The 57155-nt window shown below is 44.9% G+C and carries 57 protein-coding genes (1 of these 57 running past the window's edge); 24 read left to right on the top strand and 33 right to left on the bottom strand.

Features of this window, described 5'->3' with window-relative positions; all coding sequences use genetic code 11:
- The 8 genes in view from VIC_RS21265 to VIC_RS21230 are tightly spaced (at most 41 nt apart) and all read right to left on the bottom strand, a layout consistent with a single transcriptional unit that may run on beyond the window.
- Positions 1-440 carry the 5' portion of a glycosyltransferase family 4 protein gene (locus VIC_RS21265; RefSeq protein WP_039952453.1) on the bottom strand. It extends 628 nt beyond the left edge of the window, so 440 of the gene's 1068 nt are visible here — the first part of the coding sequence; the start codon lies at positions 438-440; the stop codon falls past the left edge of the window.
- Entirely contained in the window at positions 418-1905 is a 1488-nt protein-coding gene (locus VIC_RS21260; protein ID WP_006962359.1) for a sigma-54-dependent transcriptional regulator, read from the bottom strand. The genes VIC_RS21265 and VIC_RS21260 overlap by 23 nt, the downstream gene beginning before the upstream one ends.
- A 21-nt stretch (positions 1906-1926) precedes the next feature.
- On the bottom strand, positions 1927-4227 hold the full coding sequence (locus VIC_RS21255; RefSeq protein WP_039952450.1) for a response regulator: 2301 nt from the start codon (positions 4225-4227) through the stop codon (positions 1927-1929).
- A gap of 22 nt (positions 4228-4249) precedes the next feature.
- The gene (locus tag VIC_RS21250) at positions 4250-5050 is read right to left on the bottom strand and encodes a phosphate/phosphite/phosphonate ABC transporter substrate-binding protein (RefSeq protein WP_006962357.1); all 801 of its coding nucleotides are present in this window, start codon (positions 5048-5050) and stop codon (positions 4250-4252) included.
- A gap of 9 nt (positions 5051-5059) precedes the next feature.
- Positions 5060-5755, bottom strand: a complete 696-nt coding sequence (locus tag VIC_RS21245) for a P-loop NTPase family protein (protein WP_006962356.1) — start codon at positions 5753-5755, stop codon at positions 5060-5062.
- Positions 5755-7845 carry an SLBB domain-containing protein gene (locus tag VIC_RS21240; RefSeq protein WP_006962355.1) on the bottom strand — a complete coding sequence of 697 codons (2091 nt, stop codon included), beginning with the start codon at positions 7843-7845 and terminating at the stop codon, positions 5755-5757. Before VIC_RS21240 ends, VIC_RS21245 begins: the two co-directional genes overlap by 1 nt.
- Positions 7835-8674 carry an OmpA family protein gene (locus VIC_RS21235; protein WP_006962354.1) on the bottom strand — a complete coding sequence of 280 codons (840 nt, stop codon included), beginning with the start codon at positions 8672-8674 and terminating at the stop codon, positions 7835-7837. The genes VIC_RS21240 and VIC_RS21235 overlap by 11 nt, the downstream gene beginning before the upstream one ends.
- A 41-nt stretch (positions 8675-8715) precedes the next feature.
- The gene (locus VIC_RS21230) at positions 8716-9033 is read right to left on the bottom strand and encodes an STAS domain-containing protein (protein WP_006962353.1); all 318 of its coding nucleotides are present in this window, start codon (positions 9031-9033) and stop codon (positions 8716-8718) included.
- Positions 9034-9323: 290 nt separating this feature from the next.
- Between VIC_RS21230 and VIC_RS21225 the strand changes: the two genes are divergently transcribed.
- Positions 9324-10181 carry a DNA ligase gene (locus VIC_RS21225; RefSeq protein WP_006962352.1) on the top strand — a complete coding sequence of 286 codons (858 nt, stop codon included), beginning with the start codon at positions 9324-9326 and terminating at the stop codon, positions 10179-10181.
- Here VIC_RS21225 and VIC_RS21220 read toward each other — a convergent pair.
- Both VIC_RS21220 and VIC_RS21215 read right to left on the bottom strand, forming a co-directional pair.
- Positions 10171-11100 carry a DUF3080 domain-containing protein gene (locus tag VIC_RS21220; protein WP_006962351.1) on the bottom strand — a complete coding sequence of 310 codons (930 nt, stop codon included), beginning with the start codon at positions 11098-11100 and terminating at the stop codon, positions 10171-10173. The genes VIC_RS21225 and VIC_RS21220 overlap by 11 nt on opposite strands.
- Positions 11101-11253: 153 nt before the next feature.
- Complete coding sequence (locus VIC_RS21215; RefSeq protein WP_006962349.1) at positions 11254-12624, bottom strand: MATE family efflux transporter; 1371 nt, start codon at positions 12622-12624, stop codon at positions 11254-11256.
- A 176-nt stretch (positions 12625-12800) separates the two neighbouring features.
- On the opposite strand from VIC_RS21215, the gene VIC_RS21210 reads away from it, so the two are divergent.
- Positions 12801-13415, top strand: coding sequence for a riboflavin synthase (locus tag VIC_RS21210; RefSeq protein ID WP_006962348.1), 615 nt, complete (start codon positions 12801-12803; stop codon positions 13413-13415).
- A gap of 35 nt (positions 13416-13450) precedes the next feature.
- Here the strand turns inward: VIC_RS21210 and VIC_RS21205 are convergent, their stop codons facing one another.
- Together VIC_RS21205 and VIC_RS21200 are read right to left on the bottom strand one after the other, a co-directional pair.
- Positions 13451-13654 (bottom strand): CPXCG motif-containing cysteine-rich protein, encoded by a 204-nt coding sequence (locus VIC_RS21205; protein WP_019276122.1) that lies wholly within the window; start codon positions 13652-13654, stop codon positions 13451-13453.
- 270 nt (positions 13655-13924) lie between these two features.
- A complete protein-coding gene (locus VIC_RS21200) occupies positions 13925-14791 on the bottom strand; it encodes a fructosamine kinase family protein (RefSeq protein WP_006962345.1) in 867 nt (288 codons plus the stop codon).
- 352 nt (positions 14792-15143) lie between these two features.
- Between VIC_RS21200 and VIC_RS21195 the strand changes: the two genes are divergently transcribed.
- Complete coding sequence (locus VIC_RS21195) at positions 15144-15488, top strand: DUF3802 family protein (protein WP_006962343.1); 345 nt, start codon at positions 15144-15146, stop codon at positions 15486-15488.
- Positions 15489-15490: 2 nt separating this feature from the next.
- Here the strand turns inward: VIC_RS21195 and VIC_RS21190 are convergent, their stop codons facing one another.
- Positions 15491-16003: a C40 family peptidase gene (locus VIC_RS21190; protein WP_039952445.1), complete on the bottom strand. Its 513-nt coding sequence runs from the start codon at positions 16001-16003 to the stop codon at positions 15491-15493.
- Positions 16004-16098: 95 nt separating this feature from the next.
- Between VIC_RS21190 and VIC_RS21185 the strand changes: the two genes are divergently transcribed.
- Positions 16099-18132 carry a methyl-accepting chemotaxis protein gene (locus VIC_RS21185; protein WP_039952441.1) on the top strand — a complete coding sequence of 678 codons (2034 nt, stop codon included), beginning with the start codon at positions 16099-16101 and terminating at the stop codon, positions 18130-18132.
- 16 nt (positions 18133-18148) lie between these two features.
- On the opposite strand, the gene VIC_RS21180 is transcribed toward VIC_RS21185, so the two are convergent.
- Positions 18149-18937, bottom strand: a complete 789-nt coding sequence (locus VIC_RS21180; protein WP_039952439.1) for a sterol desaturase family protein — start codon at positions 18935-18937, stop codon at positions 18149-18151.
- 84 nt (positions 18938-19021) lie between these two features.
- Here VIC_RS21180 and VIC_RS21175 point away from each other — a divergent pair, with 84 nt between their 5' ends.
- The 3 genes from VIC_RS21175 to VIC_RS21165 all read left to right on the top strand — a co-directional run bounded on the left by VIC_RS21175 (position 19022) and on the right by VIC_RS21165 (position 21350).
- Positions 19022-19762, top strand: a complete 741-nt coding sequence (locus VIC_RS21175) for a tRNA-uridine aminocarboxypropyltransferase (protein WP_039952618.1) — start codon at positions 19022-19024, stop codon at positions 19760-19762.
- 142 nt (positions 19763-19904) lie between these two features.
- A complete protein-coding gene (gene nagK, locus VIC_RS21170; protein ID WP_006962335.1) occupies positions 19905-20813 on the top strand; it encodes an N-acetylglucosamine kinase in 909 nt (302 codons plus the stop codon).
- Between the two features lie 63 nt (positions 20814-20876).
- Positions 20877-21350 carry a GNAT family N-acetyltransferase gene (locus tag VIC_RS21165; protein ID WP_006962334.1) on the top strand — a complete coding sequence of 158 codons (474 nt, stop codon included), beginning with the start codon at positions 20877-20879 and terminating at the stop codon, positions 21348-21350.
- A gap of 12 nt (positions 21351-21362) precedes the next feature.
- On the opposite strand, the gene VIC_RS21160 is transcribed toward VIC_RS21165, so the two are convergent.
- The 9 genes from VIC_RS21160 to VIC_RS21120 form a co-directional block, all read right to left on the bottom strand.
- On the bottom strand, positions 21363-22754 hold the full coding sequence (locus VIC_RS21160) for a vWA domain-containing protein (RefSeq protein ID WP_006962333.1): 1392 nt from the start codon (positions 22752-22754) through the stop codon (positions 21363-21365).
- Positions 22755-22765: 11 nt separating this feature from the next.
- Complete coding sequence (locus VIC_RS21155; RefSeq protein ID WP_039952436.1) at positions 22766-23314, bottom strand: TadE/TadG family type IV pilus assembly protein; 549 nt, start codon at positions 23312-23314, stop codon at positions 22766-22768.
- A gap of 3 nt (positions 23315-23317) precedes the next feature.
- Positions 23318-23860 carry a TadE family protein gene (locus VIC_RS21150; RefSeq protein ID WP_080555961.1) on the bottom strand — a complete coding sequence of 181 codons (543 nt, stop codon included), beginning with the start codon at positions 23858-23860 and terminating at the stop codon, positions 23318-23320.
- A gap of 403 nt (positions 23861-24263) precedes the next feature.
- Positions 24264-24530, bottom strand: a complete 267-nt coding sequence (locus tag VIC_RS21145; RefSeq protein ID WP_006962330.1) for a DUF2960 domain-containing protein — start codon at positions 24528-24530, stop codon at positions 24264-24266.
- Between the two features lie 51 nt (positions 24531-24581).
- Positions 24582-26357, bottom strand: coding sequence for a bifunctional molybdopterin-guanine dinucleotide biosynthesis adaptor protein MobB/molybdopterin molybdotransferase MoeA (locus VIC_RS21140; RefSeq protein ID WP_006962329.1), 1776 nt, complete (start codon positions 26355-26357; stop codon positions 24582-24584).
- Positions 26354-26941, bottom strand: a complete 588-nt coding sequence (gene mobA, locus VIC_RS21135) for a molybdenum cofactor guanylyltransferase MobA (RefSeq protein ID WP_006962328.1) — start codon at positions 26939-26941, stop codon at positions 26354-26356. Before mobA ends, VIC_RS21140 begins: the two co-directional genes overlap by 4 nt.
- Positions 26919-27635, bottom strand: a complete 717-nt coding sequence (locus tag VIC_RS21130) for an energy-coupling factor ABC transporter ATP-binding protein (RefSeq protein WP_006962327.1) — start codon at positions 27633-27635, stop codon at positions 26919-26921. The genes mobA and VIC_RS21130 overlap by 23 nt, the downstream gene beginning before the upstream one ends.
- Before the next feature lie 9 nt (positions 27636-27644).
- Complete coding sequence (locus VIC_RS21125; RefSeq protein WP_006962326.1) at positions 27645-28343, bottom strand: ABC transporter permease; 699 nt, start codon at positions 28341-28343, stop codon at positions 27645-27647.
- A gap of 6 nt (positions 28344-28349) precedes the next feature.
- The gene (locus VIC_RS21120) at positions 28350-29168 is read right to left on the bottom strand and encodes an ABC transporter substrate-binding protein (protein WP_006962325.1); all 819 of its coding nucleotides are present in this window, start codon (positions 29166-29168) and stop codon (positions 28350-28352) included.
- 247 nt (positions 29169-29415) lie between these two features.
- Here VIC_RS21120 and VIC_RS21115 point away from each other — a divergent pair, with 247 nt between their 5' ends.
- The 8 genes from VIC_RS21115 (at position 29416) to VIC_RS21080 (ending at position 38128) form a co-directional block, all read left to right on the top strand.
- Positions 29416-30864 carry a sigma-54-dependent transcriptional regulator gene (locus VIC_RS21115; protein ID WP_006962324.1) on the top strand — a complete coding sequence of 483 codons (1449 nt, stop codon included), beginning with the start codon at positions 29416-29418 and terminating at the stop codon, positions 30862-30864.
- Positions 30854-32881 carry a sensor histidine kinase gene (locus VIC_RS21110; RefSeq protein WP_006962323.1) on the top strand — a complete coding sequence of 676 codons (2028 nt, stop codon included), beginning with the start codon at positions 30854-30856 and terminating at the stop codon, positions 32879-32881. Before VIC_RS21115 ends, VIC_RS21110 begins: the two co-directional genes overlap by 11 nt.
- Before the next feature lie 132 nt (positions 32882-33013).
- The gene (locus VIC_RS21105; protein ID WP_006962322.1) at positions 33014-33811 is read left to right on the top strand and encodes a substrate-binding domain-containing protein; all 798 of its coding nucleotides are present in this window, start codon (positions 33014-33016) and stop codon (positions 33809-33811) included.
- A 14-nt stretch (positions 33812-33825) separates the two neighbouring features.
- On the top strand, positions 33826-34542 hold the full coding sequence (locus VIC_RS21100; protein ID WP_006962321.1) for a hypothetical protein: 717 nt from the start codon (positions 33826-33828) through the stop codon (positions 34540-34542).
- A 7-nt stretch (positions 34543-34549) separates the two neighbouring features.
- On the top strand, positions 34550-35071 hold the full coding sequence (locus tag VIC_RS21095) for an RNA polymerase sigma factor (protein WP_021457547.1): 522 nt from the start codon (positions 34550-34552) through the stop codon (positions 35069-35071).
- Positions 35056-35808, top strand: coding sequence for a hypothetical protein (locus VIC_RS21090; protein ID WP_006962319.1), 753 nt, complete (start codon positions 35056-35058; stop codon positions 35806-35808). The genes VIC_RS21095 and VIC_RS21090 overlap by 16 nt, the downstream gene beginning before the upstream one ends.
- Before the next feature lie 210 nt (positions 35809-36018).
- Positions 36019-37611 (top strand): ABC-F family ATPase, encoded by a 1593-nt coding sequence (locus tag VIC_RS21085; RefSeq protein ID WP_039952433.1) that lies wholly within the window; start codon positions 36019-36021, stop codon positions 37609-37611.
- 259 nt (positions 37612-37870) lie between these two features.
- On the top strand, positions 37871-38128 hold the full coding sequence (locus VIC_RS21080) for a hypothetical protein (protein ID WP_006962317.1): 258 nt from the start codon (positions 37871-37873) through the stop codon (positions 38126-38128).
- Between the two features lie 98 nt (positions 38129-38226).
- Here VIC_RS21080 and VIC_RS21075 read toward each other — a convergent pair whose 3' ends face one another.
- A complete protein-coding gene (locus VIC_RS21075; protein WP_006962316.1) occupies positions 38227-38805 on the bottom strand; it encodes a cysteine hydrolase family protein in 579 nt (192 codons plus the stop codon).
- Positions 38806-38985: 180 nt separating this feature from the next.
- Positions 38986-39753 carry an SDR family NAD(P)-dependent oxidoreductase gene (locus VIC_RS21070; RefSeq protein WP_006962315.1) on the bottom strand — a complete coding sequence of 256 codons (768 nt, stop codon included), beginning with the start codon at positions 39751-39753 and terminating at the stop codon, positions 38986-38988.
- Between the two features lie 472 nt (positions 39754-40225).
- Between VIC_RS21070 and VIC_RS21065 the strand changes: the two genes are divergently transcribed.
- The 3 genes from VIC_RS21065 (at position 40226) to VIC_RS21055 (ending at position 44135) form a co-directional block, all read left to right on the top strand.
- Positions 40226-41707 (top strand): FMN-binding glutamate synthase family protein, encoded by a 1482-nt coding sequence (locus tag VIC_RS21065; RefSeq protein WP_006962314.1) that lies wholly within the window; start codon positions 40226-40228, stop codon positions 41705-41707.
- Positions 41708-41979: 272 nt separating this feature from the next.
- Positions 41980-43557, top strand: coding sequence for an FAD-binding protein (locus VIC_RS21060; RefSeq protein ID WP_006962313.1), 1578 nt, complete (start codon positions 41980-41982; stop codon positions 43555-43557).
- Positions 43558-43559: 2 nt separating this feature from the next.
- Positions 43560-44135, top strand: coding sequence for a hypothetical protein (locus VIC_RS21055; RefSeq protein ID WP_006962312.1), 576 nt, complete (start codon positions 43560-43562; stop codon positions 44133-44135).
- A gap of 48 nt (positions 44136-44183) precedes the next feature.
- On the opposite strand, the gene VIC_RS21050 is transcribed toward VIC_RS21055, so the two are convergent.
- The gene (locus tag VIC_RS21050; protein ID WP_006962311.1) at positions 44184-44492 is read right to left on the bottom strand and encodes an AzlD family protein; all 309 of its coding nucleotides are present in this window, start codon (positions 44490-44492) and stop codon (positions 44184-44186) included.
- Entirely contained in the window at positions 44482-45195 is a 714-nt protein-coding gene (locus VIC_RS21045) for an AzlC family ABC transporter permease (RefSeq protein WP_006962310.1), read from the bottom strand. Before VIC_RS21045 ends, VIC_RS21050 begins: the two co-directional genes overlap by 11 nt.
- A gap of 106 nt (positions 45196-45301) precedes the next feature.
- On the opposite strand from VIC_RS21045, the gene VIC_RS21040 reads away from it, so the two are divergent.
- A complete protein-coding gene (locus tag VIC_RS21040; protein WP_006962309.1) occupies positions 45302-46171 on the top strand; it encodes a LysR family transcriptional regulator in 870 nt (289 codons plus the stop codon).
- 120 nt (positions 46172-46291) lie between these two features.
- Here the strand turns inward: VIC_RS21040 and VIC_RS21035 are convergent, their stop codons facing one another.
- Positions 46292-47161, bottom strand: coding sequence for an MBL fold metallo-hydrolase (locus tag VIC_RS21035; protein ID WP_006962308.1), 870 nt, complete (start codon positions 47159-47161; stop codon positions 46292-46294).
- Between the two features lie 112 nt (positions 47162-47273).
- Here VIC_RS21035 and VIC_RS21030 point away from each other — a divergent pair, with 112 nt between their 5' ends.
- Positions 47274-48149, top strand: coding sequence for a LysR family transcriptional regulator (locus VIC_RS21030; protein ID WP_006962307.1), 876 nt, complete (start codon positions 47274-47276; stop codon positions 48147-48149).
- 69 nt (positions 48150-48218) lie between these two features.
- Here the strand turns inward: VIC_RS21030 and VIC_RS21025 are convergent, their stop codons facing one another.
- From VIC_RS21025 to VIC_RS21015, 3 genes are all read right to left on the bottom strand, one after another.
- Positions 48219-49292 carry a M23 family metallopeptidase gene (locus tag VIC_RS21025; protein WP_006962306.1) on the bottom strand — a complete coding sequence of 358 codons (1074 nt, stop codon included), beginning with the start codon at positions 49290-49292 and terminating at the stop codon, positions 48219-48221.
- Positions 49293-49717: 425 nt separating this feature from the next.
- Entirely contained in the window at positions 49718-50293 is a 576-nt protein-coding gene (locus VIC_RS21020; RefSeq protein WP_006962305.1) for a YceI family protein, read from the bottom strand.
- A 252-nt stretch (positions 50294-50545) separates the two neighbouring features.
- The gene (locus VIC_RS21015) at positions 50546-51427 is read right to left on the bottom strand and encodes a LysR family transcriptional regulator (protein ID WP_006962304.1); all 882 of its coding nucleotides are present in this window, start codon (positions 51425-51427) and stop codon (positions 50546-50548) included.
- A 136-nt stretch (positions 51428-51563) separates the two neighbouring features.
- On the opposite strand from VIC_RS21015, the gene VIC_RS21010 reads away from it, so the two are divergent.
- Both VIC_RS21010 and VIC_RS21005 read left to right on the top strand, forming a co-directional pair.
- A complete protein-coding gene (locus VIC_RS21010) occupies positions 51564-52166 on the top strand; it encodes a short chain dehydrogenase (protein WP_006962303.1) in 603 nt (200 codons plus the stop codon).
- A gap of 202 nt (positions 52167-52368) precedes the next feature.
- On the top strand, positions 52369-52920 hold the full coding sequence (locus tag VIC_RS21005; protein ID WP_039952429.1) for a cytochrome b: 552 nt from the start codon (positions 52369-52371) through the stop codon (positions 52918-52920).
- 154 nt (positions 52921-53074) lie between these two features.
- Here VIC_RS21005 and VIC_RS21000 read toward each other — a convergent pair whose 3' ends face one another.
- Both VIC_RS21000 and VIC_RS20995 read right to left on the bottom strand, forming a co-directional pair.
- Positions 53075-54964 carry a methyl-accepting chemotaxis protein gene (locus VIC_RS21000; RefSeq protein WP_006962301.1) on the bottom strand — a complete coding sequence of 630 codons (1890 nt, stop codon included), beginning with the start codon at positions 54962-54964 and terminating at the stop codon, positions 53075-53077.
- A gap of 129 nt (positions 54965-55093) precedes the next feature.
- Positions 55094-55873: a formate dehydrogenase accessory sulfurtransferase FdhD gene (locus VIC_RS20995; RefSeq protein ID WP_050778653.1), complete on the bottom strand. Its 780-nt coding sequence runs from the start codon at positions 55871-55873 to the stop codon at positions 55094-55096.
- Positions 55874-56054: 181 nt separating this feature from the next.
- On the opposite strand from VIC_RS20995, the gene VIC_RS20990 reads away from it, so the two are divergent.
- Positions 56055-56519, top strand: coding sequence for a DUF3305 domain-containing protein (locus VIC_RS20990; RefSeq protein ID WP_006962299.1), 465 nt, complete (start codon positions 56055-56057; stop codon positions 56517-56519).
- Complete coding sequence (locus VIC_RS20985) at positions 56509-56988, top strand: DUF3306 domain-containing protein (protein WP_006962298.1); 480 nt, start codon at positions 56509-56511, stop codon at positions 56986-56988. Before VIC_RS20990 ends, VIC_RS20985 begins: the two co-directional genes overlap by 11 nt.
- Positions 56989-57155 lie beyond the last annotated feature (167 nt).

The raw sequence follows: 57155 nt of genomic DNA, 5'->3' as shown, positions 1-57155 counted from the left end.
CTGACGGCAAGTGAGAGCGTAGAAATAAACGCCGTGTAGCGATCAACAAAATCATAAGCCCAGACTTTACCTGTTGGTGTTTCGCCAGCGTGATAGGTTGTTATTTGTTTGGCTCCAGTCAAAACACGTGCACATTTAGACAGCAGACTAGCTTTGTACCCATGAGCATGGATAAGAGTCGTTGGTGAATGTTTAATTTTTTGGATAAGTGCGAACAAAGGTTGAGTGGCCAGGTCAGATAAGTACTGGTAAGGGAGCGCTTCTTTTTCCAGTTTTTCTACGAGGGGAGAACGCTGTTGATACCGTTTTATCAGCAACACCTCAACACTTGTGTTGTGATGCTTGAGCCCTTTAGCGAGCTCAAGCACGTAGGTTTCAATGCCGCCAAACGTCAGGCTATCGATGACTAGCCAAACATCAATCCGCGTATTGCTGCTCATCTTCTTCGGCTTCCCAAGCCTGTTTTTTACGATAAACGGTTGATGGACTCAACTCGAGTAATACCGCTGCGTTGAGGACATTACCATCGCAAAAATCAATGGCTTGCTGAATGGTTTCTCTCTCTACCTGCCACATTGGCCGTATTGTTACCGGCGTAGAACTTTGTGTGTTAACACTCTCAACCACTGGAGTTGATGCTTGTATTGCCGTATCCACCGCTTCTACTGGTGACGCTTGAGCAGGAGCTTCATAGCGGATTGCTGCTTGGACTGCTCTGGGCTTAGTCGATTTATTACTTTTTGAAATCTGATCAGGCAGGTGAGCGACAGAGAGCTTTGATTCGTCGTTGAGAACAACTATATTGCGAATGACATTTTGTAGCTGTCTCACATTACCGGGCCAGGAGTAGTGCTTGAGTAAAGATTCTGCATCTCGGTTGATACCATTGAACTTCTTACCGTCTTCTTTAGCGAACAGCTTAAGGAAATGAGTCGCTAGCGTTGTGATGTCATTCCCACGCTCTCTCAAAGGAGGCATCTCAATCGGCACAACATGAACGCGGTAGTACAAGTCTTCTCGGAATCGGCCTTCTTCAACTTCTAGCAATGGGTCACGGTTGGTCGCACAGATTATCCGCACATCGACCTTCATTTCTTTCGAACCCCCGAGTGGGGTGAAAGTACCTGTCTGCAGGAAACGTAGCAGTTTCTTCTGCATTTCCAGCTCCATCTCACATAACTCGTCAAGGAAGAGCGTTCCTCCATGAGCTAAAGATGCCGCGCCTTTTCTGTCCGTAGTCGCCCCTGTGAATGCACCTTTTACATGGCCAAAAATTTCGCTTTCCATAAGATCTTTAGGAATAGCACCACAGTTGATGGCGATAAAAGGTTTATCGTTTCGTTTACTTTCTTTGTGAATTGCTTCTGCGCACACTTCTTTACCGGTGCCGCTTTCTCCAATGATGAAAACACTCGCTGTTGTCGGTGCAACAGAGTCGATGATTTTGTATACGCCCTGCATAGGTAGACAAGAGCCGATGAATCCATGGAAGCGATTTCTGTCGAATTTCGCTTCGATATCTTCGACTAAGTGTTCGAGTTTAGCTTGTTGTAAGTGGAGATTTATCGACGTTTTGAGTCGGTCTGCCTGAATCGGCTTTTCGAGAAAGTCTTTAGCCCCTTTCTGGAGCAAGCTTACCGCGATATCCACGGAACCGTGTGCGGTTGCAACGACGACGGAGGTTGGTACTTGATTCTCGTTGATCCAGTCCAGGATATCTTCGCCGTTCATGTCCGGAAGCTTGAGATCTAAAATCACAAGTTGTGGTACGTTTCTTTCTATGAATGCTTTGGCATCACGACCTGTTTCAACATGAAACAGGTCAAACGCTTCATCTTTTACGTACTGTTTGTAAAGGACTGCCAGAGATGTGGAGTCTTCAATCAGTAGTACTTTTGCTCTCATGTGACGTCATCCTTGTTGTATCTAGCCAGCTGGTTCGATGAAGCCCAGCGTTTTTCTATATTCAAGAGCAGCGAGCGACTTTTCAGCTAGCTCTTTTAATTCTTCAGAGAGTTCAAATGCTTGTTGTTCATGATTCTCCAAACACATACACTCAATCTTTCGTGCAAGATTGGACAACACTCGATTTCCTAACGCTAGAGAAGAGCTGCCTAATGTGTGGCTTTCAAACTCTAGAGTTTCTTTGTCTCGGTCTTCCATTGCTTGATAAATCTTTCTTAAGCGCTCATTAGATTCTTCGATGTAATGATCAATTAGCATAGGAAGAACATCAGCACTTGTGTCTTCTATCATTTGCTCTAAGACTTCTTCGTCGACGAGTTCTAAATCCACTTGTATGTCCTGATTCATAGAATGATTGATTGCAGCCTGCGTAAGAATTTGCGATTCACTCTCTAAATTATCAGATTTTTCAGCAGAGTTGATCGCGCCATCACTTAAGAATAGATTAATTTTTTCAATTAGTTGTGACAAGCGAATCGGTTTTGACAAATAGTCGTTCATCCCTGCATCAAGGAACTGCTCTTTATCTCCAGATAAAGAGTGGGCTGTCAGTGCAATGATAGGTATCTGACATGTCTTCTCATCAGTCATTGAACGTATGGCTCTGCAGGTCTCCATTCCGTCCATCTCTGGCATAGATATGTCCATAAAGATAAGATCGTAATGGTATTGTTCGACCATCTCGATGGCACGACGACCATTTTCTGCGATGTCCATCGAGAGCCCCATGCGCTTAAACATCTCTCTTATCACCAATTGGTTCGCTTTGTTGTCTTCTGCCACTAATATGCTGGCATCTGATACCAGCAATTCGGTATTGTTTTGGCTCTGGTGAGTTGAGCTAATGAGTTGGTCTGCGAGTTCCAGTTTGATTGAAAAGGAGAAAGTGCTGCCAATTGATGGCGTACTCTCTGCCTCAATGTAGCCGTCCATCAACTCACATAGGCGTTTGCATATAGCAAGACCCAGCCCGGAGCCTTCCTGACTTCTAGAATAGGTTTGATCGACCATGGTGAACTCATCAAACAGATAATCCATTGCGCTGCGGTTGATGCCGACACCGGTGTCTATGACTTTGCAAACTATTTTGACTTGATTTCCTTCATGGGTGTCTGCGTGTACCTGAATTGTCACGCTGCCTTCTTTGGTGAACTTCATTGCATTACCAATCAAGTTGTGAAGGATCTGTTTAACGCGGTTTTCATCGCCTTGTACATTGGCGGGTACTGAACCATCAAGAATACAGTTCAGGTCAAGAGAGCGGACTTTCGCTGATGGTTGAAATGTTTCAACAACATTTTCGACACACTGACGAAAATTAAACGGCTTGTGTTCTAATCGTAGTGTGTTGGACTCCATTCGCGTGAAATCCAAAATGTCATTGATGATACTAAGGAGGAATTGGCCTGACTCAGTTGCTGTGTTGACTAGTTTTTTCTGTTCACGAGAGAGTTTTGATTCTTCAAGAATGTTCAAAATGCCCAACACACCGTTCATCGGTGTACGAATTTCGTGTGACATCGAGGCTAAGAAGCGGCTTTTAGATTCGTTTGCCTGTTCTGCTTCGAAGCGAGCGCTCTTAAGGTCATGATAGCTTTTTTCGAGTTTTACAGACATATCGTCAAATGCTCGTGCAACGTCCCCCAACTCGTCTTTAGACTGATCATTAAGCTGGAAACCAGGCCCTTGTTCACTGACGGTATTCGCTGCCTCGATAAGCTTGACCAAGCTTTTGGTTAAGTAGGTTCCAAGGAAGAACGAAAAGATTGCTACTAACATGACTTCGATGGAAGCTATACCTATTATTGCTTTCTGGGCACTGGTCAACATAGAGTTGATGGCGGAGACTTCGAAACCAATGTCTATAGTGCCATAGTTTGCTCCTCCGTTAGTGACCTGAACCTGAGTGTCAAAGACTCCATCAACGACAGAATCTAAGTTGTAGTCGATCAACATTGTTCGTTGCAGCAATGCTTCATTACCGTCACTCGAAAGTTCTTTGTCACCGCGCATCACCCTAATGTATGTGATGTCTTCGATGGTCATAAACTCTTGTACCAAGTCGTCTAAAGTCGCAATGTCGGTGGCGATCATCGCATCCTTGGCTGCGTGAGCAAACATTGAAGCGGCTGAATGAGCTCGCTGGATTAGCTGTTTTTCATTTGACTCAGAGAGAAAGCTCATCGCGCTGAATGTGAGCGCTATCAGCATAACGACCTCAATAAAAGCGATCCCAAGTATGGTTTTCATTCTAAATGACATAGCAAGGTACTCCCGTCGATGACTAATCCAATAGTGTTATGTTGAGCGCTCTAACGTCATTCCAATCGCTATCTTGTGCCGAAATAAAACCCTTGAGTTTAAGTTTCTCTAGATGAGCGAGGCCTTCTGGGGAGTCGTCAAACTCTATAAGCGCTTGCTGAATTATGCTTTTCACGTTGCTATTGAGATTGGGGTGAGCTGCGATAGCGTGGGGGGTATACCCTTTGGTGGTCCAAATCGGAGTCAGTTGATCACGAGTTTCCTCAGGTAACGCCATATAGGTTCTTATTATTCCACCACCTGCGGGGAAGAAGCCTTTCGCGACAGCTAAGTAGACGGAATCATGAGATGATACGTAAGACGGCTCAAACGTTATGTTGCTTTGTTTCAGATAGGCTTGAGTCAATACAGTTGCCGCGAAGGCCGCAGGTGAGGGGAAAGCAAGTTCTGTATTTTGCAGTTGTTCAGGCTTGGAAATATCACTGTCTTTTCGGACGACAATGATACCTTTAAGCCGTTTGTCTTTAGCTTTTGCAATCGCTTTGTAGCCAGGCAATTCGCTGAAGACGGTGTAATGGTAGGGGTTCATATAAGCGAGATCATACTCCCCGTTTTTCAGCCGCTGTTCGAACGTTGGAATGTCAGATGCTGTGCTAAATATGATCTTTTGCCCTGTTCTTTCGGAAAGGTACTCGATGATAGGGGCCCATTGTTTGGCAAGCTTGCTCGCAGAGTGCTGGGGAACAACACCAAAAGTGATGGATTCAGCATGTAAGGACGCCGAGAGGAGTGTAAGCAGAGCAAGATAAGTAAATTTTTTCATAATCAATCCTTAGGCTGAATGAGCCAGAAACTCGTTAGTAAGGAGTTTTTGTGCCCATTTTTCTCTCCATGATTGAGGAAGAAACCTCAGTCTTCTTATCTCTCTCGCCATTTCCTGCCCCAGTGTTGCTTGGTTCTTCAAGTTCAAAATGGAGCCTAGTAGTGAGATTTTCGGGCTTTGGAGGAGCTCTTGCGATTTCTGGATTTGACCGGTTGATGTTTTCCCTCCCATGACCACTAATACAGTTTGGTCACATGCGCTGGCGACGACCTGGGCGGGAATATTCCCTCGGTTTACATGAAGCAGAGGCGAGGTGTCGCAAATGACTCTATCGTAGTGCTGTAACCATTTATCTACTGAGTTGCTCAAAACACTTGGATCTTTATAAGCTAGAAGCGTGGAAGTCTGTTCCGGCACCGGTAAGCCAGTGAAAAGCTGGTGGGATGATTTGTGTTCCAGTAACACACCTATGTCATCACCCTGGTCAGCGTTGACTAGTGCAGGTTCAAACGCAGGATGGAATAGGTTTAGATCCACCAGAAGGGTTTTATGCCCACCGAGTAAGTATCTTTCCGCCAAAGCAGAAGCAATTGACGTGACGCCGTCACCTGAATTGCAGCCTGTGAGACAAACTGAACGCGCCTCGGCCAATTCGGCCGCGAGGTAGATTTGCTCTACCTCGGTTAATGTAGCAGGAATAATCATTACAGCGCTCCTATCAATACGATGGTGGTTGTCAATCGTAGGATGTCTTCAAGGCCTACTCGTGCTCGTTCAAGAATGCTTTCGCTGCGGTCTGGGATGTAAATCGTGTCACCTGCACGAAGCACTGGAAGCTTATAAATATTGGCAGTTTTGCTGAAGTCTATTAGGTCAAAGGTACGAGCCTGTCCTTGGCAGCAGGACATATTGACGATTGAAATCTTTTCCAAATATGCACGCTCAGAGGGGCCACCAGCTTCAGCTAGAATGTCCAGAATCGTCATGTTGTCATCAAAGACATAGCGACCAGGGCTGTTAACTGCACCCAGCACTCGAACTGTTGATTCTTTGCTAGTATCCAACCAAATCTTATCTTTCTCAGGGATGTAAATGGTGTCACCCATGGTTATCTTTGGTAGAAGGCTCTCATCCCCAGTTTCGAAATACAGGGACAAGTTAAGTTTGCTAACTTTTGAATAGGTTTTGTCTCTATGAGTGATTTTGATGTTATGGATATCGGCATCTTTAGTTGGACCATCAGCTGCAGACAGGATGTCCAGAAAATGCATTTCTTTTGTAAAGCGGTAGCGACCAGGAGCATTAACCTGACCGAAGACGTATATAGAAGCATCAGAGCTTTGACGTACCCATTGTGATTTGTTGTCAGATGGATCTTGAGGTAAATCGTGAACACGAATAATAGTACCAGCGCTGATGACAGGTAGCTCCGCCATAGGTGCTCCGTTTAAAATGAACTCGTCAAGATTGAACGTCTTCATTTTTCCGTTAGGTGTCACCACTTCTATTTTTGACGTGTCGGCGCGAAGAGTAGGTCCTCCGACATGTGCCAGCAGGTGCATCATGTCCATTTCATCAGACCATTCGATGCGTCCTGGGCGAACCACTTCACCAATGACATTAACAGCACGGTCTGGCGAGATCTTTAGCCACGACTTCTCATTCATGTCGGTTTTCTCTGGAACAAATATCGCATCACCGGGATTGATTTGAGGTGGAGCTTTGGTAGTCAAACCTTCTGTGTAAGCCGTTAAATCAAATTTGATAACTTGCCCATTCGCTTTGATAAGGCGAATTTGACGAGATTCTGCGTAACGGGTTGGACCGCCGGCGTTGGCCAGAATGTCCATAAAAGAAGCACCTTTTTTACCTTCGTAGGCGCCAGGGCTCTTCACCTCACCCATGATGTAGATAACGTTCGAACCTGCGCGGATTTCCTCTTCCTGTTTAGGTACGAAAATCGTAGTGCCTGGTTGAAGGTTAGGGAGCAGAGAAGTATCCCCACTATCTAAATACTCTTTCAGATTGAAAATCTGAGGCTTGTTATTGCTGATAACACGAATCTGCTCCACAGAAGCGTAACGTGTCACGCCGCCGGCGCGCATGAGGATATCAACCAAATCTGCAGTATTTTTGAAAGTGAAAGAGCCCGGTGCATTTACTTCACCAAATACCTTGATCGCAGTTCTGTTGTCAGCACTATCACCAGAATTAGCTAACTTACTGGCATCAAACTGTTGCTCGATGTTACCCACCAAGGGTGAAGCTGGTACAAATATAGTGTCTAGAGATTTGAGCTTAGGTAGCAGGGACTCATCACCTGTATCTAAAAAGCTTTTGTAATTAAAAGGAAATTTGTCTTTTCCGCGCTTAAGAAGCAGATTATTTAACTGCGCACCCGAACGTAATCCACCAGCAGCGTGAATTGCCATTTGTACATCTGCACTCTTTGATAAGGTGTATTCGCCGGGGGAGTTTACGTACCCCTGAATAGAGATAAGAACTTGCTGCTCTGAGATGTAAACCGATGCAGTAGAAAGATCTCGATAAACTTTGCTTAATGCATTTAGGACTGACTGCTGAAGCTGGTTCTCTGTATATCCTGCGACGTATAGTGCACCAACTTCAGGTAGGTTGATTCGGCCTCGTTTATCAACTTGGAATCCTTTATTTAATGTTTCTTCGCCTGGTAGATTCACCTGAATCATGTCACCGACTTGAACACGTTCCATCTCGGCATTTACTGAAGCTGCAAACAGGAATACAAGGGTGATTAATATGAGTTTATTCCACATGATAATAGCCTCCATTCAACTTGTTCTCTGCTAGCTCGTTGGTTTCAACAACTTCGATGCTAACCCTACGGTTTGTGAGTCGAACTCCGTCTGACTCACCTTCGAAAAGAGGTAGGGATTCACCAAGCGATTTTGCTTCTATTCTTTTCGGCTCAAGGCCAAAAATGGTCAGGTAGCGTTTCACTTGTTTTGCTCTGCCCATTGCGAGCTGCTGGTTCTGGAGTTCATCGCCAACCGAATCGGCATGACCAGTGACTGTTAGGTTTAGTGACTTATGCTCTCGCAGAATGTTGGCTGCTTGGGCAAGGTGCCCCATATATTTGGGGTTCACTTCTGTAGAATTGAACGCAAACTGATTATCAACGTTTAGCAGGTTGTAGAGCTTGTCGATGATTGCCAATTGTTGTTGGAAAGAAAACTCATCATGTGGTGGGACACATTTAGCTTGAGATGTCACATAATCAAGCTGCCTCTCAAGTTCATCCAGGCGTTTACGCTGAATAACAATGTCGTTCGCGGCGTCTAACAACAAACCACCTTCTAGTTCTCTTGCTATTCGATTTTGTTTTTCAAGAGCTTGGACGACAGCTGCCGGGAAACACCAACGAGCACCTTCACGAATGAGTGCATCAAGGTGGAGTTTTGCTAATTGCCAATCGAAGCGCAGACCATGCTCTGGGCCAAGAGGCTCGTCTGGCATGACTGGAGTGAAATTAGATTGGATGTACTGTTCAGCAAGGCCTCCGCGACCCTCTTCGGGGTAACTGCTACAGCCAATCGAGCTTACTATAGGTACAATTAGGGCTATGTGTTTGATGTAATTAACCATGCCAACTTCCTCTGTTAGTGGGTGAAATCTCGTTTATTGTTTTAGTGAGTGCGAGAGTTCACAGGGATTGCTTTGTCGATACGAAGCAGATTGATGATTTCAAGTGGTTGGCCAGTGACATTCTCGATGCGCATCTGACGCTCACGCTCGACTAGACGTTTGTATAGGTAAACCAGTGCACCAACACCTGAAGAATCAAGAAAACGAACATTGCGGAAATCAATTTCAACTTCGCCATGTTGATCAGCGATAATTTCATCAATGTGTTGTTGAGCGTATCGACTGCCGTCAGCATCTAAGTTGCCATCAATTTGAAGGGTAAGAATTTCATTTGTTAGTTCAATTTTACGTAGTTCCATGACGATATCTCCTCAGATAGTTTTCTTAAATAAGGCACTTTGTGTGCCAAAAAATATGCACTTTAAAATCAATTGGTTAAGTTGATGGTTCTTATATTTCTCAATTTGAGAAACGTGTTTTCTCAGACTGAGAATCATGTCTATAAATGAAAAATGGCGCTGGAGGCTGTAACTGACACATCTGTAGGAGGAAAGAACTTTTGATGTTACTCGTATTGTTAGCTGGCATTGATTGAACTTATGCATCGAGCCTTGAAAATCACTTCGGATGGAAATGTCTGGAGTTAGGGATGCAAATTAAGTTAACCAGTGTCGCGATTGCTGTTGCTATATCTTTCAACGCTTGGTCAGAGAGTCATTCTTTGAGTTATATGCCTTTGGTTCAGGCCAATGACTACGAGTATGGAACGAATATTGAGGATTACTGGAAAAGTGAAAAGCTAGATGGTATTCGTGCTATTTGGGATGGATCTCAATTAACTACACGCAATGGTAAAGTCATACATGCGCCTGATTGGTTCATTAAACCTCTACCGAGCTATGCCGTCGAGGGGGAGCTATGGGCGGGGAGAGGAAAGTTCCATATTGTCCAACAGACGGTTTTAGACAAAGTACCCGTTGAACCATCTTGGAAGCAGATCGATTTCATGCTGTTTGATATGCCGCAAGCGGCGGGAGACTATCAAAAGCGCTACTACAATATTCGATATTTGGTTGACTCAATTGACGCGCCACACATCAAGTTAGTCGAGCATACGCCGATTCGCTCTGAGCAGGAGCTCTTTCATTACTTAGACAACGTCAGCGAGCAAAAAGGCGAAGGGTTGATGTTAAGGAAGGTGACCAGTCGTTATCAGGCTGGTCGTAGTAGTGACTTGCTGAAGATGAAGAAACATCAGGACGCAGAAGGCTTAGTTGTTGGCTACAAAGTCGGTAAGGGAAAGTACAGCGGGCAGATGGGGGCGTTACTTATCCAGCTGGATTCAGGTATAGAATTTTATATAGGTAGTGGCTTTACTGATGAGCAGCGGCGCCAGCCCCCTAAGCTCGGTTCAATCATTACATTTAGATACAATGGCTATACGCAAAACGGTATTCCTAAATTTGCGCGCTATATGAGAGAAAGGCCAGAATATACTAGCGAGTAGGGGATGCTCCGCAACGTTTGAACAAGGCTTGCCAATACTCAACATGCTCTTTTGTAGCAGCTCTGAAAGCTTGGTGATATTGCTTAATCGGGTATTGGTAATTGGCGTGGCTTGTATCAACAAAATCTATTAAAGGGTTCAGTTCATTGTAAATGCTATCGATTTTGGCGAGGTATGGCTGTATTTGACCAATGAAAAACTCGTTAAACACGTTTCTGAGATAGCGAAATTTAGTTGTATTTCTTCCCTGACCGCATAGGATAGCCTCATCGTGAGCTTTTAGTTGTTGAGTGATGACGCTCAACTTGTTTCCAGCGTTGAGCATTGAATAGCTGAGCGGGCCTAAAACTGCGTTTTTTTCTAAGACTTCTTGGTAGGGTGTTAGTGCGTTTAAAGTGCTGGTGTAATCCAGTGTTTTGCTAGCTGAAAATCTGGAATCTATTTGATCGAGCGCTTGTATGACTTGAGTGCTGCCTCTACCTTGATCGACGGATAACCATCCCGTCGCTTCTAGTTGATTACGCATTGCGTCACTTGAAAACACCAAATTGGTAAAGTGCGCTGGTAATTGTTTGAGCTTCTGTTGTTGGATTGAAGCTAGTTGTGTTTTAAGTGCAGAGGATATATCTGGGCTCATTAAGCAGCGCTCTATGCCGTAACTCACTTGGAGTTGGTAATCGAAATTTCGAAATTGGTCCTGAATCTTTCCTAATACCGAGTTTTTCTCTGCAACAAGATTGAATAAACCGCATTTTCGAAGCTCATAACTGTCGAGTAGTCCTATGCTGATACTAGGGATAGTAATATGCAGTTCTCGTTTCGTGGGCAGTAAGACATTGACGTTATCCGGCATTGGTATCGCTGGTCTATCTTGGACATTGGCGATACGGGCTAAATAGGTGTCCAAACTGGCGTCCATTGGACTCTTGATAAAATCACAAGCAGAAAGGGACAAGAGTGATACCAAAACAATAAAGATACGCATAGGTGTGATAAATAAGGAAACAATCAAGGTTTGTTATTAGTCTACGAAGTAAATGCAAAAAAGGTCAGCATAGCTGACCTTTTTTGGTTATTTAGAGGAAAATTCCAATTGGATATCTTCAGGTTGTCTATGCATCCAACGAAGTCTCAGACCAAGCATGATTGCAGCTGATGAAAGACCGATAATGAAACCCATCCAGAAGCCATGAGCGCCCATAGGCTCAACAATCCAATCTGTCATTCCTAAAACATAGCCAATCGGGAGGCCTAGAATCCAATAGGCGATAAAAGTACGGTTGAATATTGCGGCCATGTCTTTGTATCCCCTCAAGGCACCAGCCGCAACGACTTGCACGGCATCCGTTACTTGGTAGATGGCAGCAAATAGCAGCAATTGCAAAGCAATCTCTATAACAGCGCGATTGTCAGTGTAAAGTAATGCAACTTGCTCTCTGAACAGAACCGTGAATAGTGCAGTGGATAAGGCCAGCAACACAGCAACAATGACACCTACACGAGATGCGATTGCAGCCCCTTCTACATTGTTCTCTCCAAGGCTGTGGCCAACACGAATGCTGGTCGCTGCACCAATGCTCATTGGCAGCATAAAGACTAACGACGAAAAGTTAATCGCAACCTGGTGCGCTGCGACAATCAGCGAGCCGAGTGGGGCAACCAAGAGTGCAACGACAGCAAATAGGGTAACTTCAAAGAATAACGCGGCTGCTACTGGAAAGCCTAGCTTGAATAAACGAACAAGAGGTTTTAGCTGCGGCTTGTGGAATTGTCCGAATAGATTGATATGGGCAACACGTTTGGATGTCACGACATAGAACAGCAACATAAACAACATTAGCCAATAAACAATGGCTGTTGCGACACCACATCCCACACCGCCCAGCGCAGGAGCACCAAATTTACCGTAAACAAAAATCCAGTTTAGCGGGATATTAAACAGCAGCCCAATGAAACCAATGACCATTGCGGGCTTGGTGAGTGACATACCATCAGTAAAACTGCGCAAGGTTTGGAAAAGCAAAAAGGCGGGCACAGCGTAAATTACAGCATGCATGTAACCGTTGGTTTTTTCAGCCATTAACTGCTCGACATTCATCAAACCCATTATATTTTGAGTCTGAAAAAGCACGCCAATAATGGGTATAGATATGAGCAATGCCATTGCGGCACCTTGTTGAATCTCAAACGGAATCTTAACCTGTCGGCCTGATCCATTGAGTTGAGCGACAACTGGGACCAAGGCCATGAGCAGGCCAACGCCAAATAGTATTGAAGGTAGCCAGATACTTGATGCAATGGATACAGCAGCCATATCCGTCGCACTGACACCGCCTGCCATGACGGTATCGACGAAGCTCATGCCTGTCTGCGCAACGGAAGCAATCAGTACTGGCGTGGCCAATTTGATCAGCTTATTCGCTTCTTGTTTATAACGATGCACGTAAAAACTCCAATGAAAGCAAAGATGCTTTGACTTCTGCAGAATCAAATTATGGAATCAACACGAAAATCAAAGGGGTGAACACCATTGTTATCGATAATTTATACATGGTGCTGTTGTGCTAAATGATAATTAAATGTCACACTAACCTCCACGAAAAACTGTTGGAATTTGCAATGTTTACTGGAATTGTTCAGGGAATGGCGGAAGTCATCGCTATCGAGAAGAAAGAGTCGTTTCAAACTCATGTAATTCGATTGAATTCATCAATGGGTCAAGGATTATCTATAGGTGCATCGGTGGCGCATAACGGTTGTTGTCTGACCGTAACAAAAATCGATGGAGAACACGTTTCTTTCGATCTGATACAGTCTACTTTAAAGCTAACCAATCTTGGTGAGCTGGAGGTTGGTCATTCGGTTAACATTGAGCGCGCTGCCAAATTTGGTGACGAGATTGGCGGTCATACCATGTCTGGACATATTTCCATGGTGAGTGAAATTGTTGAAGTGATCGATACACCTAACAATAGGACGGTTTGGCTTGAGTTACCTGAGAACATGATGAGGTATGTATTGGCGAAAGGCTTCATTGGGTTAGATGGTTGTTCGCTTACCATTGGTGAAGTTGAAGGTAATCGCTTTTCCGTTCATTTAATTCCGGAAACCTTACAGAGAACATTGTTTGGTCAGCGTCAGCAAGGTGACAAAGTGAATGTCGAAATTGATCCTCAGACTCAGGCTATCGTGGATTCAGTCGAGCGTGTTCTAGCAGCTAAAGAGATGCTTTGAGCATAGAGAAATAGAAAAGCGCCTTTCGGCGCTTTTTAAAAAATTTGTTCATCGTCGGCATCAATTGAGAGTTCGATTTCGTCCAACTGTTCGTTAACCATCATACTGAGGTGGATGGCGTTGCAACAGGCAGGACAGTCGTCGTAAAAATTCTGGCTACCATTCGTTGCATCTAACGTGATACCAATTGAGTGCCCACAATGGGGGCAGGTAACTCTTTTCTCTGTGTATTTTCGCATAGCTCTCTTCCTTACGTCTTTGATGAGATCAATGCCCAAGCCTTACATACCCGTGATTTACTTGGTCACGCTTTGAGTATGTTCAATCCGTTATTATTGGCTCCGACAAATTAATCTTAAGTCGTTAAGTTAGTAATAGACGTAAATTAAGTACAAAGTTTGAGATAGCTAATAAAAAACACCAAGGTTGGGCTCGGTGTTTTGATTTGGGTTGAAAGTTTTTCGATTGAATGATTCTAATTTGTTGTAAAATAAGAAAATTCCTACAACTTAGTATGTGAGTATTTTGTTGATTAAGCGTTCGCATTGATCTAAGTAGTGTCCACCAAACTGATTATAGTGGTTGAGTAGGTGATAAAGGTTGTAAATATCTTTACGTTCACTATAAGCAAGATCTAGCGGTAGCACGCTCTCATAGCCTTGGTAGAATTCTGGCTGGAACCCTTCAAAAAGTTCGGTCATCGCAATGTCGCACTCTCGATCTCCCCAGTAACAGGAAGGGTCGTAGCAAATGGGGCCAAATACTGAGTTGGCTGCGTTACCATGCCAGAGGTCACCGTGCAGCAAAGATGGACGAGGGTTATGGTTACCTAACCTGTCCTTTACGAGATGGGTAAAATCACCGATATCAACCAGAGTGACTCCTTTCTCTTTCATTAGCTGAAGTTGCCAGCCAATTCGTTGTTCAGCAAAGAAACGCCCCCATTTTCGGTCCCACTTATTGGGCTGTAAGGTGGAACCAATAAAGTTATCTTGATCAAACCCATACTCTTTCTGTTCTCCCCATTGGTGGAGTTTGGCAAGCTGCTGGCCAAATTTGTAACTGTTACTGCTGTCATCGAGTGGTTTAGTAGGGAGATAGTTCAGAATCAGGAAGGCATGTTCTTTACTCTTTCCAGTAAGAATATGTTCCGGTACGAAAACGGTGGAACTCTCACGTAAAATTCGGATGTTTTCCGCTTCTATTTCAAACTTAGCGTAAAAGTCTCGCAGATTGACTTTCACAAAGTAGCGCTGCTCTCCATCGCTTATCATGTAGCAGTCACTGATATCACCGCCATGTAAGCGGTTTTTTTCGACAATATCAAAAGAAAACATTAATGCTTCAGACAGTTGCTCAGTTATGGCTTGCCACATATCAAGATCCGTTTCCGCAGTTGAGTATTAACATTGTAGAATAAGGAATTGGTTAATTCTGAATCAGACTGCAAAAAATTCAATCATTTAGTGGGCGGATTCATTGGGCTTATCAATTTGTGAACTTTGTCATATCTGGTTAGAGTCTATAAGCTAGTAAAATAGTTTAGCCTGATAAAAGTTGATCCTAGTTCAAAGCAATAAGTTGGAAATTAAACCAAACTCTTCAACTAAGGTATAAACAACTTTTGAATTTTATCAGCGTCCGAGTCGAGTTGAGTTGTGAAAACTCATTGATATGTCTTAGTATTAGATAGTGACTCGAAAGTAGAATAATGAATGGAGAACGACAGTGGTTGTTGAAACCGATGGCTACCTAGCACTTATTGAGCATCTGGCTTTTAATCTTGATGTCTTTTCATCTGACGATGGAGACACGGGTGCTGAAAGTGTCGAAGATGTCGTTACCGATATGGTAGCGAGTAACATCATGGCCATTTTTGAGCAGAACCCAGAACTGCACTCTAGTGTTCGCTTCCAATTGCTTAAGGAAGCAGATTCAGTTGTAGAAGATTTAGGAGAGGTGTTAGCGGGTGTGTGGGCTAAACCTGCAACCAATGATCAGATAACATTCCTTGATGAGTATATCGCACTGGTCAAAAATCTATTTGATTCCGCAGTCGCCAAATACGACTGATTTCAATTCACCACAGGCGGCGTGGCAACCCGTCTGAAATGCCAGAATTTCGAAGCCCAATAGGGATTGTCAAGCCTAGAAATTATGACGCCTTTTGATGTTGAAGCATGCATAAATTGCTTGTTACCAATATACACGCCTACATGACGAACCTTTCTTGATGTTTTGAAAAAGGCTAAATCTCCCACTTGAACTTGTTCATAACTCAGCTCGTTTCCGATGCTTACCTGTGCCAATGTGGTGCGGGGTAAGTGGATGTTCAGGACGTCTCTGTAAGCTACTTGAACAAAAGCGGAACAATCAATACCGTTGTAATTGTTGCCCCCTAGGCGATAGGGGACTCCCTTCCAATCCTTATAGACTTCAAGAAACTCTTGTTGCACACCTTTTTCATACGAAGAGATATTTTTACCACTATCTAAGGTATTGAAGTCTGTTGAGGAAGGGGAACTTGAGCATCCTGCTAAGAGGAGAATTAACAAAGCGATTGAAAATTGCGGCGCAACTCTATTCATGGTGTCTATTTCACCTCTTAATGACATTTGTATGTAATATTATCTAAATAGAATCGCACACTAATTAAACTTTTGTATGATGTCGGTTCAAAATTATGCCTAAGCAAAAGACGAGTTTTTCACTCTCGCTCATTCAAACTATCAGTGCTGTATTCTTAACGATAACCATACTGGTCATTGGATTATCTGTCACCAGTATTAAAGGGATTGAGAGAGTTGGAGCTCAATTTGAGACGCTTTCCGATCAGGCCCTTCCTCTTGCAATGACCAATGCAAAGCTCACACAAGCCATTCTGGAACAAGTTAAGCAACTCGGCTACGGCTCTCAAGTTAGCGATATTGAGGGCTTGAATAGAATCAAGGAACAAACCGTTAACAGTTCGGATGAAACGTCGACGTTAGTGGAACAAGTCTTTGCGATTTCCTCGGAATTCAATCAAGCCATATCGCAACAGCAAGAATTAGAACTTAGAGAGAATATCGAAGCGTTATCTGATTTAACCAACAGAATACTTTCAGCTCAGAAGTCGTTACTGACAATGCAGGGGAGTATAGATTCACAAGTGACAGAATTCCGTTATGGCTTGAGCTCAATCGGACCAGAAATGAATCGAATCAGTTCCTTTCTTGCCGTTGATAACCCTGAATCTTCAGATGCTGCGAATCGATTTATTGCTAGTGCGAGCTCTATGGAAAGTACATTTCTAGTTTTGATGATGCAAACGGATCAAGACAAAGCAATGCAAGAGTACAAGGAAATGCGTAATCGTATTGCTGGGATCAATCTAGCGTTCGATGACTTTTCTGAATGGCACCCCGAGGTTAAAGAGTTTGCGAGTTTAATTGCCCCATACGACATGGTCCAAGATGGTTTTTCTGAGTCAGGGGTGTTAAAGCAAATTTTGAAAAAATTAGAACTGGCACAAAATCAGAGCGCACAGCTTTCCCACGCGGCGGTTTTGGCCAATGACACCATCCAACTGCTTAACAACATTTCCCAGACAGCAGAAGCGCTAATCGATGACAGTAAACGTGTCGTTAGCAACACTATATACTCTATCAATACGATACTGATTATTAGTAGTCTGGTGTTGGTCGCTATTATTGTTGTTTCTTGGGCTTCTTTACGAACTTGGATTAATCGAGGCTTGAAAAACATCACTGGTAATCTTAATAGGCTAACTGAGCATGACTTTACCAACACGGTTACTTTGCTCGGACCATTTGAAATGAAAGAAGTGGCGCGCAAACTGAATCAGGTTATCGAGTCAACCCGTGGTTCTATCTCGACGGTGACGAGAAACTGCGAGACGTTATATCAAACAGCGGAAATTAGTCATGATGCAGCGGAGCAATCTAATCTGAGCTTGGCACGTCAGAATGAATCCCTCACAAGCATGGTTGAGACAGTCACGCAACTCGAAGCATCGATAAAAGAAATCGCAACCGTGACCAACGAGTCATACAGTGAATCCCAACAAGCGGCAGAGTATTCTGGAAATGGGGTGAAAGTCATCGAGCTGAATCAAGTCAGGCTTCAATCTTTAGAAGACACACTTAACATGAATGAACACTCCATGATTGAGTTGGACAATCGAGTGAAGCAGATTCGTGAAATGGTCGATATGATTTCCGGTATTGCAGAAAATACGAATTTATTGGCGCTCAATGCTGCTATTGAAGCTGCACGAGCAGGAGAGCAAGGGAGAGGGTTTGCCGTGGTTGCTGATGAAGTACGTAAACTGGCCAGCGATACATCACAACAGACGTCAAACATCCGCGACCGCATGAGCGAATTGGTTGCTGCTGCCGAGAAATCGCGTAGTGCAGTTTCAGCTAGCCGTGAGGAAATGACTTTCGCTCTTGAGTCCAGTGAACAAGTAAAAAGTACCTTTGAAAACATTGAGAAAGCGGTTAATCAGATACGTCTTCGAGTGGAGCAAATTACTGTAGCGACGGAAGAACAGGAGCGGGCAACAGCGGATGTAAGCCATTCCATCGCTCATGTATCGGAACAGGGAGAGCAAACTAAACTTCAACTTGAATCAATGGTTGAAAATTCAGAACAAGTTGCTGAAATTGCAGGTCATCAACAAGCTATGCTTCATAAGTACGACTTACCACAATAGTCATTGAATCAGTAACTTATTTCTCTCGAAAGGGCTGGGTTAACATCTTATCAACCCTTTGTTCGTTTGGCGTCTGGAAAAGTGGAATCCCAATCTTTACATCGTTGTGTCCACGCTCAGGTTGATCGATGTAAGTGCCGAACCAGCGGTCCCAGATAGAGAGAAAAAAACCAAAGTTAGAATGGGTTTCTCGCGGTATTACTGAGTGGTGCACGCGATGCATGTCTGGTGTGACAATGATTTTGCGTAGAATAGCATCCACCTTGAATGGCAACTTGGCGTTACTGTGATTAAACATCGCACTGGCATTGAGAATGATTTCAAACACGATGATTGCAACAGGAGAAACACCCAGTGCGACCACAAGTCCAATTTTAATCCACATCGACAACACGATCTCAATTGGATGGAAGCGGCTGCCTGTCGTGACATCTATATCCTGGTCCGCATGATGCATTCTGTGTAATCGCCATAGCCAAGAGACTTTATGAAAGACCAGATGTTGGAGGTAGATCGCCAGATCGAGAAAGATGACACACATGATGAGTTCCGCTAATAAGGGGAAATCTAGGTGATTGAGTAAGCCCCATTGTTGTTTGAGAGCAACGTTTGCTGCCTCAAAGGCGAGCACGGGCATAAAGATGCCGAGAAAGACCGAGTTAAACGCGACTAAGCCAAGGTTGTTCATCCAGCGATAGAGCTTATTCTGGGTCAGCTTTTTTCGTGGAGTTAGCCATTCCCACAATCCACACAGTATCAGCACAGATAGAAAAAAGCTTAAGCGAATAAGATCTGGATTCTGCATACGACGTTTTTCTCCCACATGGAACTTGCAACGGATTTGTCTCAAGGTAAACTCTGCACCCTTTATCATTATCCATCAACTTACATGAGAATCCACGCTTTTCACCGTCTCTATCAACATCGCCTAGAGCACTCGACTAAGCCGTTCAATGCAAGAGGCTGTAAAGTCCAGCGTTGTCAGTACTGTCAGGTAGCTGAACACTTTTGTATCTGCGCATATCAGCCAGATGTCTCCAGCTCAGTGGCGGTGATGCTGCTAGTGTCTGAAAACGAAGTCTTCAAACCAAGCAATACTGGGCGGCTTATCCTTGATACGGTAAAAGAAGGTTATGTGTATCAATGGAGTCGCACAGAGCCCGATCAGGCGATGTTGTCGTTGCTCAATCATGAAGATTACCAGCCCATCGTCGTGTTTCCTGATGAATATGTTGAAGATAAGTCTCGCTTGCTTGGAGAACATCCTCGTCAGCAGTGTGGTGGTAAAAAACCATTACTCATCTTTCTAGATGGAAGCTGGAGAGAAGCTAGGCGCATTTTTCGAAAGTCGCCATATTTGAACGCGCTTCCTGTTTTGTCAGTGTCGCCAGAATCAATTTCTCAGTACGTCATGAGACGTTCTGAAAATGAGCAACACCTTGCTACGGCGGAAGTCGCAACATTGGTACTTGAACAACTGGGTGAAGAGCAGACAGCGCAAACGCTTAAACTGTGGTTTGACGTGTTTAAAGAAAGTTACTTGTTAAGCAAAACCCGAATTAAGCCAAATTTTGACCGACCACAGCTGCAACATTATCTGCAGAAGGTGAAAAACGAGAATTCAGTCTGAAAATAATGGGCTTGTTGGCGATAGTCTGCACAGTTAAGTCTAGGTAGTGGTTAAATTCGTTCCACGTCACGGATTGTAGGCGTACCAATGTGGATAATGAACCGATTTTGACTTTTTTATATTTGTTTCTGGGAGAGATACGATGTACTACGGCTTTGACGTTGGAGGCACTAAGATTGAATTTGGTGCGTTTAATGACCAATTAGAGCGTGTTGCCACTGAGCGCGTACCAACGCCAACGGAAGACTATTCTTTATTAGTGAGCACGATTGCTGAACTGGTGAATAAATATGACAAACAGTTTGGCTGCGAAGGCAAGATCGGTCTAGGTCTACCTGGAATGGAAGACGCCGATGATGCCACCGTTCTGACGGTTAACGTGCCTGCGGCCAAAGGTAAGCCACTTCGCGCTGACCTTGAAGCCAAAATAGGCCGTAGCGTTAAAATTGAAAACGATGCGAACTGCTTTGCACTTTCTGAAGCGTGGGATGAAGAGCTTAAAGATGAGCCTTCGGTTATGGGGCTGATTCTTGGCACTGGCTTTGGTGGTGGATTGATTTACGACGGCAAAGTATTTTCTGGTCGTAACCACGTGGCGGGTGAGCTTGGACATATGCGTTTACCGATTGATGCTTGGTTCCACCTAGGAGACAACGCGCCACTACTAGGTTGTGGCTGTGGTAAAAAAGGCTGCTTGGACAGCTACTTATCGGGTCGTGGTTTCGAGTTAATATACGAGCACTATTACGGCGAAGCGAAGAAAGCGATTGATATCATCAATGCATATAAGGAAGGCGAAGCTAAAGCAGCAGAGCATGTTGAGCGCTTTATGGAGTTGTTGGCAATTTGCTTTGCTAATATCTTTACTGCTAATGACCCACATGTTGTTGCACTAGGTGGTGGGTTGTCTAATTTCGAACTCATTTACGAAGAGATGCCAAAGCGGGTGCCTAAGTATCTGCTATCTGTTGCTAAGTGTCCGAAGATTATCAAAGCAAAACATGGCGATTCTGGTGGTGTGCGTGGTGCTGCCTTCCTCAACATCAAATAATCTTGATTTGATTGAATAAATTTGAGAGCTTGCTTAGGCAGGCTCTTTTTTATGGTAATCACAATGACTTTGCTCGCCTTTCAACAAGAACACTATAAGCAACTTATCGACTGGATTGATTCCGCTGAGCTTAACTACCTGTGGGGCGGACCTGCGTATCAATACCCATTAACGGTTGAGAGCGTCGATGTCCATTGCTCGCAGGCTGAGGTAAAGCCATATCTGTACGCTCATCAGGGCCAAGAGGCTGGTTTCGTTGAGCTATATCATCATTCGAATGATATTGCTCGAATCTGTCGGGTCTTTGTTGCTCCGCAATTTAGAGGGCAGGGCGTAGCGAAAACCATGTTGCAAGCGTTGATTCGAGAAGCTAGAAACCAAGGGTATAGCGAAATTACATTGTGTGTATTTAGCCACAATCTATCGGCTATTCGCTGTTATCACTCACTAGGTTTTGTCGAAGTGAAGAGAGAGTATGGTATTCGAGAGTTCGACGGAGAGAGTTGGGAGCTTATCTATATGGATAAGCCCCTATAACGAAAAGTTGATCTATAGAGTCAGACGTATAATGACGTCCAGCATTTCGTCAAAACATGGACCCAATGCTTCCTCATCGACTGCGTGGCAGTACACCCCTTGAAGCTGATCGGCTCTGAAATCACCTGCTAAGTCTGCATCATCCAGCATTCTAGGGTCGTTCGCCATACGCATCAGAAGATCTTCCCCTTGCTCATTATCCGGTCCAGTTGACGAAGTGAGAGAGGAGCCTAAACCCAACGTGAATACGTATATATCCTCACCACGAGCTGCTGTCGCGATATCCTCAAGTAAATTTCGAGCGACACGATTAACACGAATGTAGAGATCGTTGGCAGAGTGTGTGCTTGGGTTGTATTGAGTGACAGGCCGGTCAGGGTGGCTTGGGTTTAGTACATTGAATTCGGTCGCGCTAGCGCTATGGGCGGTATAGTAGTCAGGCAACTCAGCAATATAATCATCAATATCGCTTCCTTCATAACCTGAACCTGGTAATTGAGTGGCAATTGCATCGTGATACCACAACCCTCTTGGTGTACCGCTAGACTCGTCGCTGGAGCGAATGGATCCTGTGTAATTCGTGCTGGTACCAACAAAGTCGAATTCTGAAGCGAAGGTGTTTGGCGCACCGTCGGTAAAGAATACAATGACTTTTAGATTAGCAGGGTCAGTCACATTCCTCAGAGCATCTAATGCTAAGTAAATGCCCTCTGAAGAGTTCGTGTATTGCAAGCTGGAGAGGCTGCCAAAATCAAATGCGTCGATCTCGGTAGTAATGTCGCTGCGACTATGGCCCCTGGAACTTTGGAAAGCAACGGGGACTTCTGCACCATAGGCGTATTTAACTAATGCAATGCGGTCAAAGCTCTCATTGAAATTGGTGATGAAGTCCTTGGAGCGAGCAACAACATCATCCGTTACATCGCCGATAGAGCCTAACCTCAATGAAGTGGTGTTATCAACGACTAACACTAAATCAACTGGCCTACGCACAGTTTGCGCAGTGGCACTAATTTCTAAAGAGCTGTGGCCAAAAACACCTAAGAAAGTAGTGCTGACCTCGGCAGACGCGGATAAATCAATGGAGATATTACCAAATGAGTCATAGCCAAACGTTACTGTTGGACTTGCAGTTGTACTGTCATGGTAGTCTGTGGGTAAATTGGCATTGTAAAACTTAATTGCTGCGTCTCTGGCGGCATCTTCACCCTCAGCGACAGCTCGTGCAGCGGCAATACCAGCAGCATCGACAGCAGCGAATAATTTTGCTTTGACTAAAAAAGCACGACCACTGTCGATAGCAGTCCCTGTTGCTAAAATTAGGAAAGGTGCGGCTATTACGGATATTAATGCCACCAAACCTTTTGACTTACGTATGCTCGCTAAGCGTTGTTTGAAAGGCATAAACTTCGTCCTTATAAGTAAGTAAAATCGCTCATCACAAATGAGCTGTCGTATAGATAGTTGGTCAATGGCGTATATTCGTAATGTATTTCAACCACATAAACGGATTCGTTATCTGCCAAAGTGATTGGAAAATCAGTCAGCTCAGGGAGTGGATCAGGCAGTTCACATTGATTATTTGTCCAAGTCGTACACTGGTCCCACGTTGAGCTGCTATGAACCAGTCCCGAGTTACTCCATACATATTGTTCGCTAACATATGGATCTGCAGATTCTTGACCAACAACCAGCGTAATGTACATAACCCCATCACTGTTCATGTCCAATGGAGCCGATGTTGTCGCGACCAAAGTCATAATCTCATCTGGGGTATTGGTACTGGTTCGCGAGACTAAGTTTGCGGCCTCTCTGCTCATCCCTATCATCACACTGTTGGATTGCAACAATTGCGTCACCTCAATGATTCCCCCAATCAAGACCAGCATAAAAGGTGTGATTAGCGCCATTTCAACGGCGGCAAAGCCACCTTGTTTTTTGGGGAGAGATCTAGATATACGCATAAATCAAAATGCCTCGTTTCTCATCGCCGTACTGACGGTAAATTGATATTTACCACCTTCAACAAATGGGTAGGTGAGTGGGCTGGCAGCAGGCCATTCGCAGTCCAAATGAATCGCGATGATGTCACCGGCACTACCAAAAGATGCGACAGCGTTGCCATCGATATCTTCAACACGTATGTCGTCGACATTCATCACTTGTTCTAGGTAGCCGTTAGAGGCGTCAGAGATCATTTGAATGACGGCCGCTTCACGATCACCATTGCCGTCTGGGTCGAGATCTGAACGGCCAGTGACGGCGTAACGCGCACCTTCTCGGACTGCATTCTGCATAGTCAGTTTGACGTAGCCGTATACCGAGAGATCAAGAATGGTCATGAAAATAGCGAAGAAGAAACTTGCAGCAAGAGCAAACTCGACAATAGAGCCACCAAATTGCTTGCGGCGATGTCGTACTGGGCGGTGTGGCTTGTTTTTAGGCGAATTGACTCTGCAATTTGACTTGCCAGTTTGTACCTGTATTGAGTTATGGATGTACGATCTCATACTCACACCTACTTAACCTAAAAACAGTCAATCACACAAACGTGTTGAGCCTCAAATTAGAAAAAGGCCAATGTAGTAGGTATAGCCTGATTTGACCCAATTTCCAGTGGTAAATTGGGGGTTAGACTAGGTGCTCTAGTGCAAATTTGTTAAGTAAGAAAGGCCTGTGTTGATAGATATAAAAAATAAACTTTAGTTGTTCAGTACATTAGATGTTATGTAGAAGATTATAGTTTGATAAAGGAATATATTCCGCCTAGGTGAAAGAACAAAAAGTTTTCAGGATTGAGAAGTATAAAGGTGCTTTCTGGGGAAGCAGGAACGAAGGGAGACAAACTAACTCATACTTTCGTTCAGAAGCACTGAAAGGAAAGGAGCCCAACTGGCGGGGCTCCTGCATTGGTTACTTGTTCTTCTTACCAACACCGAGATTTTGCTTCTGTTGAAGCGTGATTTTTTCAAATCCTAGCTTTCTAAAGTGGTTGTCGCGGTAATTGCGCATTGCCTTAGTATCTGACACCGCTTCAATTTGCTGTTCCATCTTAAGGAACTCGGAAATATCAATACCTTCTGCTTCGGCCACTGCTTCATGAATATTACGATGTTGCTGATATGAAAAAGTCAGCGTTTTGTCTTCACCCTTATAGGTATACAGGATTGTGCGAGCCATATGTCTTTCTCTTAAGATAACTGAGGCCAGCTGAGCTGGCCTTTGATTGCGCTAGATTCTGCCTTGAAGAGGAATGATTGTCACGCTTTCTCCGACTTTTACTGTATCGATCGCTGGCGAAACTTCGATTAAACAATTGGCCTCACTCATTGAACGCAAAATGCCAGAACCTTGTTTCCCTGTGCTCCTGACGGTCAATTGCCCCTGAGGATCTATCTCATAAACGCCACGGCTGAACTCAGTACGGCCTTGACGAGAACGTAAGTCTTCAAGTGCGACCGCGTTGACTTTCAAAGGCTGCCAACCTTGCTCTCCTTGCATTTTACGCAGCGCAGGCTCAATAAAGTTAATGAACGACACCATCACGGCTACGGGATTGCCCGGTAGGCCGAAGAAGGGTTTATCGTTCACCTGACCATAGGCCAGCGGGCGACCCGGCCTCATATTGATGCGCCAAAAGTCAATGCTGCCCAATTTATCTAAAGCGAGTTTGATGAAGTCGGCATCACCGACAGAAACACCACCTGACGTGACAATGGCATCCGCTTGAGCCGAGGCAGCTTGCAGGGCCTCCGTCATGCTCTGTTCATTGTCTTCGAGGATACCAAGGTCGAGGATCTCACAGCCTAATTTTTCTAACAGGCCAAGTAGGGTAAAGCGGTTGGAGTCATAAATAGAGTTTGGTGCTTGCTCGGTACCCGGCGCCTGCACTTCATCGCCTGTAGAGAACACTGCGACTTTCAGGCGGCGAAAAACAGGACACTCTGCAAAACCCAAAGAGGCGATCATCCCCATTTCAGGTGATTCTAGTCTTTTACCTTGACTGAAAACCACACTGTCTACTGGAAGGTCCTCACCAGCCTGACGAACATTTTGACCAGCTTTAATTGATGCACCCGCAAAAGAAACCTGATTTCCAGTTTGCTTTGCCTGCTCACGCATTACTACGGTGTCCCCACCTTCTGGCGTTGGCGCGCCAGTCATGATTTTTACCGCTTCACCTTTGTGAAGAGGTGCATCGTAGGCGTGGCCAGCAAGCACTTCAGCAACGACGGTGTATTGTTCTCTTTCCACATCATCGCCGCGAATGGCATAGCCATCCATTGCTGAGTTAGTGTATTGAGGCACGTTAATTGGCGAGTGGATATCTCTAGCCAGTACTCGTCCGTAGCTTTGCTCAATAGCGCATGTTTCCACGCCTGCCAGGGATTGAACTGAGGAAAGGATTTTGTCTTGCCCTTCGCTGACAGAAAGAAATGCAGGAGACAAAGTGTCGCAACAGCCTGTAGTCTTAGCGACTTGCTCTCGCTTCTCGGGCTTGACGTAGTCGCAAACAAAACGCGCGATTGCATCAAGATCATTAATATTCATCTGAGGAAGGGATACATCTTCAACATGCGTGTCTGCAGCGATAGCGATGATGTTACTGTCGTTAGGGTGCAGCCAAGGTTTGCCCACTTCTTCTCTGTGCAGCTCGATTTTTGGAAAGGCGATGTTTTTGCACCCTTCAACCAAGATGACGTCTAACGTGTCCGTATCGAAGCGGCTAAGTAGGTACTCAAATTCAGATTCAGCTTCGGGAGTTTCAGTCATTAACGCGTAGCGATTACGAGATGAAATGAGCATCTGAGAGGCGCCAGCTTTACGTAGTCGGAAGCTGTCTTTGCCTTCTTTATCTACATCAAAATTATGGTGTGCGTGTTTTAGCATACCAATGCGTAATCCTGCCTGAGTTAATCTTGGCAACAAAGCTTCCAACAGCGTGGTTTTACCGGTTCCAGAATAAGCAGCAAACCCCAGAATTGGGATAGGGAGCGAGTGTTTCATGAATGTATGGTTCCAAATTGTGCCAGTTCTTCAGGGGTGTTCAGGTTAACGAAACAATCCGTCGCATCGCTAAAATCCACATAGTGCGTCTTGCACTCTTTATAAAGAAGAATGATTTTTCTATCGCCACGTTCAAGAAACGCGGTCAGTTTCGGCAGTACACGCTTGTGGTAGAGCGTGAAGACGGGCTGCTGATAGTCACCGTCATGGGCGACCAGAATGTCAGAATCTTCTTTGACTGCAGAGCAAAAACGAGCGACCAAATCCATGCTGATCTGTGGGCTGTCGCAGGGAACAAACCCGACCCAGTCTTTAGTTGCTGCCGCTAGACCTGCGTGAATACCGCCCATAGGCCCAGGGAAACCTTTGATTTTATCGCCGACCACGACACCATACTTTGAATAGGTATCTTGATTGCGGTTTGCATTGACCATGATGTCAGAGACTTGTGTGGACAGTCGTTCATATACATGTTGAATCAAAGGCTTATTGTCGAGTTCAATAAGGCCTTTGTCTTTTCCGCCCATACGTCTAGCTTGACCGCCAGCTAAAATAACCCAACTAGTTTGCGTTGGAAGAAGCATAAGTGTTCTCTTGCCTTGTATCTTTAATAACGTGTAGCAGTGGCGACTCTATCAGAGTCGTATCTTTAATCCACCACTGCCTGCGGCATAAGTCTGTCAGTGCATTTTCCTGGTGACTAGTGATAACGATACTTGATCCCCGAGCCAGAAGATCTTTCGCCATTATCACCAACCTATCAATGGACTCTTGATCGAGAGATGCACTAGGCTCATCCATCAAAAGAATGGATGGTTTGAGTATCCAGGCTCTGGCCATCGCAACGCGTTGTTTCTCGCCTCCCGAAAGCACAGAAATATGTTCATCCGCTAAAGTTTCCAAGCCTACCATGCGTAACGCAGTAATAACTTGAGCTCGCTTAATTTTAAGTGATTCTTGTTGGTATCTGATGCCATAGACGACATTTTGATAAACCGTGCCATCAAACAGGTAAGGCGATTGGTGCAGATAGATAACGTCTTTTCTTCCTGTTCGGCTAAAAAATCGCTTAACCCAAGTATCATAGGGGGCGTTGACGTGCCCAGTTGTGGGCTTCGCCAGACCAGACAGAATTTTGAGTAGCGTCGTTTTTCCAACCCCGTTGTCACCTTTCAGGTAGATGGCGTCGTTAGGACCAATGCTCAAAGTGGGAATATGAAAGAGTACCCGTTCTTTAAAGCGCATCGAAATATCTTGTGCCGTGATTTTGATGGTCATAATTCGCCTTTACGTTCTGAGGTAGCCTTTGCCGCGCATACTGGTCAGGAAAAAGTTGAGGGCAAGCGCCAGCGCGAGTAGAACCATGCCCAGAGCCACACCTTGGGCGAAAGCGCCTTTATGGCTCTCCATCGCGATCGCGGTTGGGATGTTACGCGTCATCCCCATAATGTTTCCGCCCACCATAGTGGAACAGCCAACTTCAGTCACAATGCGTGAAAACGCTGCGATAGTAGCTGCCATGAGTGGAAACCTTGTTTCCCAAATCATGGTCGCCGCAAGGCGTGAAGGGGATGCTCCCAGTGTAATGGCCGTTTCGACAGCGCGGCGATCGCTGGATTGCAGCGCACCGTGCATCATAGAGACCAGAACCGGAAAGCCGATCAACATTTGACCTACGATCATCGCTCGCTGGGTAAACAGCATTTGCCAGTCCCCGAGAGGACCTGAGCGAGATAACATCATGTAAAGGAGTAGGCCAATTACAACGGTTGGAACTGCTTGTAACGTATTAATCAGGGACAAAAAAATCCACTTTCCGCGAAAATCTGTATAAGCAAGAATGAAAGAAAATAGAATCGCCGGCAGCAGTACCAGTGAAATGGCCGTAATGGAGACGCTGAAGGAGACCGCTACGATCTCCCACAGCTCCTGATCAAAGCTGGCCAATAACGCCAAGGCGTCTATTGTTGTCTTCCCTAAGGTCATAACGGGTTACTTTTCGTTTGCATTGGCAACAAACAATTGTTTGCCATGCAACTTATAGTCGTTGATTAGCTTCTGTCCTTTAGGGTTGACCAACCAATCACTGAAAACTTTAGCCCCTTGATAATTGATGCTTGGGTAACGTTCTGGGTTCACCAAAATTACCTGATAAGGGTTAAACAACTTTTGATCGCCTTGAAACAGGATCTTGAGATCGAGTTTATTGTTGTACGCCAGCCAAGTACCACGGTCAGTCATGGTGTAGCCTTGCATCTCATTCGCCATGTTCAGAGTAGGGCCCATTCCCTGACCCACCGAGCGATAGCCGCCAAAGTTTGGCTCGACTTTGGTCTGTTGCCAAATCCCTTTTTCTTTTTTGTGTGTGCCTGAATCGTCACCACGGGAAATAAAGGTCGCGTTCATATTAGCGATGTGCTTAAACGCTTCCGCTACGTTGTGTGAGTCGTGAACTTTGGCTGGGTCAGCGTCCGGACCGACAATCACAAAGTCGTTGTACATGAGTTTACGAGGTAAGACGCCATAACCATTTTGAACAAAATTGGCTTCTGCTTTAGGGGCGTGAGTCATAACTAAATCGACATCGCCATTTTCACCCATTTTGAGTGATTTCCCCGTGCCCGCTGCGATGACATCGACTTGGTAGCCCGTTTCTTTTTCAAACTGAGGGAGTAAATAATCCAGCAGTCCAGAATGGTAGGTGCTGGTGGTGGTCGCCAAGCGAATGTGATGGCTGTCATCCGCCGCAAAGGCTGAAGAACTGATAAAGGCTAAAGACGCCGCTGCAATGGTAAAAGTTGTTGCTTTCATGGCTATTCATTCCGTACTAACTTTATTGCTCAAATGACCGCTTCTGAGCGATCTATCGAGGGCTTTATGTTTAACGCCTATGAATAGCAATCTTGATGCCAATAAACACCGAATATCTTTATCTTAAATATCAATGAGATAGTGTTTGCAAATTTGATGTGGGACAAAATGTCGCACGTTAATTCTCGTCGTCCTAAATTTTCTTGGTACACTCTGTCCCAATTACAATAACGAGTAATGAGTCAATATGTCCCCAACGTTAGATCCCAATAAAGTGGCGCAATATCAAGCATTTTCTGTATTAGTGGTTGATGATGAAGTCGGAATGCAGACGATTCTCAAGAAAGCACTCAGCAAGTGGTTTTCGAGAGTGGACACGTCGGGGAGTATTGAGGAAGCGGAGTCGCTTAGGGTCGTCAACCACTATGATTTGATCATACTGGATATTAACTTGCCGGGGCGCTCAGGAATCGACTGGGAAGAGGCGTTTAACGACGAAGACCGAAAGTCAGATGTGATTTTCATGACGGGTTATGCCGATTTGGAAACGGCGATTTCAGCACTTAAGCTCGGTGCTTCCGACTTTATTCTCAAACCTTTTAACCTTGATCAGATGCTCAAAGCGGTACAACGCTGCATGGATAAGCGCCTGAACGATCGGCTCCAATACGCACTAAAACATGACTTCAAGCGACTGATAAAAACTGACATGGTTGGCAGTTCAGAAAAAACGCGCCAACTGAAACAGCTTATTACTCAATTTGCCCCTTCACGTGCGTCTGTATTAATCGAAGGTGAATCCGGCACAGGTAAAGAGCTGGTCGCTCGTGGTGTTCACGATGCGAGTCAGCGAACAGGGCCGTTTGTACCTATCAACTGCGGCGCGATAGCACCTGAGTTGCTTGAAAGTGAGCTATTCGGTCATACATCCGGTGCTTTCACTGGTGCGAAAAAAAACCGCGAAGGGTTATTTAGAGTCGCTAGCGGCGGCACCTTGTTTCTTGATGAGATTGGCGAGATGCCATTGCAAATGCAGTCGGCATTGTTGCGTGTTCTCGAACAAAGAACGATTCGCCCCGTGGGCAGTGAAAAAGAGATCAGCGTTGACGTCAGAGTCGTGGCGGCTACCAATCGAAACTTGGCAGAGGAAGTGTCGAAGGGCAATTTCCGCCAAGATCTCTTTTATCGATTGAATGTGCTTAAAATCGATGTCGCGCCGCTTAGAGAACGCAAAGCCGACTTGCTTGATTTGGTCCCTTTCTTTACCCGTTTATTAGCGGCTGAACTGGGTATGCCTGACCCTAAGTGGGCGCATGAAGATATTATCGCGATGAACGACTATGACTGGCCGGGCAACATTCGTGAACTTAAAAACTTGATTGAACGTTGTATTTTACTTGGCAAGCCACCGGCGCATTATTGGCGAGAAGTGAATGGATACCTGCCTCAAACGCATGTGTCTGTGACTGTATCTAGCGGCAGTGCTGTGCTGGACTTACCTGATGATAGCGGAGCCAAAGAAGGTTACCCCAATAGCTGGTCGCTCAAGGAAGTTGAAAGAGCGCATATTCAACAACTGGTTGATTACCACGATGGAAACAAATCCGCGGCCTCACGTGATTTAGGCGTGGCGCGCAAGACACTAGAGCGCAAATTTAAAGAGTGGGAAATGGCGGAGTCCAACTATGCCGAGTAAAGGCGGCTTGTGGTCCAAGTGGCGTTATCGATTCAAAACCATGGTTCGTTATCGCCTCATGTTTCTGACTTCTGCGCCAATCTTACTCACATTGATTGCTCTCATTGGAATTACAGTTTACTGGTCAATTCACTACACCTGGCAGAGTGCATTGCTTGATGTTTCTGAGCGCTTAGGTGTGGCGCAAAATAGCATTGAATTGATACAAGAAAAACAAGCCAATCACGTTAAGGCGTTTGCTGAGTCTTATGGGTTTGTATCGAGAGTGAAGCAAGTCGGTGACACTCAAGAGTTTGAACGTTGGGTTTCTGAGCAAAAGAAGCGGTATAAGTTGGATTTTCTTCGATTTCATCGCGTTGATACGATTGAAAAAAAGTTCCGCTATCTCGATTTGACTCGTAAGGAGTCGTTCTTTGATGTCTTAGAACAAGATGAGCTGAATTGGCTTGATCCTGAATTAGCCAGACGAGCGCAAATTCCAATCCTGAAAAGTCAGCGAGTCGAAGGTCGAGGGCTGGTCAGCCGTACAGTAATTACGATTTACAACCGCCATAATGACATTATTGGCTTTCTCGATGGCGGATTGCTGCTCAACAACAGTACGGTATTGGTCGACCAAATTCGTGACCTGATTTATCCAACAAAAGAAGACAGCTTGCGCCCAGTTGGCACCTTGACGGTTTTTCTTGATGATCTTCGAGTCAGCACGAATGTTCCTCTCGACAGTGAAGGGAGAATCGGTCGTGCGATTGGTACTCGCGTATCACCTCAGGTTAATCGAACGGTGCTGCATGAAGGCAAAGAATGGGTAAACAGAGCCTATGTTTATGATGCTTGGTATATCACCGCGTATCAGCCGATTCGAGACCAATACGACAATGTTATTGGCATGCTTTATACCGGGTATTTGTTGTGGCCATTTGTTGAAGCTTATATGACCAACATTGCTGAAATCTCCATTACGACACTGGTGCTGCTGCTGGTGTCTGGGTTAATGGTATATCGAGGGTCGCGTGATTTGTTCAATCCAATCGAGCACATTCACCGAGTCGTAAAGATGATTCAGCTGGGGAAAGAAACTCGCATTGGTCCGCTTGGGCTTGATGAAAATCATGAGTTGGCACAACTGGCAAAACAGTTTGATAACATGCTCGATTTGCTCAACCAAAGAAAGAATGAGTTAAAGGCGGCCGCAGGAGAGCTGGAAGAAAAAGTACAGGAGCGGACGGCGAGCCTTAAAGAAAAAACAGAAGAGTTGGAACTTCATATTCAGCTTCTCAATCAGACCCGTGACAAGTTGGTCATTAATGAGAAATTGGCGGCACTAGGCGAGCTGACGGCTGGCATCGCCCACGAAATTAACAACCCCACAGCGGTTATTCTCGGCAACGTTGAATTGATGCAGTTTGAATTAGGTAACGACTCTCAGCGAGTACAAGAGGAAATTGACGCGATCCACGCTCAGATTGATCGAGTCAGGAACATCACCCGAAGTTTGCTGCAATACAGTCGCCAAGGTGGAGTGCAAGATGAGATAACTTGGCAGCACATCAACCCGATTATCGAAGAAAGTATCACTTTGGTGAAAACGGGTTCTAAAAAGCGTGCGGTACAGTTCATCACTGATCTTAAAGCTAAAAACTCGGTGGAGGTTAATCGCCACCAACTGCTGCAAATTCTGGTCAACCTTGAAATGAACGGCATTCATGCGATGAGTGGAGAAGGTACACTGACGATAAGCAGTGAAGATTGGATTGAAAACGATCAGGAATTGGGCGCTATTATTCACGTCGCTGACGAAGGTTGCGGTATCAAACCAGAAAATTTAGCGCGTATTTTCTCACCTTTTTATACAACGAAGCGGGAAGGAACCGGGCTGGGTTTATCCGTTTCCCAGAGCATTCTTAGCCAAACTGGCGGGGAACTCAAAGCCGAGTCTGAATGGGGCATAGGCAGTAAGTTCAGTATATACCTGCCACAGCGAGCAGACACATCTTTGAAAATCACCAATCTGTAATCATCTCCGGTGTTGGCGCTGGGCAAGATTGCCCAACGCCGGCACGTTTTGAAAATAATTTCTTTTTACTGCATCCAAATTGCGTCGCCGTACGTCTCTTGTCTGAAACTGTCGTTTATTTAAGGAGAAGACATGAAGCGTCACCTGACTTTGACCAGCCTAGCCATGCTAATTGCAAGTGCATCAGCATTGGCTTCACCTCAGCTTGATCCAAGCATCACGCATCAGCCTAAAGATAATGTGATTAACGTCTATGGACCAGGAGGCCCTGATACTGCTTTGCGTCACGCTGCTGAAGCTTTCACCAAGAAAAGTGGTGTACAGGTCAATGTGATTGCCGGTCCCGAGTCGAAATGGACTCAGGATGCACAAAAGAATGCTGACCTAATCTTTGGTTCCTCTGAACAATCAATGAGTGCTTTTGTTGAAACGTATCCTTTCATCACCAATCAGGATGTGGAGCCGATATATCTTCGCCGCGCAGTCATTGCTGTTCCAAAAGGAAATCCTAAAAACATTTCGGGGATTAAAGATTTGCTGGATAAGCCCTCACGTATTGTCGTTACTGAAGGATTAGGCGTGTACAACACATCCGGAACAGGTGTCTGGGAAGATGTTGCAGGTCGAACGGGGTCACTGGCTGATGTTCAAAACTTCCGTGAGAAGATCATTGCGTACGCCAAGGGCAGTGGTGCAAGTTTTAAAGCGTTTCAACAGCAGAGCGCGGACGCTTGGATTACATGGATTCACTGGCCTCTGAATCATGCGGACAAGGTTGACTACGTTGAAATAGAGCCAGAGCGACGCATCTACCGTGATCTAACCCTGGCTAAAACGAAAGGGGCAGATCCGCAAACTCAAGACTTCATCAATTTTGTCAACAGCAGTGAAGGTCGCCCCTTTTTCACCCGCGAAGGCTGGACCCGATAATAAGGAAAACAACAATGAAAGCACTATTCGTTTCAATACTAATGCTCATTCCAACCAGCTACGCCATGGCGTCAGCATCGACAGTCGATACTGGCTTCGGCGAGGTATACGCGGATGATACAGGTAAATCTCTTTACACTTTTGCTAAGGACCCAATCGGGAAATCGGTATGTAAGGGAGACTGTGAGGCGTTATGGCCACCACTATTGGCTGAAGGGCACAATAGTATGCAGTTCGCGGGTCAGGCAGGTTTCAGTCAGATTGTTCGTGCAGATGGCGCCAAACAGTGGGCATTAGAAGGAAAACCACTGTACCGATGGGTTAAAGATAAGCGGCCGGGGGATATTTCGGGTGCAGGTGTCAAAGGTGTGTGGCCACTTGCCCGAGCAGACGATGTGACGATTAAACTGTTTAACGATGGTAAGCGCCGCTTCTTGGTCGATAGTAGTAACCAAACACTCTATACGTTCGATAAAGACAAGATGAACAAGTCAGCATGTTATGGGGATTGCGAAGTGAAATGGCCGCCAGCATACGTTGATTCTAAGCTGACCGAGAAAGGCATCGACAGCCTAAAATTAACCGGAGGGTTTGGGATTACGCAGCGAAATGATCACTCATACCAATGGACATTTGAGGGCAAGCCGCTTTATCGTTGGTTTAAAGACCAGAATCCGGGTGACACCAGTGGTGATGGTGTGAAAAACGTTTGGCACCTTGTTACCCAATGAGGAAAGTGTGAGTACAGATAAACAGCAAATAGGTTTACTGCTTTCCAAAGTAGCGCTTCGAGACCGGGAGGCTTTCGAAGCGCTCTATCAGTTAACCAGCACAAAACTTTTCAGCTTGATTTGCAGTGTTGTAAAAGACGAGCAAGTCGCAGCGGAATTACTTCAGGAAGGCTTCGTTAAACTTTGGTATAGCGACCACCGATACCCATTAGATTATCCATGGGCGTGGCTGTGTCAAAGTATGAGGAACCTTGCTATTGATGAAGTCAGGAAACGTAGCAGGCGAGGAGAAGAGCCGCTGGAAAAGTCATTGGATCAAGTTGATCGGCAAGCTGTATCGACTTCAGATTCTGGGCTCGATCGATGTTTACATTCTCTCAGCGAAGAGAAGCGAAATGCGATAGTGCTAGCGTACCAACACGGTATGAGCCATCAGGAGATCGTCCAACACATTAAAACACCACTTGGCACGGTAAAGTCTTGGATTCGCCGTGGGCTACAGGAGCTGAAACGATGTCTGACCGATTAACGAGCCGCCGTTACCAGAACTCTGAGCTAAGAGATAAGCTGGCCAGTGAATACGTCTTGGGGACGCAAACGCCTCGGGTACGACGAAGGTTGGAAACTTTGATGCAAGCAGACCCGACGTGGTGGGAGCATGTAGAACAGTGGCAACAGCATTTATCTGGTCTAAATCCTTCCACAGAACTTGGAACGTCTGAACATGGCCTAAAACGCCCACCGAAACGGGTTTGGAAAAATATCGCTGAGCAAACATTTAGTCCTAGTCGTGGGGCAAAGCGTATACGTTGGTGGTGGCTACCAACAGGTATGGCACTCTCTTTATTTGCGGGTGTTTGGCTGCAACCGATTTTGTTGCAAAATCCGTTACCTGTTGAAACCGTTCAGGTACGTCCTGTGAGTTATTTGGCCATGATGTCTTCAGAAACCCAGAAGAATCATTTTGCGCTGGTGGCATACCAAGGCGATAAACCCGGCCAATCAAGTCTGCGCATGCAACGCAATCTAAACATGGATAAAGTGCCGATGGATAGGGCGATGGTATGGATGAGAAACTCAGAGACTGGTGAACTCCAACTGATCGATAGTTTGCAAAACGTGAATGACGTTCGTTATATGTCGCCTACAGAGTGGCAGGCGTTGAAGAACAGCTCTGAACTATTGGTGACCGCAAATCGCGATCCAGAGAGTGAAGTCTTGTATCGCGGACGTTGCGTCGAGTTAAGTAGCTGGCAAGCAATTTAAACCACATAAGAAAAGCGCCCTTTAAAGGGCGTTTGTTTTTTAGAGCAACCATCAACGGTGGCAAAAAGTCTCTTGAAAAGGAAATGGATTTGAACAATTGATGTAGTTCACAGTTCCAAACTGCTATACTCTGCGCAAATTCTTATCTGTTTCAATAATGATTTCTCTATCCTTATGAAAAGTATAGATAAATTGTAGGGGGATACTCTCATCATAAGTACAAATAACATCACGCAGCAATTTGGTGCAAAACCACTGTTCGAAAACATTTCAGTGAAATTTGGCGAAGGTAATCGTTACGGCCTGATTGGTGCTAACGGTTGTGGTAAGTCGACTTTCATGAAGATTCTGAGCGGTGAGTTAGACCCGACTGGAGGTAACGTTAGTTACGATCCAAATGAGCGTGTTGCTAAACTGAATCAGGATCAGTTCGCTTATGAAGAGTTTACGGTTATCGATACCGTTATCATGGGCTACAAAGAGCTGTGGAAGGTAAAGCAAGAGCGTGACCGTATTTATTCTCTGCCAGAGATGAACGAAGAAGACGGAATCAAAGTTGCTGAGCTTGAAGTTGAATTTGCTGAGATGGACGGATACATGGCCGACGCAAAAGCAGGTGAACTTCTTTTAGCTGTTGGTATACCAGAAGAGCAGCATTACGGCTTGATGAGCGAAGTTGCTCCGGGCTGGAAACTGCGTGTGCTTCTTGCTCAGGTTCTGTTCGCAGACCCACATATTATGCTTCTTGACGAACCAACCAACAACTTGGATATGGATACTATCCGTTGGTTGGAAGAAACGCTGAACCAGCGTAACTGCACCATGATTATCATCTCGCACGATCGTCACTTCTTAAACTCTGTATGTACTCATATGGCTGACCTAGACTACGGTGAATTGCGTGTCTACCCGGGTAACTATGATGAATACATGACGGCTGCCTCTCAGGCTCGTGAGCGTCTGCTGTCTGATAATGCGAAGAAGAAAGCGCAAATTGCTGAGCTACAAACCTTCGTTGCCCGCTTCTCTGCAAACGCATCTAAAGCTAAACAGGCGACTTCTCGTGCTAAACAGATCGACAAGATTCAGCTAGAAGAAGTGAAAGCATCAAGCCGCCAAAACCCGTTTATTCGCTTTGAGCAGTCTAAAGAGTTATTCCGTAATGCTCTAATTGTAGAAAACCTCTCTCAAGGTTTTGAAGACGATCTATTCTCAGATTTCAACGCAATTTTCGAAGTTGGTGAGCGCGTTGCAATTATCGGTGAGAACGGCGTAGGTAAAACGACGCTTCTCAACACATTGGCGGGTGCTCTTGAACCACGTTCTGGTGAGTTCAAATGGTCTGAAAACTCTAACATCGGTTATTACGCTCAGGATCATGCTGAAGATTTTGCTGAAGATATGAATCTGATGGATTGGATGGGCCAGTGGCGTCAGGAAGGTGAAGATGAGCAGGTTGTACGCAGTTTCCTAGGGCGTATGCTGTTCTCTCAAGACGACATCAAAAAGTCTGTTCAGGTACTGTCTGGTGGTGAACAGGGTCGAATGCTTCTTGGTAAAATCATGATGCATAAACCAAATATGTTGTTAATGGATGAGCCAACTAACCACATGGATATGGAATCCATCGAGTCGTTGAACTCGGCACTTGAGCAATATAAAGGTACCTTGTTCTTCGTTTCGCATGATCGAGTGTTTGTTGACTCTTTGGCGACGCGCATTATTGAAATCAAAGACAACAAGATCACTGATTTCAAAGGAACGTATGCTGAATTCCTGAAATCACGTGGTATAGACGGTTAATTAGCTGACATCACAAAAGCAAAAAGCTCCATAATAGATATGGAGCTTTTTTATTGCTTATTCACAACGAAACTTACCTTCTAAATATTATTTCTGCTTTTTACTTCAATGCGTTAAGAATGGTTAAGCATTATTAATCATAAAGCTTTCTCTAAATGGTAGATTAGCGAAAAGGATAGAGATACTTTCAGTTGCATTGGCTAATGTCCGAATTTATCCAAGGTCAGCGCTATGCTGGTCAAACTGAAAGGTGTCTCTCATGAAAAAATTACTCGTCTTGTTAAGTATTGCTGTAGCGGCAGGTTGTGCTTCTTCATACACCGCAGAAGTGTCGCAAAAAGTGGTCGATGGAAAAGTCCAAGTCACCTACACTGATGAAGAATCGTTTGACGAGTCAACGAACCTTCAGCGCTTTGCTCAATGGAACAAAGAGCTAAGTTATTGCCCGTCAACGTATACAGTAAAATCAACGTCCACGACGTCTGACCGATTTACCATTACTGTCATGTGTGACTAAGTGGTGGAGATATTTGTGACTTATGATTCTTGGATCAAAAATCACTTATCAGGCCTCAAAGGAGCTTGAACGAGCTCCTTTACAAAGTAGATAGCCGCTTACAGTTCTTCTGTTGATAAATCCGAAGCTGAGGCTATATCCGCAATGCGACTGAGCATAGCGAGGGAAGTAGAGTGAGCTTCTTTTGAAGAGGCGGCACAACAGTCTTCCAAGATGGTGATTTTATAGTCTCGGTCATGACCTTCTCTGGCTGTGGATTGAATTGCCCATTCTGTACTTACACCCGCAAGAAACAGCTGTGTCACGTGGTTAGCTCGTAGCGTGGCCTCTAATGATGTGTTATAAAACGCACTAATTCTTGGTTTCACAATGATTGAATCATCTTCTCGAACGTCGACATCGCTATGAAATTCAGTACCAAAGCTCCCCAGTTGTAACGCTTGATACTGGTCTGCCCTACCAAATATAGGCGAGGACTTGGGCTGCGCCGAATAGTTGGTATCAAAACCTACTTTGATGTGAACCACTAACCAGTTGTTTTTTCTCGCATAGTTCAACGCATGATTGGTATTAGTGATTGTCTCCATCTCACTAGCAAGCTGAGCACAGCTTGGTATCTTACCGTCGGGATGAACAATATCGTTGATTAAATCGATTATTAGGATCGCTTTAGACATAGGAGTCTCCTAAATATGAACTGGCTTGAGGGCGGGTATTGACTTATTAGCGATAGTATTGAATCGAGCGATGGAAGAATGGTGTTAAAGTTTAATTTTCAAAAATGGAAAAAACTTAACCGATGATTTCAAAAAAGAAAAGAGCCACATGAGAGGCTCTTTTAAAATGGGGTGACTTGTTTATTGTTTATGGCCCCAATCTTCTGGGTCACTGATGTAGGTGACGCCACCATCCATCATAAGATCGCTAGTGGTCATAAAGGCTGAGTCATCGCTGGCAAGGAATAGCGCAGCGCCAGCCACTTCTTCGACCGCGCCTTTTCTTCCGAGAGGAATTCCGTCTTTAGCAACTTGGTCAACCTGGTCTCGGTAATCAACCTTGTCCCAAATTTCAGTTTCGGTTACACCGGGTGAAATGGTATTGGCGCGGATTTTTTTATGAGTGAGTCCACAGGCAAAGCTCTTAGTTAGAGAAGAGATAGCTGCTTTTGAGGCGTTGTAAGGCGCTTGGTTCCAACTGGCATGTATCGCACCAACAGAGGAAATAGAAATAACCGATGCTCCTTCACTCAATAGTGGCGCTGAATATTGCATAGTAAAGAAAGCGCCTTTAACGTTGAGTGCAAACATGTCGTCAAAGTCTTGTTCAGTTGTTTCTGTAAACGGCTTTAGTTGATAGGCCCCCGCATTAACAACCAATACATCCAGTTCAGAAAACTCTCTTTTAAGCAATTCATACGCTGAAGCAATATCTTCCACTTTGGAAATGTCTGCGACCACTTCGAGTGCTTTGTTCGAGAAGTACTCTCTATTAATTGTTTCCAACTTTTCGGCATTTCGTCCGTTAATAGCAATTGTCGCGCCTTCTTCAAAGAAACGACGCGCAATAGCTAAGCCGATGCCTGAAGTTGCTCCAGTAATGAACGCTTTTTTTCCTGTTAGTTTCATAATATTCCTTCAATAGGTGAATGGTTGAAGATGGACAATCTCTAGTGTTATAGGGTTCGCAAACCTCAGCTGTTTGTAGGGGAAGAGGTAGTGAGTTTGTGCATTCTTGTGACGATAAATACATTTTGACGACTGATTAACACATAACTAATACAAAATGCTCTAAATGGATTTAGTCATACTAAAACAATATGTTAGGTACATGTTTAAGATGAATGTAAGGGGAAAGTCAGCAGTGTAGAAAGTTTGATTTGTGCTAAAGGAACTAGCTATAACATTTATGAAAATGTCAGTGCTGATTAGAGCCTCATGAAAGATGCCGGCGAGAAAACGGAGCGTTGTAGATCAAGTTACTTAATCACGAATTGAAGCCGCTAATTGATTGAAAAAATTCAAATTGCTCCAGATCGTCAACTATATTGATGAAGACGGTCTATACAAATAGAAAATACAAAGACTACTGGAGCATAAAATGGGTGAATTTTTTGTCATCGGGATCGATCTATTCTCAGGGCTTTTCATTATCGCGATTGGGCTTGGTGTAATCAGTGTTCTGTACATGTACGTTGCAGACAAACGCCAGCACAAACATGCCATTCGACACAACTATCCTGTCATTGGGCGTTTTCGCTACTTGTTTGAGAAACAGGGAGAGTTCTTCAGGCAATATTTCTTTGCTATGGACAGAGAGGAGATGCCATTCAATCGTGCAGAACGTAGCTGGGTATACAAAGCGGCGAAAAATGTTGATCGTACGATAGCTTTCGGCTCGACCCGTAATCTGGACGCGACGGGCACCATCATGTTTATGAACTGCGCGTTTCCCACTTTGGAGGAAGATGCCGTATCCCCAGCCGCGGTCACCATCGGTGAAGGTTGCCGAACGCCTTATACCACGTCATCGATTTTCAATATCTCCGGAATGAGTTTTGGTGCCTTATCAAAGCCTGCGGTTCGAGCCTTGTCTAAAGGCGCAAAGATCGCCGGATGCTGGATGAATACGGGAGAGGGCGGCTTAAGCTCGTATCACTTGGAAGGCGATTGCGACATTGTGTTCCAGATCGGGACAGCTAAATACGGCGTTCGAGACGAAGAAGGCCATCTTTCTGATGACAAACTGCGAGAACTGGCCGCACATGATAATGTCAGAATGTTTGAGATAAAAATCAGTCAGGGAGCGAAACCGGGCAAAGGCGGCATGCTACCCGGGCGCAAAGTCACAGCTGAAATTGCTCAAATTCGCGGTATCCCTCAGGGGCACGACTCTATCAGCCCGAATGGGCATAAAGATATCCGTAATGTTGGCGATTTACTTGATATGATCCAACGTATTCGAGAGGTGACGGGCAAACCCGTTGGCTTTAAGAGTGTCATTGGCTCTCAAGTATGGTTCAAAGATCTTCTCGATGAAATAGAGAGGCGAGGCCATGACAGTGCCCCCGATTTTATTACGATTGATAGCGCTGACGGCGGCACCGGCGCCGCGCCTCAACCACTGATGGATTACGTAGGGCTGCCGTTGAAAGAAAGCCTGCCTCTGGTAGTAAATTTACTTAGTGAGCGTGGTCTAATCCCGAGAATTAAAGTGGTTGCCTCTGGCAAGCTCATCACGCCTTCCAAAGTAGCTTGGGCGATTGCTCTAGGTGCCGATTTTGTTGTTTCTGCTCGAGGCCACATGTTTGCACTGGGTTGTATTCAGGCGCTGCAATGCAATAAAGATACGTGCCCGACAGGCATCACCACTCATGACGTGCGCCTGCAACAAGGATTGAACGTTGAAGACAAAATGGAGCGTGTCGCGAATTACAACAAATACATCCACTACGGTATTGGCTTGATCGCTCACTCATGTGGCGTGACCAACGCCCGTGATTTGGCTCGCGAACATATACGTATTGTTAAAGAAGACGGATTATCCGTCGCATTGGATGAGTTGTACCAAAATCACCGATAGCCTCAATGTGCTCATTGGATTTATGAGCACATTCTTTTCCCCTCATGAACTCCCATCTCATAAATTGTCTGTACTTTCGTGTTTTTATGTATTTATTTCGTCAATATTAATGTTGTTATCTACTTGTTTTTGCTGAATGCATTCACCCCGCAGATATGTGTATTGTTTGATATTTGAGCTGCTGAGATAATCCTGCCCCTAATTGAAACAGCAGACAAAGTTATCGAGCAATCCCTTGATAGCCGTATTATTCACCAGTAAAGGAGCTACACGTGTCATCTGTTGTGGAACAGGCTGATTTGCATCAGCCAATCGAGCTGCGCAGTGGCCTCGGCCATCATTCGCGCATCGTCCCGCAAATTCTTCAGCCTCAAAATGGTATGGAGCTGCAACAAGTTATTGAACAGGCGTATTTAAAAAAACTGCCTGTTTATCCTGTCGGGAAAGGCAACAACTGGGGGTACGGTTACAAAACACCTGCCAGTGATGGTTGTACGTTACTCGATCTTAGCGGCATGAACCGAATACTGAGCTTTGATGAAGAGCTTGGAGTTATTGAGGTCGAGCCGGGTGTAACACAAGGTCAAGTGTCTGGATATCTCAAACATACGCCATGGATGTTGGATTGCACGGGAGCAGGGCCAGATACCAGCCTGATGGGGAATATATTAGAGAGAGGATTTGGTCACGGTCCTGTTGGTAACCGAAGCCAACACTTTACGATTAGCGAATTAATCTTAGCCAATGGCAAGGTGATGAAGCTAAACCAGAGCGCGCGATATTGTGGCCGAGCAGGCCTTGCTGCCAATCTTCACGAGTTGTTCACTCAGAACAATATTGCCGTGATCAGCAAAATTAAGTTCGAACTGATGCTTAGGCCAGAAGCGAGCTTACGTTGTTTAGTACGCCTGAAAAGCGCGAATGATTTACCTGCCTATATCGATATCATGCGCCGCCTGAAATCAGAAGGCAGCATTGATGGTTTGCCTCACTTGGGTAACACCTACCGAATGCTAACCATGATGGAACGATTCAATTTTACCAAATGGAGCACGAGTGATGGTGCAAACCAGGCGGATATTGAATCGCTGTGCAACCAATACAACTTATCTCCTTGGTCGGGTGCGTTTGTGATCATAGGCACTACGGCAGTAGCAAAAGCTAAAGCCGCACGTGTAAAAGCACTGCTTAAGCCCATCGCTAAAGTAAATGTAGTTAGCTTGGCAAAGCTGAAACAAATGAACCAAATAGCAATCAGTGCCAGTCGTTTGCTTGGGCGCTTGTCCGTGTACCAGCGCTTGCAGGGTAGTCTCAATGAGTTTACTGAGATGATGGATATGCTCGAGGGGAACCCTAAAGATTTGGCCCTCAAAGGTTGCTATTGGCGCTATCGTGGAAACATTCCAGAAAAAATGAACCCTGTGGAAGACGGAGCTGGCTTTTTTTGGGTTGCACCTACGTTGCCGATGGTCGGCGAAGACGTTGAAAAATGTATGCGTTTGTCACAGCAAGCCTTCGACAAAGCAGGGTTTGAATTTGGTGTCACGTTAACCGCCGTCAATGCTTACATGTGTCAGGCGATTATCAGTATTTACTATGACTCTGGTAATCCTGATGAAGTTACCAGAGCGACCGATTTAGTACGTAAATTGCGCGCCTTATATCGACGCTACCAGTGGCCGTGTTATCGACGTGCCGTTGATGAAATGCCATTCAATAGTGAATTCGAGCTGGAGCAAGACGCATTAGAACTGCGCAGCCGTATTAAAGCCGCGTTTGATCCCGATGACATTGTTTCTCCGGGCCGTTATCAGATGGCGGCTTCTTACCAATTTTCGGAGGACAGTTAAGAATGATCTTACCGAGCAAACGCCTTTCCAGAGATAGTGATTTTCTGGAGTTTGCCAAGCACTATCAATCCATATCAGGCAATACGAGCAAGATAGAGCAATTGAAGAGCCGAACGTGTGTTCGTGCGTTTTACGACTCAAAAGGGCAGATGTGTGCAGGGTATAGCGTAAACTGCGACAACCCTTTGGTCTACATCGCGGATTTACCGAAAGACATGGAAGCGCACCCCCTTCAATACGCGACGGAGAACATTGTTGAAGGTGGAGGGCTTTGGGTAGAGCGAGAACTATCTGATTTCGAACGCGGTTTTGTCTTTATCTATGCCAGCTGGGACGCGTACCGTATGAAGAAGCGTTATTTCATGTCAGGTGCACGTAACCCTAAAGTCGCTGAAAGACAGAAGTATATTTACCCCAATATCCTGTTTGAAGGCCCAACTGAGAAGTTTGATTATGTCTGTATGCTTTACTGCCGGCGTCAGTATATTCTGTTCCAGATTGGGCTCTTCATTTCGCGATACTGGATTGCTCAACCGATTAAAAAATGGTTTAGAAACCTGAAAGCAGCGACGACCTGACTTCAATGGAAAGAGCCTAAGATAAGGCTCTTTTACTACCTAGTCCCGCTAAAAAGTTCTAGTTAAAGCCGCCAGCACAATACCAAGGGTGATGGATGTCAGAGGTCGTTTAAAGGCCAGTGTGCCAATAGCCGTCACCAGCAAGGCGACTTTAGCGCCCATATCTCCGGTAATAAACAGTGGCGCTATAATCGCCACTAACACTGAGCCCGACATAGCGGCGATAAACTGCTGAACGCGCTGGCTGATGGGAATGTAAGACATCACATAGATGCCACCCCAGCGAGTAATAATGGTCACGATGGTCATAACTGATATGATCGCCAAGGTGCCTAGATCCGTTGTCTCAATGTTCATCTTTCTTTTCTCCTACAAGCACACCAGCAATGCCTCCGGTTAAAGCACCAACAATCACGTGAGCGTTCTCTGGCAGATACAAATACGCGGCAATGGATGAGAGCGCCGCAGACGCCCAGATAATGTAGGTACCGTTGTCTTTATTACCCTCAAGCACCATGGTAAGCAGGAAACACCCCATGACCATATCAATGCCATAAGCGGATGGGTTTTGAATCGCGTTACCAAAATAAACACCGATCCAAGTGCCGATAATCCAGAAAATCCAAATCGCCAGACCGCCACCAAACAGAATACCTAGTCCTTTCGAGTGTTCTTCGTTAGCAAACGCCTTCATCGACATTGCCCAGTTGGCATCTGAAGCGAGTAACATCACGCCGTAACGTGGCAAAGCCTTCATGGTTTTAATGTGAGGATACAGTGTTGCGCCGATAAGAAGGTGGCGGGCATTGATGGCAAATACCGTGATAGCTAAAGGAAAAACAGGGACATGCGTTCCCCATAGATCTAACGCGCCAAACTGAGATGCGCCAGCAAAAACCAGCGTGCTCATCCACAAAGAAGAAGATTCGCTCAGCCCGACCTGAACGGCCGCCAGACCAAATGCAGTGCCAAAGACCACAACGAATATTGAGATCGGCAGTAAGCTGATAAAGCCTTGTTGCACGGATTGATACTCTAGTTTTAATTCTTTTTCGAGCATGGAGTTAGCCATTTTTATGAGTGATGCAAAGTGAATCAAACAGTAAACTGGAATGATTAAATCGAAAAGCGCATAATTCAGAAATTACCCATTCGAAAATCGAATAATGAATAATCAAGATCTTCAAATTGACTGGTTAAAGAGTTTTGTAGCTATCATAGACGCTGGCTCTCTATCTAATGCAACGGCAAGTGTCCACCGTTCACAATCTGCTGTGAGCATGCATCTAAAAAAACTGGAAAATGCGACGGGTAGGAGACTTATCGTTAGAGGCAGTCGAAGCATAGACTTAACTGAAGAAGGTCAGGTGTTGCTGGGCTATGCTAGGCGTATACTCGATTTGCATTCTGAAGCGCAGGCTGCTTTTCATGGTAATGAGTTAGTCGGTCAGGTGAAATTAGGGGTGCCCGAAGACTATGCTGCGGAGTATCTAACCCCCATATTAAGAAACTTTGCTTCTCGCTTTGCGGGCGTTGAAATCGAACTTGATTGTGAGCAGTCCACTTCATTGATTCCTAGAGTTGAAAGTAACGATCTGGATTTGGCTTTGGTTTCAAGAGATAACGCCAGTAGGGGAACACTGCTCTTTCAGGAGCCAATGGTCTGGGTTGGAGCGCCACAATTTGAAATTTGGCGCAGAGAAACTCTGCCTATTGCCGTTTATGAAAGCTCAAGTCTGGCAAGGCGCAGTGCAATCAACTCGTTGGCTAAGCATGGTCGGCCTTATAAAGTGGTTTACAACAGCTCCAGTGTTGCTGGACAAATTGCAGCAGTTGAGAGCGGGCTTGCTGTAGCGGTGTTTACTCAGTGTAGTGTGCCAGATCATCTCGAAGTATTGGGGCAGGAACATGGATTGGGCCCATTGGAACCAATGGAAGTGGCTGTTTATCGTAGCAAAGCGTCCAAAGGCTCCAGAGCCGTAGACTATCTTCATGATTTGCTAGCGAAGACGTTGAAAACAGTGTCTGTTCGCTAAAGCGTTATCATATCGATAGAGTACGAGAGAGAATGAAATACGCTTGATTTTCAATTATCTCCGTTGATGTGGTGATGCTGAAGCACCAACCACACATTGTTTTTTACCACAAATTGATTCTTACCACTCCATTTCTCCTTTATGGACTTTTGCTCCAATACTGAGAGCAACAGGCAGCGCTGCATCTCTATATTTCTCATTCATTTTCTCAATCAGCTGCTCGCTGTTCTTGGTCGTTTTCTTAGCTTGCTTAAAGTCCTGAAGATATTGCTGAGAATATTGAATGGAACCCACGTTTAACTCTGTGCCTGAGATCATATGGCCCGGAACAACGATTTCTGGTTTCAGTGACTGAATTTCCTTCAGTTGTTTAGACCAAAGTGCTTGGCTTTCATTGCTTTGGGCATCTGCCATCCATAGGTGGAGGTTCGTGCCATATATTGAAACGTTACCAAGTACCGCTTTTTCTGATGGAACCCAAAGATAAGGTCGGTGGGCAATGTCACCATCAGTACCATGAATTTCAATGGTATGGCCATCAATGGTTAAACTGGAAGCGGTGTATGCTGTTGGAATATAAGGTGTTACTGGTGCGTTATCGCCCATGCGCGGCGCCCACACCTTAAGTTTGGTCGGCAGTTTTTCCTCGATAACTTTTCTTACAGCAGGTGTAGTAATGATTTGCGCTTCTGGGAATAAGCTATGCAGTACTTCCGCACCAAAATAATAATCCGGGTCCGCCTGGCTAATAAAGATCGTTTTCAAGGTTTTACCTGTATCCAGCACTTTGGCTGCAATGCGAAGTGCATCTGCTTTGGTGAATCCAGTGTCGATAACCATAACCTCAGTTTCGCCGATAATGAGTGTTGAATTAACGTGGAAACTGTTTTGGTCAGCGTTGTAAACATCAAAAGTGAGGTTTGATTGTTCAGCCGCCAAAGTATTCGTCGCGATCAGCATCGAAGCAGCAAGTAGGGTAAGTCTTTTCATCATTCTCTCCATTAACTGGGCTGTGTGTTGGGACATGAGGATGATAGGAAATTGACCTGACCAGAAAAATACCTCAAAGTTAACAACATTGTTTCTTAAATCGAACATATAGATGGATAGACTTACCGCTGCTAAAGTATTTGTCGATGTCGCACAGTCGGGCAGTTTTACTGCCACAGCAGATCGGCTAGATATGTCGAGACCGATGGTCACCAGATACATTGAAGCAATGGAAGACTGGCTTAGTGTGCGGCTTCTACACCGGACGACCCGAAAAGTCTCTCTCACCACGGCAGGTGAATCTTGCCTTAAGCAAGTCGAACAATGGTTGGAGCAGGCTGATAAGCTAACAGCGACAACGGATACTGGTGATGAACTAACAGGGACGGTGAGAATTGCGACCAGTATGTCATTTGGCTTTTCGCAACTCATACCTGCGATTACTGCGTTTATGAAGCTGCATCCCAAGGTCAGTATTGACATCGATCTTCAAGATTCAGTGACAGATATGGCAGACAGCCAGATTGATTTAGCGATCAGAATCGCTTCTAACCCAGACCCGTCTTTGATTGGCAAGCCCATAGCCGTATGTGACTCTGTGATTGTTGCCTCTCCGAGTTATGTTGAAAATGTCGAGCTGAGTAGACCGGAAGATTTATCGCGATTTCAGTGCTTAGGGTATAAAAACTTCCAGCGCCACGTATGGCATCTGAGTAAAGGCGACGAGCATAAAGCGGTAGAGGTGCATTGTCAGTTAACCGCGAATGAGGCTACCGTGTTATTACACGCAGCGCTGAATGGGGCTGGTCTAGCGATTCAACCTAGGTACTTAGCTGATGAATATTTATCGAGTGGTAAGCTCGTACAAATACTCCCCGAATGGAGGCCACAACAGATGAAGGTGTATGCCTTGTATTCTTCTCGAAAGCACTTGTCACGGACAGTGCGTTGTTTGATAGACTTTTTTGAAGATTACCTTGTAAGCTGAACATCTCTATTAAATCAATGAATCTTAAAGCTATCTCCCGAAGAGAAATCGAGAGATAGCTGCATCATATTAAGGGTTGTCTACTCGATACCAAAAGCATCGTTTTGAGTTGGTTCTCGCATCTAGCATCCACGTATAGCTACAATGGTTATCATAGCTATAACGGCCTACGTCAATCGTGTATGGGCCAAATGAAATATCTTGTAGCGACTCAAAACGTCCGTTATACAACAACGAAAAATGCAGGTGAGGTCCTGTTGAAGAACCACCTTGACATAAAGCAATGTTTCTTTGACTAGCATACGTTCCTATCTTTTGGTTCTTGGACACCCAGGCCCCATCTTGAACCTGTATTCCATCCATGTGGTAATAGTTTGTTGCCCATCCGTTTGGTGCCGTTACTCTCAGTTGGCAACGAGAAAATACAGAAACATAGCCTTCATGTGCAGCGGTGACACTATAAGTTTGCTCGCCCCAGCGTGGCCAGTCATAAGATACGTCAACTGAAGACAGAGGGTAGCCAGATCCTGTGTGCGAATGTGGGCCGTTTGGTATCCAGTTATATCCCACCCTCCAAGGCCACTGCATATCTGGGGGAGAAACGAAGGAGGTTTCTTCAGCAATTATTGGTGTCCCAAATTGCTCAGAATAAAACGTCTGCCACTTAGGCCATTGTTCGACACTCTGGAGTGATGACACAACAGCATAGGTTACAGCGAGATCTTGTGTCTCCAGCTGTTGCTTTGTGTGATAAAAAAACTGTGAAAGGCGATTTGCAACGTGTCTAATTTCACTCCTAACTTGTTCTAACTCAGCCTCAGATAATGTGTGATTAAGCGTCCAGCCATGAGACACCGCCAGTGTTGCTAAAATCACTCTAGGATCAACCCCCATTGCTCCGCTCCAATGGTTGAGCTCCTCTTCTAATACTAGCCACTTAGAGTTTTCATCGAAGTAATCAGTGATCAAAAATGGGTATGTTACTGGCCTGTAGACGAAACTTTGCTCTGTGAGTAGAGTTGGAATATTGTGCTGCTCCAATGTCGAAAGGTTAAGTTCACCTGTGTCGATAGTAGGTAGAATAGAGTGCGAGAACCCTTGCGCACTAAAAAGTATTAGCAAGGTACCAAGTTGTGTTTTCATAATGTTCTCCAGCCAACTGTTATGCTTGCAAGCCCCAACATGGTGAACTTACGAGCTGACAGCGAGTTCATAGGAGAACGACTGCTCGTAATCTTTTCTCTTTTGATCATTGCAGCACTGCAAGCGATCTTCACTAGCAATAAATGCCAATGACTCTTAAGCCTAATACGGCTTGTTACTCCTGATGTGCCGATGTTGAATAGAGTAAAACTCTGCCGTTTTGAAAGTGTAATAAGTAGTGCACTTAGTACCAAAATAGTGCTGTGTCGTACGCTGTATAGAATGATGAACAGAACTTGTGTTGATGGCGAAGAGTGAGAGGCAGAAAATGGATGATAGCTCTGATTACAAGGTCTCTAGATGAGTGTATAAGCAGAGCTACAGTGGGATAAATGGTATAGAAGAGAGTTCTATGTCGATCCAGCTTACTTCTCTTTGAAAGTCAGAGTCAGGTTAAGCGGCACACGATCTGAAATCTTAATCCCCCCAACCGTCGCTGCTAGATTTGTTAGGTTCTCAGTAGGGATACCAAAGTCCGATGCACCAACAATCACTGGAGAAAGCGAACTGACCATTACGTGGCCGTCTGATTTGAACGCCACGACTGAAAAGCTAATGGTCTTAGTTTGTCCATAAAGGGTGACCTGGGCGGGCACTGTTAATTTCTGTGGAGCATCAGACAATGATTGTATATCAACGTTACCGCTTACCGTTACTGTCGGGAACTTAGCAGAGTTAAAGAACAGCTCGTTCAGGCGACTATCACGAATTGGAATGCCTGTTTGGATGCCTTTTAAATCAATAGACACTTCAAACTTACCGCTACTGTCAAAAGTGCCCGATAAAGTGTTAATTGTTGCAGGCTCAACAACAAACTGATTTTTAATCGTTGCGAAGCTGACTGAAGAAAGTGAGGGATCCAGTTGGTAATTATCTGCAGCAAACGAATGAGCAGACGCCAAAGCCAGAGCAAGACTTAAAACCGGTAGAACTTTTTTCATTATTGTAATCCTTTTGATAAGTGTTCGGACTCATAGTAGTCCCATAGACGACAAGGCAACAATGAATTTATTCGATAGATTTTTGTGCTTTTTTCGATGGAATATTAAGCAGGTACAGGAGGCCTAAAAGCAACACGATGTATTTACGTAACCGTCACCTCGGCTCCCCGTTGATTTGTTAAATACGATCCAGTGATAGCTGCCATATTCTCTTGGTTCTTGCTCGGGAGGTGTTGATTGGTGTACGAGTCTTCAAAGTTGGGCGAATTTTTCTCGAATTAATGGTGTCACATACTCGAAGAACGCATGAACTTTCGCACTACGCCTCATATCAGGGTGCGCCAGCAGCCATAGTTCAGTGTCATATTGGCTCAAGTTCCTGTGTATCGAATGCAAGTTAGGGTTACTTTCGCATAGATAACGTGGAAGAGCAGCAATTCCGAAGCCTGCGACAGCAAATTCATGAACACCCATCAACGAGTTCGAAATTGTTACCGGTGCATCGGCATGTTTGAGTTGGTGAACGATCTTGTTCATTGATGACTGATTAAGGTTGTCGATCAATCTTAACCAGCGAAAGTTCTCTGGCTTATCGTCGGCCATAGTTTCTATATAATTGTGGCTTGCATATGTGGCATAAGATATTTCGGAGAGCTTCCGACCAACCCAGTGTTCTGGTGGGTTTCGTGTTGGCCGTAAAGCTATGTCGGCTTCACGCTGAACCAAGTCTAAATTTTTCGCACCGGTTAAAATACACAATTCGACATCTGGATAGGCATATTGAAATCCTCTAAAGATATCCACCAGCGTATACATCAGAGAATCAGTAGTCGTAATGGTGAGTTGGCCTTCAAGTCTAGAATTCTGGCCGCCTAGCTCTCTGTGAATGCGGTCAACACCTTCTTTTAGTTCCTGAGCATGCTGGAAAAATTTTTCTCCTTCGGCTGTCATGACATAGCCGGTCTGCAGCCTTTCAAAGAGTGTGACGCCAAGCTTTAGCTCAACGCCTTCGATACGGCGAAATACAGTCGAGTGATTTACTCCCAGCTTTCTCGACGCAGCAGATAGCGACCCTGTCTCGCAAACAGCTAACACAAAAGGAATGTCATTCCAATCTAAGTCCTGTGCATTCATGCAAGCATCCTTTGCAATGTTGCTTAATTTACGTGCACAGACTATCGAATTATATTTTCTTCATCAACTACGGTTTGCCAAGTAGCAGTCGGCAGCCGAAAGGTTTGAAACTAAATAATGGCTTAGGAGAGAAGATATGAAAGTTTTGGTTATCGGCGCAACAGGTACCATTGGTAAGGCTGTTGTCGAACAGTTATCAACGCAGCATGAGGTTATCCGTGCAGGTTATAAAGGAGGAGATGTCCAGGTTGATCTGTCTTCAAAGACGTCGATCGAGGAGCTGTTTAATCAAGTTGGGACATTGGACGCTATTGTGAGTACCGCTGGGGCAGCCAACTTTGTTTCGTTAAATGAAGCTAAAGATGAGGATTTCCAACTTGCGCTTAGCAATAAATTGATGGGGCAGGTTAATTTGGTGAGATTAGGGCAGGAGCATTTGTCTGATGGTGGTTCTATCACTTTAACCTCAGGTGTTCTATCTCGTCAGCCGATGCCGGGCTCAGTCACGTTGAGTATGGTTAACGGCGCTTTAGAGTCATTTACAAAAGCGGCTGCGTTGGAAGTGGAGCGTAATATTCGTATTAACGTTGTTAGCCCTGTCTTTGTTAAGGAAACCATGGCGATGATGGGTATGGATCCAACCTCTGGTCTTTCCGCTGACGACACCGCTCAGGCGTACGTCGCATCAATCGAAGGTAGTGCCAATGGAGAAACGTTAGACGTTTTAGATTTTGTGTAAGTAAGCACTGTTTTTCAAATAAAGGGGCCTAAGTAGAGGCCCCTTTTATGTGGGAGATGCTCCGTCCTAAGTAAGAACTGATTGAATGGCATACAGGTACGCGTCGTGTGTAGCTCAGTATCCATACTAGGTGTTCATATTTCATTCACGTGGTAAATAGTAATTTGAGCCTGTTGCTAGTTGCATTAGCGGAGAAAGGTAAATGGATAACAAAGAAAAACTATCATCGATTACCATCACACTTCACTGGGTCGTGGGGGTATTAATGCTCTACATGGTGATGTCAGGCCTCTTTATGGAAGACATCGGAATTCAGTGGCTGTTTGATTCTCATACCTCGTTTGGAGTGGCAATCTTACTAGTCATCATTCCTAGAGTTATCTGGCGGTACTCAAATGGCTGGCCGGAGCATGTTGGAGACTACACACAGTTTGAAAAAATAAGTGGTAAGGCAGTGCATTGGGCACTTCTGATTGCGACTCTACTTATGCCGTTATCAGGCATGATGATGGCGATTGGCGGCGGGCATGGCTTACACTTTTTTAGTTTTGATCTTTTAGCGGCTACGTCAGACCCGGCTAATCCAGGAGAAAATCTGGTTATTTATCCGCTTCTTGATGATATTGGGGATACTATCCACTCCTTCATCGGCGAAACACTCTTACCCGCTGCGATCATTCTTCATATTGTCGGAGCACTCAAGCATCACTTAATCGACAAAGACAGAACGCTGCTGCGAATGCTAGGTCGATAATTACTTAAATTTAGGTACCGTTCTAATGTTTCACATGGAGTTATAAATGCGCCAGTGTCAAGAAGACCCGTCAAGTAAAATCGGTGAGCTGGGCGCACAAAAAAGGCCGTATCATTTTCATTGCCCAAATGATACGGCCAAAGCTATCAATCGATTAATATTTGAAGTTAGCGACAATTTGCTCCAGTTTGTGGCTAACACCTGACACTTGTTCGCTACAACGAACGGAACCTGCTACTACTTGGTGTGTGTCGCCTGCTAAAAGTGCAATTTCGGTAATGTTGCGGTCTATCTCTGCAGATACCATGGATTGCTCTTCTGAAGCGGTTGCTATTTGTGTATTCATGTCCGACATTTCACTGATCCGCAACGTCATCGCGTCAATCGCCTTGACCACTTCCTTGGTACTGGCCTTGGTATGATGCGCTTGATCTAAGCTTGAAGACATTTTCGTAACGGTTTGTTGTATACCGGATGTCAGAGTCTGAATTGTGGTTTCTATTTGATGGGTGGAATTGTTTGTCATCAGCGATAGCTGTCTGACTTCATCGGCTACCACAGCAAAGCCACGGCCATTTTCACCCGCCCGAGCGGCTTCTATTGCAGCATTTAGAGCAAGGAGGTTAGTTTGTTCTGCAATCCCTTGGATGGTCGCGATAACTTGATTAATCTCTTTGCTCTGCTCAGCTAGGTCCTCAATTAAGGCTTGGGACTCTTCAATATTCGTCGAGAGAGCTTCAATACTGTCACTGGTTGAGTGGGTGACATTTAGAGCGCTGTCGGCCTGATGTTTCATACTCTCAGCATTTTGAGCTGCGGACTCGATATTGGCAGTAATCTCATTGCTGGTCATCACTAATTCGTTGACCGCAGTCGCCACAGATTCTGACTGTACCTTCTGCTGCTCAGCATTATTCATACTTTTTACAGCGGCATGCTCTGAACTGCATGAGCTTTCACTCAACACCGACATAACACTGGCTAACTCTTTAATGTGACCATGAAGTTGGGATATGAATCGGTCAAAAGAGTTAGCAAGTTGGGCTAATTCATCATCACCTTTGGCATTCATGCGCACTGTAAGGTCGCCATCTCCGCTGGCAATGTTTTTCATAAGCACGTTGATGGCTTGAATGCGGCTTAGGATGCTTTTACCAATGAGGAACAACATACTAGAAAGTAGGGCAACAATTGCTCCACCAATTAAGAAAAGCTGGCTTTTGATGTCGGCGGATTTTTGAGAGATGACTTGGCTTATCTCGGTTTGGAGCCCATTGATGGCCTGTTCAGTATTGTGAACGTTCGATCTTAACGCACCTCTAAGCCCTTCGTTGGAGGTCAGTCCTAGAATTTCACACGCTTCGACCAATTTTTCTGCGTTGCGTCGGTAGTCAGTAAACACAGGTTGAAGTTCTTGAGGGACATGTTCACTCGCAGAGAATTTATCGAGAGCGGCGAGGAGAGATGCGCTGGTTTCTTTATTGGTGTTAGCGAGATACCGGTAATCCGCTTCCATCAGTTCAAGCAACTCCACCTCCAAAGCAAAACTGTCTTTGTCGGCCGCGGCTGCCTTTAATGCCTTTCTGGAGTTCTCCAGTTCTGAGACGAAATTGGAAGAAACATCAACGCCTTCAATTGCGTTAACTTGGTTTACCAACTGGTGAAACTGGACTTGGTACTGATTGAGAGTTGATACAATAATGGAAGTACGTTCTTCCATATCAAGATTGTGAGACTTTAAAACGATGGTAAGGGCCGTTAAACGTTCTGATAACTCTTCAAACGTTTTGTCGAAACGCTGCGGGTATTTCATATCTTTACGCGCAAGAAAATCCTTTTCGTGACGACGTAACATAAGCAGATCGACGGAGCTTTGTAGATTATCTATGGCCGCATGCTCTAAGGATTCGAAGCTGTTAAAACTGACTTGCTCGTAATAAGCGTACAAGCCGACGCTAACCAGTAAAGTCAAATTGATAAGAATTAACTTAGCACGAATGGAAAAAGAAAAAGCAAACCGCTCTGATTTAGGTGAGCCGTTCATGGACACCTCCCTGTAGCCTGATGACATTGAATATTCGCTTTAATTATGTGCTTTATGACAGTTTTGTTAATGCGAATATAAAACTAATAGCATTGGAGAGGTGTTTTGCAAGTTAGCTACTTATAAATGTCATTTCATATCACCTTTTACATCAAATACGATTTTTTCTGCTCCGGTGAAAACCTGAAATCTCAGCCCTTTAGCCCTTGCTATCGTCGTAATTCCAAACTTTTTAGCTAAATCTAACCCCATTTGGGTAACGCCAGAGCGTGAAAGCAATACTGGAATACCCATCTGCGCTACTTTGATGACCATTTCTGACGTTAGTCGACCCGTTGTGTAGAAGATTTTATCCTCGCCGCTTAGATTCTCTAGCCACATTTCTCCGGCCAGTGTATCGACAGCATTGTGTCGGCCGACGTCTTCGACAAAAGACAACACTTCATTGTGTCGACAGATCGCGCAACCATGAACAGCACCGGCTTTTTTGTAGGTGTCGTTGTAGTGAGTGAGCGCCTCAAGTGCAGAATAAATCTCCGATTGCTTGAGTTTCATTTGTGGTACCTGATAGTTCTCAAGCTGCTTCATGACATTGCCGTACATGGTGCCCTGACCACAGCCTGAGGTAACGGTTTTCTTTTTTAGTGCACTTTCAAGATGCTCAGTGTTTTCTTTCGTGATAACGGCTGCGCTATGGGTTTCCCAATCGATGATGACTGACTCAAGTAACTCTGGGTGTGAAAGAAAACTCTGGTTTTTTAGGTATCCAAGTACAAGAGACTCAGGGCGTGATCCTAATGTCATCAGCGTGACGATTTCTTTCCAGTTGAGCATCACAGTAAGAGGGCGTTCACAAGCGACCTGTTTGACAATTTTTTCACCATATTCATCGCAGACTTCTACTTCCATGGTCTGCAGTGGATTCTCACTGGTTCGGATGATGTTAGGTTTCACTACAAGGTTTCCTGCTTTAGATTGTTTGCGGTTTTGAAGGGGTAAGCAAATACCGTTCCCATCACGTAATCCAATCACAGACCTTAGGTACAGTTATTGCTAGAAAACAACAAAATGAATATTTGAGCGAATAAGTATGTCAAAACAAGAAATTGTTAGTGCTCAGCTAGAGAAATCTGAGTCTTTGTGGTCCATGAACTGTGACCTAAAATCCCATGAAATCTCGACGGGAGTATGGTCAACCACGCAATGGCAGCTGCTTGGGTTTGAGCTTCAACCTGACAGTTACAGCGAAAATACAACGACGCTACAACTACATCGAGATGAGAGAACAGATTACCGCTTCAACCTAAGTTCTCAACAGCCGAAGCTTTTTCTGATTCTGGATGCTGTAGACAATGAAGAACAACCCCATATCGTTTCACTGACGGCTTCGCAGAGTGCTGCTGGTCAGTATATGGATGGTGATTATCTGGTGTTATCTAATGAAATGCCGTTGCCTGTTCAAGCTTGGATAGAAGCGTACATAGGTCGTCATGGTGAGCTGCTTGAAGTAAAACGTAAAAAGCGTAAAGGAGCGGGGCGTTCAAGTGGCAAGTAGCTTTATATCGCGTTGGTCTAAACGCAAGCTTGATGGTGAGCAGGAACAGAACGCTTCCCTCACCGAGCTGCCTCCTGAAGACGCTGCAGGCCAACTCGAAAGTGACGGTAGCTCTACAGAGATCACGCTAGAGCAAGACTCTGAAGAGACGAGTGTGGCAGCGTTATTGGTCTCTGAAGCCGAATCAGCCGTAAAGAAAGCGGCGTTGAGAAAGCTGTTCTTATCCGGTGAGTTTAGTGAGGTTGACCGACTCAATGACTATGATCACGACTACAAAGCGGTGAAGAGTTTATCCACCGACGTAGCCGCCAAGCTTCGGGAGTGGGTGAATCAAGATGATGAGCAAGAAAATTCCACTGACGTGGAGTCTGATAGTTCAGATGTTGAACAGCCTTTGAATACAGAAAGTGATTTAAGTGCTGAAACCGATGTCGATGAGATGGGACAAAATATACCACACAAAAAATAGGTACATTTTGACTAAACAATCAATTACGAGGGTGGGACAAAATGTCTCACCCTTTTTTTATTCGGTTCTCTAGTAAGAAGAATGACTGTAACTAGCTGATAATTAATGATATTAAAATTGGTATAGCAATTGCTAATGAACGGATAAAACAAAATTCATGTTCTTAA

The sequence above is a fragment of the Vibrio coralliilyticus ATCC BAA-450 genome (assembly GCF_000176135.1).
Lineage (GTDB): Bacteria > Pseudomonadota > Gammaproteobacteria > Enterobacterales > Vibrionaceae > Vibrio > Vibrio coralliilyticus.
The sequence above is the reverse complement of the archived record's forward strand: the minus strand, read 5'-3'. Positions and strand labels throughout refer to the sequence as shown.

What these genes read in the sequence shown, in the direction of transcription:
- VIC_RS21260 (WP_006962359.1), bottom strand. Translation starts at nt 1,905, where the DNA reads ATGAGAGCAAAAGTACTACTGATTGAAGACTCCACATCTCTGGCAGTC.
- VIC_RS21255 (WP_039952450.1), bottom strand. Translation starts at nt 4,227, where the DNA reads ATGTCATTTAGAATGAAAACCATACTTGGGATCGCTTTTATTGAGGTC.
- VIC_RS21250 (WP_006962357.1), bottom strand. Translation starts at nt 5,050, where the DNA reads ATGAAAAAATTTACTTATCTTGCTCTGCTTACACTCCTCTCGGCGTCC.
- VIC_RS21245 (WP_006962356.1), bottom strand. Translation starts at nt 5,755, where the DNA reads ATGATTATTCCTGCTACATTAACCGAGGTAGAGCAAATCTACCTCGCG.
- VIC_RS21240 (WP_006962355.1), bottom strand. Translation starts at nt 7,845, where the DNA reads ATGTGGAATAAACTCATATTAATCACCCTTGTATTCCTGTTTGCAGCT.
- VIC_RS21235 (WP_006962354.1), bottom strand. Translation starts at nt 8,674, where the DNA reads ATGGTTAATTACATCAAACACATAGCCCTAATTGTACCTATAGTAAGC.
- VIC_RS21230 (WP_006962353.1), bottom strand. Translation starts at nt 9,033, where the DNA reads ATGGAACTACGTAAAATTGAACTAACAAATGAAATTCTTACCCTTCAA.
- VIC_RS21225 (WP_006962352.1), top strand. Translation starts at nt 9,324, where the DNA reads ATGCAAATTAAGTTAACCAGTGTCGCGATTGCTGTTGCTATATCTTTC.
- VIC_RS21220 (WP_006962351.1), bottom strand. Translation starts at nt 11,100, where the DNA reads ATGGACGCCAGTTTGGACACCTATTTAGCCCGTATCGCCAATGTCCAA.
- VIC_RS21210 (WP_006962348.1), top strand. Translation starts at nt 12,801, where the DNA reads ATGTTTACTGGAATTGTTCAGGGAATGGCGGAAGTCATCGCTATCGAG.
- VIC_RS21205 (WP_019276122.1), bottom strand. Translation starts at nt 13,654, where the DNA reads ATGCGAAAATACACAGAGAAAAGAGTTACCTGCCCCCATTGTGGGCAC.
- VIC_RS21200 (WP_006962345.1), bottom strand. Translation starts at nt 14,791, where the DNA reads ATGTGGCAAGCCATAACTGAGCAACTGTCTGAAGCATTAATGTTTTCT.
- VIC_RS21190 (WP_039952445.1), bottom strand. Translation starts at nt 16,003, where the DNA reads ATGAATAGAGTTGCGCCGCAATTTTCAATCGCTTTGTTAATTCTCCTC.
- VIC_RS21185 (WP_039952441.1), top strand. Translation starts at nt 16,099, where the DNA reads ATGCCTAAGCAAAAGACGAGTTTTTCACTCTCGCTCATTCAAACTATC.
- VIC_RS21180 (WP_039952439.1), bottom strand. Translation starts at nt 18,937, where the DNA reads ATGCAGAATCCAGATCTTATTCGCTTAAGCTTTTTTCTATCTGTGCTG.
- VIC_RS21175 (WP_039952618.1), top strand. Translation starts at nt 19,022, where the DNA reads ATGAGAATCCACGCTTTTCACCGTCTCTATCAACATCGCCTAGAGCAC.
- nagK (WP_006962335.1), top strand. Translation starts at nt 19,905, where the DNA reads ATGTACTACGGCTTTGACGTTGGAGGCACTAAGATTGAATTTGGTGCG.
- VIC_RS21165 (WP_006962334.1), top strand. Translation starts at nt 20,877, where the DNA reads ATGACTTTGCTCGCCTTTCAACAAGAACACTATAAGCAACTTATCGAC.
- VIC_RS21160 (WP_006962333.1), bottom strand. Translation starts at nt 22,754, where the DNA reads ATGCCTTTCAAACAACGCTTAGCGAGCATACGTAAGTCAAAAGGTTTG.
- VIC_RS21155 (WP_039952436.1), bottom strand. Translation starts at nt 23,314, where the DNA reads ATGCGTATATCTAGATCTCTCCCCAAAAAACAAGGTGGCTTTGCCGCC.
- VIC_RS21150 (WP_080555961.1), bottom strand. Translation starts at nt 23,860, where the DNA reads ATGAGATCGTACATCCATAACTCAATACAGGTACAAACTGGCAAGTCA.
- VIC_RS21145 (WP_006962330.1), bottom strand. Translation starts at nt 24,530, where the DNA reads ATGGCTCGCACAATCCTGTATACCTATAAGGGTGAAGACAAAACGCTG.
- VIC_RS21140 (WP_006962329.1), bottom strand. Translation starts at nt 26,357, where the DNA reads ATGAAACACTCGCTCCCTATCCCAATTCTGGGGTTTGCTGCTTATTCT.
- mobA (WP_006962328.1), bottom strand. Translation starts at nt 26,941, where the DNA reads ATGCTTCTTCCAACGCAAACTAGTTGGGTTATTTTAGCTGGCGGTCAA.
- VIC_RS21130 (WP_006962327.1), bottom strand. Translation starts at nt 27,635, where the DNA reads ATGACCATCAAAATCACGGCACAAGATATTTCGATGCGCTTTAAAGAA.
- VIC_RS21125 (WP_006962326.1), bottom strand. Translation starts at nt 28,343, where the DNA reads ATGACCTTAGGGAAGACAACAATAGACGCCTTGGCGTTATTGGCCAGC.
- VIC_RS21120 (WP_006962325.1), bottom strand. Translation starts at nt 29,168, where the DNA reads ATGAAAGCAACAACTTTTACCATTGCAGCGGCGTCTTTAGCCTTTATC.
- VIC_RS21115 (WP_006962324.1), top strand. Translation starts at nt 29,416, where the DNA reads ATGTCCCCAACGTTAGATCCCAATAAAGTGGCGCAATATCAAGCATTT.
- VIC_RS21110 (WP_006962323.1), top strand. Translation starts at nt 30,854, where the DNA reads ATGCCGAGTAAAGGCGGCTTGTGGTCCAAGTGGCGTTATCGATTCAAA.
- VIC_RS21105 (WP_006962322.1), top strand. Translation starts at nt 33,014, where the DNA reads ATGAAGCGTCACCTGACTTTGACCAGCCTAGCCATGCTAATTGCAAGT.
- VIC_RS21100 (WP_006962321.1), top strand. Translation starts at nt 33,826, where the DNA reads ATGAAAGCACTATTCGTTTCAATACTAATGCTCATTCCAACCAGCTAC.
- VIC_RS21090 (WP_006962319.1), top strand. Translation starts at nt 35,056, where the DNA reads ATGTCTGACCGATTAACGAGCCGCCGTTACCAGAACTCTGAGCTAAGA.
- VIC_RS21080 (WP_006962317.1), top strand. Translation starts at nt 37,871, where the DNA reads ATGAAAAAATTACTCGTCTTGTTAAGTATTGCTGTAGCGGCAGGTTGT.
- VIC_RS21075 (WP_006962316.1), bottom strand. Translation starts at nt 38,805, where the DNA reads ATGTCTAAAGCGATCCTAATAATCGATTTAATCAACGATATTGTTCAT.
- VIC_RS21070 (WP_006962315.1), bottom strand. Translation starts at nt 39,753, where the DNA reads ATGAAACTAACAGGAAAAAAAGCGTTCATTACTGGAGCAACTTCAGGC.
- VIC_RS21065 (WP_006962314.1), top strand. Translation starts at nt 40,226, where the DNA reads ATGGGTGAATTTTTTGTCATCGGGATCGATCTATTCTCAGGGCTTTTC.
- VIC_RS21055 (WP_006962312.1), top strand. Translation starts at nt 43,560, where the DNA reads ATGATCTTACCGAGCAAACGCCTTTCCAGAGATAGTGATTTTCTGGAG.
- VIC_RS21050 (WP_006962311.1), bottom strand. Translation starts at nt 44,492, where the DNA reads ATGAACATTGAGACAACGGATCTAGGCACCTTGGCGATCATATCAGTT.
- VIC_RS21045 (WP_006962310.1), bottom strand. Translation starts at nt 45,195, where the DNA reads ATGCTCGAAAAAGAATTAAAACTAGAGTATCAATCCGTGCAACAAGGC.
- VIC_RS21040 (WP_006962309.1), top strand. Translation starts at nt 45,302, where the DNA reads ATGAATAATCAAGATCTTCAAATTGACTGGTTAAAGAGTTTTGTAGCT.
- VIC_RS21035 (WP_006962308.1), bottom strand. Translation starts at nt 47,161, where the DNA reads ATGAAAAGACTTACCCTACTTGCTGCTTCGATGCTGATCGCGACGAAT.
- VIC_RS21030 (WP_006962307.1), top strand. Translation starts at nt 47,274, where the DNA reads ATGGATAGACTTACCGCTGCTAAAGTATTTGTCGATGTCGCACAGTCG.
- VIC_RS21025 (WP_006962306.1), bottom strand. Translation starts at nt 49,292, where the DNA reads ATGAAAACACAACTTGGTACCTTGCTAATACTTTTTAGTGCGCAAGGG.
- VIC_RS21020 (WP_006962305.1), bottom strand. Translation starts at nt 50,293, where the DNA reads ATGAAAAAAGTTCTACCGGTTTTAAGTCTTGCTCTGGCTTTGGCGTCT.
- VIC_RS21015 (WP_006962304.1), bottom strand. Translation starts at nt 51,427, where the DNA reads ATGAATGCACAGGACTTAGATTGGAATGACATTCCTTTTGTGTTAGCT.
- VIC_RS21010 (WP_006962303.1), top strand. Translation starts at nt 51,564, where the DNA reads ATGAAAGTTTTGGTTATCGGCGCAACAGGTACCATTGGTAAGGCTGTT.
- VIC_RS21005 (WP_039952429.1), top strand. Translation starts at nt 52,369, where the DNA reads ATGGATAACAAAGAAAAACTATCATCGATTACCATCACACTTCACTGG.
- VIC_RS21000 (WP_006962301.1), bottom strand. Translation starts at nt 54,964, where the DNA reads ATGAACGGCTCACCTAAATCAGAGCGGTTTGCTTTTTCTTTTTCCATT.
- VIC_RS20995 (WP_050778653.1), bottom strand. Translation starts at nt 55,873, where the DNA reads ATGGAAGTAGAAGTCTGCGATGAATATGGTGAAAAAATTGTCAAACAG.
- VIC_RS20990 (WP_006962299.1), top strand. Translation starts at nt 56,055, where the DNA reads ATGTCAAAACAAGAAATTGTTAGTGCTCAGCTAGAGAAATCTGAGTCT.